The following is a 52,975-nucleotide window of genomic DNA, read 5'->3' on the forward strand; positions in this document are numbered from 1 at the left end:
CCTCGAACTGCAGCACGCCCACGGCGCCGAGGATCAGGTCGCCGCCGTGCACCGGCTTGAACACCTGCACCGCGCCCTCTTCGCCCAGTTGCTGCAAACCCTTGTGCAGCTGCTTGATCTTGAGCGGGTTGCGAATGCGCACCGAACGGAAAAAGTCCGGCGCAAAATACGGGATGCCGGTGAACTGCAGCATTTCCCCTTCGGAAAAACTGTCGCCGATCTGCATGTTGCCGTGGTTGGGCAAGCCGATGATGTCGCCGGCATACGCCTCCTCCACCTGTTCGCGGCTCGATGCCATGAAGGTGACGACGCTCGACACCTTGATCTCGCGGCCCAGGCGCAGGTGCTTGATCTTCATGCCGCGCTCGAAGCGGCCGGAGCACACGCGCAGGAATGCGATGCGGTCGCGGTGGGCCGGGTCCATGTTGGCCTGGATCTTGAACACGAAGCCGGAGAACGGCTCTTCCGTCGGCTCCACGGCGCGCACGGTGGCGTCGCGGTGGCGCGGCGCCGGCGCCCAGTCGAGCAGCGCGTTGAGGATCTCGCGCACGCCGAAGTTGTTGATCGCGGAACCGAAGAACACCGGCGTCTGCTTGCCCGCCAGGAACTCCGCCAGGTCGAACGGATGCGAAGCGCCATGCACCAGCTCCACTTCCATCTTCAGCTGTTCGATTTCCAGCGGAAACATTTCAGCAAGGCGCGGATTGTCGATGCCCTTGACCACCTCGAATTCCTGGTCGGCGCGCTCTTCACCGGCCTTGAACAGCAGGATCTCGTCGCGCAACAGGTGATAGACGCCGCGGAAGTTCTTGCCCATGCCGATCGGCCAGGTGACCGGCGCGCACTGGATCTTCAGCACCGATTCCACCTCATCGAGCAGCTCCAGCGGATCGCGCGTCTCGCGGTCCATCTTGTTCATGAAGGTGAGGATGGGCGTGTCGCGCATGCGGCAGACATTGAGCAGCTTGATGGTCTGTTCTTCCACACCCTTGGCGGCGTCGATCACCATCAGCGCCGAGTCGACCGCGGTCAGCACCCGGTAGGTATCCTCCGAAAAGTCCTGGTGGCCGGGGGTGTCGAGCAGGTTGACCACATGGTCGCGGTATTCGAACTGCATCACCGAGCTGGCGACCGAGATGCCGCGCTGCTTTTCGATTTCCATCCAGTCGGAAGTCGCATGGCGGCCGCTCTTGCGCGCCTTCACCGTGCCGGCCAGCTGGATCGCGCCGGAGAACAGCAGCAGCTTTTCGGTCAGCGTGGTCTTGCCGGCGTCGGGGTGGGAAATGATGCCGAAAGTGCGGCGGCGCGCGACTTCGCGCGCGATCAGTTCGGTCGGCACCTTGCGGTTGTTCTCGGGCGCCGCATCAAATGCGTCGGCCGGTTGGGTATCTGTATCGGAAGTCATGCTTGGAAAGAAAGAAGTGCCGGCTCCAGGCGCGGAGCCGGCACGGTAAGACAATTCAGGGCTGGATGAAATGCTCGCGGTAGTAGCGCAGCTCTTCGATCGATTCGATGATGTCGGCCAGCGCCGTATGCTTCTGGTGCTTCTTGAAGCCGCCGGCAATGGACGGCTTCCAGCGCTTGCACAGCTCCTTCAGCGTCGACACGTCGAGGTTGCGATAGTGGAAGAACGCCTCCAGCTTCGGCATGCTGCGCGCCATGAAGCGCCGGTCCTGGCAGATGCTGTTGCCGCACATCGGCGACTTTCCAGCAGGAACATAGGGTTTCAGGAATTCGATCAATGCCTTTTCCGCATCCGCCTCGGTCACGGTGGAAGCCTTTACCCGGTCGATCAGGCCGGAGCGCCCGTGGGTGCCCTTGTTCCACGCGTCCATCCGGTCCAGCACTTCGTCGGGCTGATGAATGGCAAACACCGGACCTTCGGCCAGCACGTTGAGGTCGGAGTCGGTGACGATGACGGCAACTTCGATGATACGGTCGTTGTCCGGGTCGAGGCCGGTCATTTCCATGTCAACCCAGACAAGGTTGAATTCGTTGGGGCGCGCGGGGGCGTTTATTGGAGTTTGTGTTTCGTTCGCTTGTGACATAATTGTTTCCCTCGGGGTCAACCCCCATCAGCCGCCATTTTCTCACAGGCACAGCATGTCTTCACTTGCGTTTTCGGTATTGTTCGTCGGTTTTCTCGTTCTTACCCTGGTCGTCCGCTTCTGGCTGGGCTCGCGCCATATCCGCCACGTGCAGGCGCACCGCAATGCCGTTCCCGCCGAATTCGCCGAAAAGATCCCGCTGGCGGCACATCAGAAAGCCGCGGATTATACGGTGGCCAAGACCAAGCTGGGACTGGTGTCGATGCTGGTGAGCGCCGCGCTGCTGATCGGCTTCACGCTGCTCGGCGGCCTGCAATGGATCGCGGTCACGCTGTTCAAGTTCACCGGCCCGGGCATGGTCTACCAGCTTGCGCTGCTTGCGTCTTTTGCATTCATCTCCGCCGTCTTCGACCTGCCGTTCGACTACTACCGGCAGTTTGTCCTTGAAGCACGCTTCGGGTTCAACAAGATGACGCTGCGGCTGTACATCAGCGACATGGTCAAGAATGTCCTGGTCGGCATCGTGATCGGCCTGCCGCTGGTCTGGGTGATCCTGACGCTGATGGAAAAGTCGGGCGATCTCTGGTGGCTGTACGCCTGGTTCGTCTGGACCGGCTTCCAGCTGCTGATGCTGGTGCTGTACCCGACCGTGATTGCGCCGCTGTTCAACAAGTTCACGCCGCTGCAGGATGAAAACCTGCGCGCGCGCATCGAAAGCCTGATGCAGCGCGTCGGCTTCGCGTCCAAGGGACTGTTCGTGATGGACGGCTCCAAGCGCAGCGCGCACGGCAACGCCTATTTCTCCGGCTTCGGTGCGGCCAAGCGCATCGTCTTCTTCGACACCCTGCTGGCGCGGCTCGGCCCGCAGGAAATCGAGGCGGTGCTCGCGCATGAACTCGGGCACTTCAAGCTCAAGCATGTGATCAAGCGCATTGCCGTGATGTTCGGGCTGTCGCTCGCCTTTCTCGCGCTGCTCGGCTACCTGAAATCGCAGGCGTGGTTCTTTACCGGCCTCGGCGTCGATCCGATGCTGCTCGGGAATAATGACGCAATGGCGCTGATCCTGTTTACGCTGGTGCTCCCGGTGTTCACCTTCCTGCTTTCGCCGCTGACCTCGATCACTTCGCGCAAGCATGAATTCGAGGCCGATGCCTTCGCCGCCCGCCACACGAACGCGCAGGACCTGGTGTCCGCGCTCGTCAAGCTTTATGAAGACAATGCGTCGACTCTCACGCCCGACCCGCTGCATTCGGCCTTCTACGATTCGCATCCGCCGGCGAGCGTGCGCATTCATCATCTTCTTGCCAGCAGATAAAGGGGACAACCATGGTAACTGCCGCTGAACTGATCCAGAAGAAGGGCCGGCATCTCGAGAACGGGCTGAACGATGCCGAGATCAAGGATTACCTCGCCGCCGTCGACAACTGGGCATTGCAGGACGGAAAGATCGTCAAGACCTTCGCGTTCAAGAACTATTACGAAACGCTGGCCTTCGTCAACGCGATCGCGTGGGTCATCCATGCGGACGACCACCACCCCGAGCTGGTCGTCACCTATAACCGCTGCGTGGTGAAGTTCGACACGCACTCCGTCAACAACGGCCGCGGCGGCATTTCCGAGAACGATTTCATCTGCGCCGCGAAGGTCGATGCGATCTTCCGCCAGGCCGCGCAGTGACGATGACAGGCGCGACCGGAACCGTCATCGCCGCGCACGGCCGCCATTACCTGGTGCAGACGGGCGATGCGCGGCTCAACTGCGTCACCCGTGGCAAGAAGAGCGACGTCGCGGTCGGCGACGTGGTGCATATCAAGCAAACCTCGCCGGACCAGGGCGTCATCGAATCCATCGCAGAGCGCAAGACGCTGCTGTACCGCTCGGACCAGTACAAGTCCAAGCTGCTTGCGGCCAACCTGACGCAGCTGTTCATCGTGGTCGCCACCGAACCCGGATTTTCCGACGACCTCGTATCGCGCGCGCTGGTGGCGGCGCAGGCCGGCGGCATCGATGCGCACATCGTGCTGAACAAGACCGACGTCGCCGAATCGCTGCCGAAGGCGCGGGAACGGGTTGCCGTCTATTCGGACATCGGCTATCCGGTGCACGAAGTTTCCGTCAAGGCCGATCCGGATGCCGCCTGCGCGACGCTGATGCCGCTGCTGCGCGGCCAGAAGACCATCCTGATCGGCCAGTCCGGGATGGGCAAGTCCTCGCTGATCAACCTGCTGGTGCCGGATGCCGACATCGCCACCCGCGAAATCTCGACCGCGCTCGACACCGGCAAGCACACCACCACCTTCACCCGCGCCTACGCGCTGGAAGACGGCACCGTGATCATGGACTCGCCCGGCTTCCAGGAATTCGGGCTCTATCACCTGACCGAAGGCATGCTGGAGCGCGCGTTCCGCGATTTCGCGCCGCATCTCGGCCATTGCCGCTTCTACAACTGCCGGCACCTCGCCGAGCCCGGCTGCGGCATTCTTGCCGCCGTCGAGGAAGGCAAGATCCATCCGCTGCGGCACGCGCTGTACCAGCAGCTGGTGCACGAATCCTCGCAGACGCTGTACTGATACCTACAGCGCCGGCTTGTTGACCATCAGGTAATACACCGCGATCATCGCAATGAAGGCCGGGTAACCGAGGCCTTCCCACCAGCGCGCGTATTGCCAGTAGCGCGCGGGCAGGACACCGCCGCCGCGCACCGCGGCATCCGCCATCTTTTTCATCTCGAGCTGCAGCCAGAGCACCGGCAGCCAGCAGGCGCCGGCAAGGAAATACAGCGCCACCGACCACATGATCCACGGCGTGGTCAGCGACCAGCCGGCCATGGACATCAGCGCCAGGCCGGTCAGCGGCTGCACGATGACGGCCGGCGTCGTAAACATCAGGTCCGCGAGCACGACGAAGCGCGCCACCACCGCCTGCGCTTCCACGCTCTTGCTGCGGTTCGCGCAGAACAGGTAGAACGCGGAGCCGAAACCGGTGCCGACCAGGACCACGGAAGAGATGATGTGCAGGGTTTTCAGGAACAGATACATGAATCGAATCGGGAAGCGTGGCAGGAACACACTGTGATATGGCGGCGCGGGCCTGCGTTCGCAATGGCGGCCGCGCAGGTCCAGAGTCAAAAACCCGGGCGGAGGTTCATCCTGCCGGGCAGAGCCTCCGCATAATTGCCTTAATGGAAACGAATAATCCCGGCCAAGCCCGTCCTGCCGTATATTTACAGGCTGTCTTTCCCACCACAAAACCCTTATAATTGAACGGCTTACAACCATCCGGCGGCGGCTGCCAACTCGCCGCCGTTTCCATTTATGGCAATTAAACACTTCCTCCAGTTCTCCGACTTTACGCTTGATGAATTCGAGTACGTGATCGAACGCACCCGCATCATCAAGCGCAGGTTCAAGAACTACGAAACCTACCACCCGCTGCTCGACCGCACGCTGGTGATGGTCTTCGAAAAGAATTCGACCCGCACCCGCCTGTCTTTCGAGGCCGGCATGCACCAGCTCGGCGGCGCGGCGATCTACCTGAATACCCGCGACAGCCAGCTCGGCCGCGGCGAGCCGGTGGAAGACGCGGCGCAGGTGATGTCCCGCATGTGCGACATCATCATGGTCCGCACCTTCGGCCAGGACATCATCGAGCGCTTTGCCAGCCACTCGCGGGTGCCGGTCATCAACGGCCTGACCAACGAACACCATCCCTGCCAGGTCCTGGCCGACGTATTCACCTACATCGAGCAGCGCGGCTCCATCAAGGGCAAGACCGTCGCCTGGATCGGCGACGCCAACAACATGCTCTACTCCTGGCTGCAGGCAGCGCAGGTGTTCGGCTTCCACGTCAACGTCTCGACCCCCAAGGGCTACGAAATCGACCCGTCCCTGGTGGCGCCGGGCAATGCGAATTACACCTTCTTCGCCAGTCCGGCCGATGCCTGCGCCGGCGCCGACCTGGTGACCACCGACGTCTGGACCAGCATGGGCTACGAAGAAGAGAACGCGGCGCGGCTGAAGGCTTTCGACGGCTGGATCGTCGATTCCGAGAAGATGAAGCGCGCCAACGCTGACGCCCTCTTCATGCACTGCCTGCCGGCGCATCGCGGCGAGGAAGTCGCCGCCGAGGTGATCGACGGCCCGCAGTCGGTGGTGTGGGACGAGGCCGAGAACCGCCTGCACGTCCAGAAGGCACTGCTTGAATACCTGGTGCTGGGCCGGCTCAACGATTAAGCGAGTCCGGCTCCGTATCGTCTTACCAAAATATCATTTCACGCACGCGAAGCAGAAATCATGTCGACCATCCTCCAGTCCGTCCCCGTCAATCAAAAAGTGGGCATCGCCTTTTCCGGCGGCCTTGACACCAGCGCAGCACTGCACTGGATGCGCCAGAAGGGCGCGATCCCGTACGCCTACACCGCGAACCTCGGCCAGCCGGACGAGCCCGACTACGACGCCATCCCGAAAAAGGCGAAGCAGTACGGCGCCGAGCAGGCGCGCCTGATCGACTGCCGCGAGCAACTGGTGGCGGAAGGCATCGCCGCGCTGCAGAGCGGCGCCTTCCACATCTCGACCGCCGGCGTCACCTACTTCAACACCACGCCGCTGGGCCGCGCCGTGACCGGCACCATGCTGGTGGCAGCGATGCAGGAAGACAAGGTCGACATCTGGGGCGACGGCAGCACCTTCAAGGGCAACGACATCGAGCGCTTCTACCGCTACGGCCTGCTGGTCAACCCGGCGCTGCGCATCTACAAGCCCTGGCTCGACGACACCTTCATCCGCGAACTCGGCGGCCGCAAGGAAATGTCGGAATTCCTGATCAAGTCCGGCTTCGACTACAAGATGTCGGTCGAGAAGGCCTACTCCACCGACTCCAACATGCTTGGCGCCACGCATGAAGCGAAGGACCTCGAACACCTGAACAGCGGCATGAAGATCGTCGAGCCGATCATGGGCGTGGCCTTCTGGCGCGACGACGTCGAGATCAGGAAGGAAGAAGTCAGCGTCCGCTTCGAGGAAGGCCGCCCGGTCGCTCTGAACGGCATCACCTTTGCGAATCCGGTCGACCTGCTGATGGAAGCGAACCGCATCGGCGGCCGCCACGGCCTCGGCATGAGCGACCAGATCGAAAACCGCATCATCGAAGCCAAGAGCCGCGGCATCTACGAGGCCCCCGGCCTGGCGCTGCTGTTCATCGCCTACGAGCGCCTGGTCACCGGCATCCACAACGAAGACACGATCGAGCAGTACCGCGAGAACGGCCGCAAGCTCGGCCGCCTGCTGTACCAGGGCCGCTGGTTCGACCCGCAGGCGATCATGCTGCGCGAAGCGTCGCAGCGCTGGGTGGCGCGCGCGATCACCGGCGAAGTCACGCTGGAACTGCGCCGCGGCAACGATTACTCGATCCTCAACACCGAGTCGCCGAACCTGACCTACCAGCCGGAACGCCTGACGATGGAAAAGGGCGAAGGCGCGTTCACGCCGCAGGACCGCATCGGACAACTGACGATGCGCAACCTGGACATCACCGACACGCGCGAAAAGCTGGGCATCTACAGCAAGGCCGGCCTGCTCTCCGCAGGCTCGTCGGTGGCGCTGCCGCGTCTGGGCAAGAACAGCGGGGAATAAGGCAGCAGCCCCCCGGCTCTCCTCCATTTCACAGCATGTCCGCCGCCGCCGATGCGGCGCGGCGGACATGCGCGTGCGCGTCGCGGCGCCAACCGGCGGCGCGCGAGAAAGGCTAATTCACAATGGGAACGATTTTCGGCTTTACTGAAGATCAGATCGCGCACTTCGGCAGCACCTGGGGCGTCGGCGGCCTGATCCTGTTCATGGTGTTCATCGTGGCGGAGATCGCTTGGCGGTCCAAGGCAGGGAAAATGGGCACCCTCGCGCTCTTCCTGGTCCTGACCGTGGGCATGATGGGCTTTGTCGCCAAGACCGTCCTGCAGGAAGTGCTGAAAATATAAGCACGCCTGTCCCCGGGCTTTTTTCCATCCTACACCTTGAGAGCAACCACATGACCACCCAGTTCGACAATGTTTCCGTCGTCAAGAAAGCCAACATCTACTTCGACGGCAAATGCGTTTCGCACAGCGTGCTGTTCGCCGACGGCACGAAGAAGACGATTGGCGTGATCTTCCCGTCGTCGCTGACCTTCAACACGGGCGCACCGGAAATCATGGAACTGAACGCGGGCAAGTGCCGCATCCGCCTGAAGGGCGAAGAGGCATGGACCACGTACGAGGGCGGGCAGAGCTTCAACGTGCCGGGCAACTCCAGCTTCGACATCGAAACGCTGGAGACGCTGGACTACGTCTGCCACTTCGTGGCGGCATGAAAAAAGGGCGATCGACCGATCGCCCTTTTTTTGTTTCGGCCCGTCAGATGAACACCGGCTCCGGCTCCAGCCGCACCCCGAACCGGGACAGCACATCGGCCTGGATCGCCGCAGCCAGATCCGCCACTTCCCTTCCGGTCGCGCCGCCGCGATTGACCAGCACCAGCGCCTGTTTCTCGTAGACGCCGGCATTGCCCAGCTTCCTGCCCTTCCAGCCGCTCTGGTCGATCAGCCAGCCGGCCGCGAGCTTGTAGCTGCCGTCGGACTGCGCGTAGTTCGCCAGCTGCGGAAAGCGTTCCAGCAGCGCATCGCGCTGCGCCTTCGGCACCACGGGGTTCTTGAAGAAGCTGCCGGCATTGCCGATTGCCGCCGGGTCGGGCAGCTTGCGCGTGCGGATCGCAACCACGGCGTCGCTGACCTGGGCCGGCGTCGGGGAATCGATCGCGCGCGCGGCGAGCTCCTGCGCGACGTCGGCGTATTGGGTATTCGCTTGCCACCTTTTCGGCAACGCGAAGGTCACGTCGAGAATGGCCGCATGCTCGCGCAGTTCATGCTTGAAGATGCTGTCGCGGTAGCCGAAACGACAGGCCGCGTTGTCCAGCTCGAAGGTATCGCCGCTGCGGAAATCGAAAGCCCTTAGCGCATGGAAGCGGTCCTTCAGTTCGACGCCGTAGGCGCCGATATTCTGGATCGGCGCAGCGCCCACGCTACCCGGGATAAGCGACAGGTTTTCGAGTCCGCCCAGTCCCTGCTGCAGCGTCCATTGCACGAATCCGTGCCAGTTCTCGCCGGCCGCGGCCTTCACATACACCGCATCCTCGTCGTCGCCGACGACCGCCACACCCGCCGTCTGCATGTGCAGCACGAGGCCCGGGAAATCGCCGGTCAACAGCAGGTTGCTGCCGCCGCCGAGCACCAGGCGCGGCAGGCGCGCAAGGAAGTCGTCATGCCTGACCTGGATCAACATGTCGGCCGACGTGACAGACAGATATGCCTTCGCCTTCGCGTCGATGCCAAAGGTATTCAGGCGGCGCAGCGAATGCTCGTATTGAACGGGAAGAACGGTAGCCATAAGCCGGGAATTATATAGGGCCTGTCATCAATTGGTTGGGGAGGTGTGTTCGAACCGGTTGATGACAGGCGCCAAACCTAAGCTGCTAGCCACCCGTTTTTTTGTCGGCTAGAATCGGCCTTGACCGACTCGCAACGCGGCTGCCAAGAATGAGAACAGGGCCGCTTTTACCAACAGTAAAGAGAGAACAACCATGCCGTCTTTTGATGTCGTTTCCGAAGCCAATACCGTCGAAGTCCGCAACGCGGTCGACCAGGCGAACAAGGAAATCACCACCCGCTTCGACTTCAAGGGCAGCGACGCGCGCGTCGAGCAGAAGGAGCGCGAGCTGACCGCCTACGCCGACAGCGAATTCCAGCTCAACCAGGTACGCGACGTGCTGACCGGGAAAATGGTCAAGCGCAACGTCGACGTCCGTTTCCTCGACATCGGCAAGATCGAGAAGGTCGGCGGCGACAAGGTCAAGCAGCTGATCAAGGTGAAGAACGGTATCGACAGCGACACCGCGAAGAAGATCGTGAAGATCGTCAAGGACAGCAAGATCAAGGTGCAGGCCAGCATCCAGGGCGACGCGGTGCGCGTCACCGGCGCCAAGCGCGACGACCTGCAGGCAACCATCGCGCTGTTGCGCAAGGAAGTCACCGACCTGCCGCTGGATTTCAACAACTTCCGCGACTGACGCATCATGCGCGCCCACGTCCTCGCCGCCGGCCTGCTGTTCCTCTCCCATGCCGCCTTCGCAGCGGATATCAGCGTGGTCGGACTCTTCCCGAACAAGGCGGTGCTGGTGATTGACGGCGGCGCGCCGAAGACGTATTCGGTGGGCGCGACGGTGGCGGACGGCATCAGGCTGGTGGCCGCCAACGAGTCGGGCGCCACCATCGAGGCCAACGGCAAGCGCCAGGTGATCGCCTTGGGCGAGCATGTGAACCGCAGCCCGGGCAGCGGCAGGGCAAGCGCCACGCTGCAGGCGGACGGCCAGGGTCATTACATGGTGAACGGGCAGATCAACGGCGGCAGCGTGCGCATGCTGCTCGATACCGGCGCGACCCTGATCGCGCTGCCGGCGGCGGACGCGAAGCGGCTCGGCATCGATTACAAGAGGGGCCGGGTCAGCTACGTGAATACCGCCAATGGCGTGGTGCCGGCCTACATGGTCAGGCTCAACACGGTGAAGGTGGGCGACATCGAACTGAACCAGGTCGATGCCGTCGTGCAGGAACAGGGCCTGCCCATCATCCTGCTCGGCATGTCCTTCCTCAACCGCACCGAGATGCGCCGCGAAGGCGAGCAGATGGTGCTCACCAAGCGCTTCTAGAGTGGCTGCGGGTCGTTAAAGGGCCGCAGGGCGGGGGGGCCAAGGTTGAGCGAAGCGATAAGCACCGTGCGCTCGAGCACGGAAAATGGTGGGTTTCGCTTCGCTCTTCCTCGGCGGCCCCACCCACCCTACGGGTCCTGAGTCGCTAGAGCGGTTGCGTGCCGTTAAAGGGCCGCAGGGTGGGTGGGGCCGCCGTAAGAACTGCGCTTGCAGGACGCAGCAACAGGCTGCGCCCGCACCCGGATTTACTCCGTATCCGCCAGCCGGCGCTGGCGCACCGACTCCGCCAGCCCTTCCAGCACCTTCACGCTGGTATCCCAGTCGATGCAGCCATCGGTCACCGACTGGCCGTAGGTCAGTTCCTTGCCCGGCACCAGGTCCTGGCGGCCGGCCACCAGATGGGATTCCACCATCACGCCGACGATGCGGGTATCGCCGGCGGCGATCTGCTTGCCGATGTCGGCGCATACAGGCACCTGGTTTTCCGGCTTCTTGGAACTGTTCGCATGCGATGCGTCGATCATCAGGCGCGACGCGAGGCCATTGGCCGCGATGTCCTTGCAGGCGGCTTCCACGCTGGGCGCATCGTAATTCGGCGCCTTGCCGCCGCGCAGGATGATGTGGCAATCCTCGTTGCCGCCGGTGGAGACGATCGCCGAGTGGCCGCCCTTGGTGACCGACAGGAAATGGTGCGGCTGGGACGCAGCCTTGATGGCATCGACCGCGATCTTGACGTTGCCGTCGGTGCCGTTCTTGAAACCGACCGGGCAGGACAGGCCGGATGCGAGTTCGCGGTGAACCTGGGATTCAGTGGTGCGGGCGCCGATCGCGCCCCAGCTGATCAGGTCGGCGACATACTGCGGGCTGATCACGTCGAGGAATTCGGTACCGGCCGGCAGGCCGAGTTCATTGATGTTCAGGAGCACCTCGCGCGCCATGCGCAGGCCGTCATTGATGCGGAAGCTGTTGTCCATGTACGGGTCGTTGATCAGGCCCTTCCAGCCTACCGTGGTGCGCGGCTTCTCGAAATACACCCGCATGACGATTTCCAGCTCGTTCTTGAAGCGCTCGCGCTGCTCGGCGAGGCGGCGCGCGTACTCCATCGCCGCTTTCGTGTCATGGATCGAGCAGGGGCCGATCACCACCATCACGCGGTCGTCCTGACCGTGCAGGATGCGGTGCAGCGCGATGCGCGAATTGGCGACGGTGTCGGACGCCTTCTCGGTGCACGGGAATTCGCGGATCAGGTGCGAGGGAGGCGCGAGTTCCTTCATTTCCCGGATGCGCAAATCGTCGGTACGGTGCATGTTGGTCTCTCCAGTCAGGTTCGGGTAGGTATAAATAAAAAAACCGCCATTTCTGGCGGTTTTTTCAGGATTCGGTTCGGGCTCTTTTACTTGTGCGCTTACCGCTTTTCCACCGCCTTGGGGCTGGAATAGCTAAAGAAAAAATAAAAGTAAAAGCGCGCGAAAGTCATGGTTTCCAGTAATTTTGCTGAAAATTCCGTTTAATGGTGCAGTAAATCAAGGCTTTTGGCAAGCCATGGGGGGCAAATCGCGGCGATTTCTTGCACTTGCCTCCGTTTCGGCGGCCAAAAACCCGAAAAACCTGTCACCCCGATAATTCCCCTCAGGCCGTGCCGCCGACGGTCACGCCGTCGATGCGCAGCGTCGGCTGCCCCACCCCCACCGGCACGCTCTGCCCTTCCTTGCCGCAGACGCCGATGCCGCTGTCGAGCTGCATGTCGTTACCGATCATGGATACCCGGTTCAGCACGTCCGGTCCGTTGCCGATCAGCGTCGCGCCCTTGACCGGGTAGGTGATCTTGCCATCCTCGATCATGTAGGCTTCGCTGGCGGAGAACACGAACTTGCCGTTCGTGATGTCGACCTGGCCGCCGCCGAAATTCACCGCGTACAAGCCGTTCTTCACGGACGCGATGATTTCCTGCGGATCCTTGTCGCCGGCCAGCATGTAGGTATTGGTCATGCGCGGCATCGGCAGGTGCGCATAGGACTCGCGGCGCGCATTGCCGGTCACGTTCATGTTCATCAGGCGCGCGTTCATCGTGTCCTGGATGTAGCCCGTCAGGATGCCGTCCTCGATCAGCGTCGTGCACTGCGTCGGGTTGCCTTCGTCGTCGATGTTGAGCGAGCCGCGGCGGTCGGCGATGGTGCCGTCATCGACCACGGTCACGCCCTTGGCGGCGACGCGCTCGCCCATGCGGCCGGAGAAGGTGCTCGAGCCCTTGCGGTTGAAGTCGCCTTCCAGACCGTGGCCGACCGCCTCGTGCAGCAGCACGCCTGGCCAGCCCGGGCCGAGCACGACGGTCATCGGGCCGGCGGGCGCGGGACGCGCATCGAGGTTCACGACGGCGGATTCGACCGCTTCGGCGGCATACTTTTCAAGCAGTTCATCAGTGAAATAGCTGTAGTCATAGCGCCCGCCGCCGCCGGAGGAACCGACTTCGCGGCGGCCGTTCTGCTCTGCAATGACGGTGACCGAAACCCGCACCAGCGGACGGATGTCGGCCGCCAGCACGCCGTCGCTGCGCACCACCAGCACCACGTCGTATTCGCCGGCCAGGCCGGCCATCACCTGCACCACGCGCGGATCTTTCGCGCGCGCGATGCGTTCGACCTTTTCCAGCAGACGCACCTTTTCGGTCGCGTCAAGCGAAGCCAGCGGATCGTGCGGCAGGTACAGCGAGCGGCCGCCCACCGGCTGGATCGCCGACGCCACCTTCACCTTGCCGGCGCCCTGGCGCGCAATGGTGCGGGTCGCGGCAGCGGCTTCCATCAGCGCGCGCTCGGAGATGTCATCGGAATAGGAAAATGCGGTCTTGTCGCCCGACACCGCGCGCACGCCGACGCCCTGGTCGATCGAGAAGCTGCCGGTCTTGACGATGCCTTCCTCGAGGCTCCAGCCTTCGTTGCGGGTGAACTGGAAATACAGGTCGGCATAGTCGACCTTGTGCGTGAAGATTTCGCCGATGGCGCGGGAAAGCTTGGCTTCGTCCAGCCCGAACGGTGCGAGCAGGATGTCGCGGGCGACGGCGAGAGTTTGGAGATTCGGTTCGAATAGATTCATAGTGTGTGGCAAGCAGCGCGGCATGCGCGCAAAAGTCCGGTGGAATTCACAGATTGTAGATCATCTCTGCCGGGCACGTCCTCGCGCCGCACGGAGATGGAGCAGGAGAAACATTCCCGTCAGGGGCGGGACTCAAAGCTTGCGGTGCTTCAATGCCGGCAGGCTCTCGCGCACCCGTTGCAAGTGTGCAGGCTCGAGGTCGCCGACGACGACGCCCTCGCCTTCCGGCAGCTGCGCCTTCACCTCGCCCCACGGGTCCACCAGCATGCTGTGGCCCCAGGTGCGGCGTCCGTTCGGATGCCGGCCGCCCTGCGCCGCTGCCAGCACATAGCACTGGTTCTCGACCGCGCGCGCGCGCAACAGGATTTCCCAGTGCGCACGCCCGGTAGTGTAGGTGAACGCTGCCGGCACCACGATCAGCGCACAGTCGCCCATCGCGCGGTACAACTCCGGGAAGCGCAGGTCGTAGCATACCGACAGGCCGGCGCGCCCGAACGGCGCTTCGAAGGTGGTGACGCTGCTGCCGGGCACGATGGTACGGGCTTCATCGTAGGACTCGTCGCCCTTGGTGAAGCTGAACAGGTGGATCTTGTCGTAGCGCACCACGTGCTCGCCCTGCGGGTTGTACACCAGCATCGAGTTCCGCACCTTGTCCGGCTCGACCGCGGTCATCGGCAGCGTGCCGCCGATCAGCCAGACATTGTGCTCGCGCGCAAGCTGCGCCATGCAGTCCTGTATCGGGCCGCGGCCGGCCTGTTCCGCATGCGCGACCTTGTCCGCTTCCTTCATGCCCATGAGCGGCCAGTATTCGGGCAGCAGCACCAGCTTTGCGCCCTGCCGCGCGGCGTCGGCGACGAGGCGGTGGGCGGTGGCGAAGTTTTCCTCGATTACCGGCGTCGATACCATCTGCACGGCGGCTAGCTTGAACGATTCGTCTTGCATGCGACCTCCTCAACTGTTTCCGCTGTTGCGGACCACCTCGCCGGCCGGCGGAGTGGGCTTGCGCACAAGTTTGGTGACGACCGGATCCTTCCACGGGCCGGTCACTTCGTACTCGAAGGTGAAGGCTTTCATCAGGGGATCGCGCAGGAACAGTTGCGCAAGGAAGGTACCCACGCCGATTACCGGATTGACGGCCAGGCCGTACACGACGGAAGCGGCGCCGACATTGATCTCCGGGATGACCACCACATGCAGGTTTTGCGCTTCCTTCGCAATGTCGGCTGTGCCGTCCATCAGGACGGTCGCCGACAGCCCGCGCATCTTGAAGTTGTCGGTCTTCACCACGCCCTGGTTGATCGCGGCCGACGCGGTCACGCCGTCAAACGCAAAACCCTCCGAAAACACGTCCCGGAAATCCAGCGCGAGACGGCGCGGCAGCGATTGCAGGCTGAGCACGCCGAGCAGTTTCGCGGCCGCCGGGTCGACCTTCAGGAACTGGCCGGACGCAAGATTGAGCGTGAGCTGGCCGTTCATGCTTGGAATGTCGAGCGAGAACGGCAGACCTTTCCAGTTGACGTCGCCTTCCATCTTGCCCCTGCCGCCGCGCAGCACATTGGCAAAACCGAAGCGTTCCAACAGCTTTCCGGCGTCGGCGATATTGAGCGAATAATTCAGGCTCGACAGGTTGTCGCCGTCGCGGCTGGTCCATTTGCCGGTGGCCTTCAGTTCCGCATCCGCATTGACAATTGACAATTTGCTGATGCGCCATTCGCGGCCGGTAAAGCCGCGCCCATTCTGCGCCACCAGTTCCAGCTGGCCGAACTTCTTGCCGAACAACTCGAAGTTTTCGGCAACGATGTCCACCGCCGGCATTTGGGTCGTGCTGTTCTTGCCTTCGAGCAGGTCGCTGACGTCGCTGGCAGCGGTCTTCGGGATGATCAGCGACGCCAGCCGCGCGGTGACCTTGCCCAGTCCCTGGGGCGACTCCACCCAGGTCACATAGCCGGACGCCTGTTCCGAATCGATGTTGGCCTGCCACGTCCCCTTCTCGTGCGAGGCGCCGACGACCACGTTGTCCAGCTTGCGGTCCATCACGGTCAGTTCGGTGGCGCGCGCGGCCAGCACGTCGGGTTCGATGTACTGCGCAATCGACAGCTCGTCGGTCTTGCGCGTCTCGGCCTGCCTGCCGCCGGAGGAAACGACGGAGGTAAGCGCGCGCCGCCACGCATCCATGTCGAGCGATTTCATGGAAACGTTCGCGATCAAGCCGTTGTCCGGCATCGGCGCCGGCATGTTGACGCCGATGCCGCCGCGAACCACGCGCCATTCGGCATCCTTGTCGTTGGCCTTCTGCCGTTCGTAGCGGGCGGCGATCGGCCCCAGCGAGAGCTTCATTTCGTCGCGAGACATCAGTGCGTCGCTTCCCGGCAGTCCGGCGAGTTCGAACCGCAACGGCAGGGTTTCGCTGGCAGTCTTGCGCAGCGGCGCGGGAAAGTCGAGCGCGATGCCGGCCAGGCTGGATTCAACCAGGATATCAGGCTGCCCATTGCGCACCCGGATGGTGGTGCTGTAGCGGGTCGATCCGTTGATGCGCTCCGACGAGCGCTGCGTGAGCGGGGTTGCGTACACCTTGCGCACGCCGTCCGCGGTCAGCGTGCCATCCGCCTTCACGAGGATATTGCCGTCGCGCTGGGTGCCGCCGGATATCGTCACCGGCCCGCCGAGGAAGCCGGCCCTGATGCCGGCGATCGCGAAGCCTTTCTCGTCGAATTCAAGCTTGCCGATCGCGCCGGACAGTGGCGGAAGAATATTGCGCAGCGTGACATTGTTGCCGGCAAATTGCAGACTGCCGTTCACCTTCGATTCCGCCATCCGCTGCAGCGGCAATTGCAGCTTCAGCGCGAGCCTGGCGTTGCCGGTTGATTTCGTCTCCTCGGTGAAGTGCGAGATCCACCCGCCTACCGGACTGTCGTTGGTAAAACGCACGAAACTCTGCAGCGGCCCGGCCGCCTCGCCGTCGACCAGTAGCACCGCGTCGTGGTCAGCCAGGTCAGGAATGGCGACCTTCACCCGCGACAGGTTGGTGCCGGCGCTTTTCGCGCTTTCCGCGAAAATGTCCATGCGCGCGCGATCGAAGGCGATGGTGCCGTTGATCTGCTCGATCACCGGCCAGGCCGGCGACTTGCCGTCCCTGGCCAGCATCCCCGGCGCATAGTTCAGCTTGCCGTTCTCGATCCGGCCGGCGATGCTGAATTCGCCCTTTTGCCGGTCGTGCTGCGCGTGGAACGGGAACTGCGACAGCTCGCCCTTCAAGCGCAACTTCACATCCTTGACCGCGCCGCCGATGAGCGCGCCGGTCAGCCACTGGCGCAGCTCGTCGGGCGTCTGCAGCGGCAGATAGCGCCCGACCTTCAGCAATTCCAGCCGGTTCAGGCGGCCGGTCACGTCGATCGTGCCCATCGGCTTGCCGGGCTGTTGGTTCAAGGGCATCAGGTGCTTGCCGGTGAACGAACCGGCCAGGTCTTCGTGGATGAAGTCCATTTTCTGCACGTCGACCAGTACCTGATCCTTGCCCTGGAAGGCCCAGGTTGCCTGCATGTTCAGCCGTTCGAGCGGCAGCAACGGGTCGTCGAAATAGCCGTGCAGCTGCAGGCTGGCCTTGCTCGAGGCGAGGTTGACGCTGCCGCCGCGGTCGCTCGCATCCACCCAGCCGGTCAGGTTATCGAAGCCGGGAATCGCCGGCACCGCCGCCTGCGCGGGCGTATTGCCGCTCTTTGGGCGGGCTGCGCGCGCTGCCTGCGGCTTGAGCGACAGGCCCGCGAACTGGCCGCGGACGTTATAGCTGGAAATGCCGGGATAGGTTCCCTGCCAGTGCGCGGCAAAATCTCTCAGGACGCCGCGCGGCCCGAGGTCGGCCAGCATCTGGCGCTGCTCGGCCGGCAGCGGCAGCCGCTCGGCGAAGTTGGCCAGCGTCTCGAGGTCGAGCAGCTTTGCGCGGATTTCGGTCTTGCCGGGGCGCCCCGGCCGGGAGGGGGTGTAACTTTCACTGATCGTGGTGCGCGGCAGGAACAGGCCGTCGTCGGTCTGCAGCGTGAAATCGGTCAGGGAAACCGCGTGGCCGTTCTCGCCGAAGGTGGGCGTCGCGTCTTCGCTGTCGCGGTTGAATTCCTCGCGCACCGATATCCGTCCGCTGACCTCGGTCAGGTTCATCAGCTCCAGGTCCTTGCGCAGCCGGGTCGAGACATTGCTGAGCGTGAGGTCGGCGGTGAAATCGGCAACCCTGGCACGGTCGAAGCTCAGCCAGGCGCGCACCGAGCCCTTCCCCCTTTGCATCTCGACCGGGTAGTCGAAGTAGGACTTCCACACCGCGAGGTCGGTGTCGCGCAGGTCGGCATAGAGTTCGCCCTTCCATGCCGCCGCCTCCGAGATCCGGCTCGCGAACGGCGGATGGCTGAACGAGGCGCGGACGTCGAGCGGCGCGGCGAACGCTTCCGGCGGCGTCGCCCGCAGCGCGAGGCGGTGGTGCCGCCACTCGTTGTGCAGCACGAAGTCGACGTTATCGAGCACGAGTTCAGGCGCGGCGCGCTTGTAATCGTTCCAGCGCAGGCGGCCGTCGCGAATCACGATCTCGCGTTGCGACAGCACCCAGTCCGCCCCCTTGCCGTCGCCGGACTTGCCCATGTCGACGAAGATGCCGGCGACATAGAGCTTGCCGTCGGCATCGCGCCGCACGTCCATGTCGGGATGATTGATTTCGAGCTGCTGCAGGCGCAGCTCGCCCGCCGCGAGGGTCCACCATGACAGCGTGGCCGACACGTTCGGCAGCGTCAGCGACGCATTGCCGAACTTGTCATGTATGACCACGGTGTCGAGCGACAGCCGCGGATGCAGGCCCGACCAGGAGGCGCGGATGTCGCCGATCGTGACCTTGTTGCCCACCGTGCGGGAAGCAAGGGTCTCGACCTCCGGCTTGTAACTGTCGATATGCGGCAGGACCACGTACCGCAGGCCGAGCACCAGGATGCAGAAGAGGAAATAGGCAAGGATCGTGACCTTGAGCAGCGCGCCGAGCAGGTGGCGCGACGCGGTGTTGGCGATCCGATAACATTCCCTGATCGCATACCAGCAGGCGATAGCGCGGACGGCGATCTGGCGTGGAATGTATTTGGCAATGAACATCAATAAGAACAGCGGAAAACAGGCAGCGTACAATAGGGTCGGCGCGATAATGCAATCGAAACAAGTGACATGTTCGCACGGATATCACCTGCATGGAAACGAAGGCAGCGGCCCAAGGACCACCGCCGCGGCGCAAAGACTTCCCCTGATCGACACTCCCTTTTGATATTGTGACCCCATCCTATTTGACCAGTAACATTGCATCGCGGTTCTTCGCGCGATGGCTGAATGCAGATCCGGCGCGCGCAGGCATGTTGGCGGAGCTTGTCGAATTATCCATGACACCGGCCGATTTTGCCCGGCTTTTACAAAAAGAAACAGAGGCCGGCATGCCGCTGCAGAGGGCGATGCGGCGCGTGCGCAACCTCGTGATGTGCACCCTGATCGAACGCGACCTGACCGGACGCGCCACCCTTGACGAAGTGCTCACCACCATCAGCACCTTCGCCGACTTCGCCGTGCGCAGCCATGTCGACGCGCTCCACGCGGAACTGGTGCAGGCGCACGGCACGCCAACCGGGGCGGAGTCCGGCCAGCCGCAGGAGCTGATCGTGCTGGGCATGGGCAAGCTGGGCGGGCACGAGCTGAATGTCTCTTCCGACATCGACCTGATCTTCGTGTACCCGGAAAACGGCGAAACGCAAACCACCTCGCCGGAACAGCGGCAGCTGTCGAACCATGAATTTTTTGTCAGGCTGGGCAAGAAGCTGATCGGCGCGCTGTCCGAGATCACAGAGGACGGGTTCACCTTCCGCGTCGACATGGCGCTGCGCCCCAACGGCGGATCCGGCCCGCTGGCGGCCAGCTTCGCAATGGTGGAAGAGTACCTGCTGGTGCAGGGGCGCGAATGGGAGCGCTACGCATGGGTGAAGGCGCGCGCGCTGACCGGCCGCGCCGCCGACATCGAGACGCTGGAGCAGATCGTGCGGCCCTTCGTCTACCGGCGCTATCTCGATTTCGGCGCGATCGAGGCGCTGCGCAACATGCACGCGCAGATCCGGGCCGAAGTCGCACGGCAGGAAGCACGCCACCCTGGCCGCACCAACAACGTCAAGCTGGGACGCGGCGGCATCCGGGAAGTGGAATTCCTGGCCCAGGTGTTCCAGCTGATCCGCGGCGGCCGCGACGCGTCGCTGCGCGACCGGTCGACCCGCAGAACCCTGAACACGCTCGCCGAAAAGAACCTCTTGACCGCCGACGAGGTCGGCCGGTTGCTGGAGGCCTACACCTTCCTGCGCAACCTCGAGCACCGGCTGCAATACCTCGACGATGGCCAGACCCATACCCTGCCAGCCAATCCGGACGACCGGCTGACGGTGGCGAAGATGATGGGATTCACCGATGTCGAAGCGCTGCTGGAAGAGCTGGACGCGCAACGCGCGGTGGTCGCGGCGCAGTTCGATGCGATGTTCAGCGACAAGAGCGGCGGCACGCCGCAGAATCCCGAAGCCGACGAACGTGCCGCGGCAAATGTGCTGACGGACCACGACGGCCAGGAAGCGATCGAAGCGCGCCTGGCGGCACTGGGCTTCGATGACGTGCCCGACGCGGCAAAACGCCTGCTGCTCACCCTGCAGTCGCCGAAGCTGGCCTCGCTGCCGGGTGCGAGCCGCGGCAAGCTGGTCGCGCTGGTCAACGCTGCACTGCCGCTGATTGCGGAACACTCCGAGACGCGCCGCGCGACGCTGGGCCGGCTGCTGGATTTCTTCGAGGCGATCGCGCGCCGCGCCGCCTATCTCGCGCTGCTGACCGAGTATCCGCATACGCTGGGCCGGGTGATCCGCATGATGAGCGCTTCCGACTGGGCGGCGAAGTACCTGACGCGCCACCCGATCCTGCTCGACGAACTGCTGGAAGACCACACGCTGAAGGCGGCGCCGGACTGGACTTCGTTCGCCGCCGAGGTGCAGCGCCAGCTCGATGCCGCAAACGGCGATACCGAGCACCAGATGAACGTGCTGCGCGACCTTCACCATGCGCAGCTGTTCCGCCTGCTGGCGCAGGACCTGGAAGGCGCGCTGACGGTGGAAAGGCTGGCCGACCACCTGTCCGCGCTCGCCGACATCCTGGTGGAGGCGACCATCAGGGCGGTCTGGCAGACCCTCCACAGCCGGCACCGCGAGGTGCCGAAATTTGCGGTCGTCGCCTACGGCAAGCTCGGCGGCAAGGAGCTCGGCTACGCGTCCGACCTCGACGTGATCTTCCTCTACGACGATGACGACCAGGAAGCGCCGGCGCTGTATGCGAAACTGGCGCAGCGCTTCATCACCTGGATGACCAGCCACACGCCGGCAGGCATCCTGTTCGACATCGACATCGCGCTGCGGCCGGACGGCGCCAGCGGACTGCTGGTGTCGCGGCTGTCGGCGTTCGAGAAGTACCAGACCGATAATGCATGGGTGTGGGAACACCAGGCGCTGACCCGCGCGCGCTTCTGCGCGGGCGACGCGGCGATCGGCGAACGCTTCGAGGCGATCCGGGAGCAGGTGCTGCGCAAGCCGCGCGAAGAGCAGGCGCTGCGGCGCGAAGTAAGGGCGATGCGCAGGAAGATGCACGAGGCGCACCCCAACCGCTCGGTGCTGTTCGACCTGAAGCACGACGCCGGCGGCATGATCGACATCGAGTTCATCGTGCAGTACCTGGTGCTGCTGCATGCGGCGCGCCATCCGCAGCTGACCGCGGACATCGGCAATATCGCGCTGCTGAAACTGTGCGGCGAGCTCGGGCTGATCGACGCCGGGCTCGCGCTCGAGGTATCGGACGCGTACCGCCTGTTCCGCAAGCTGCAGCACAATATCCGGCTGCAGGGGAACGACCGGGCACGGGTGGAGACAGAACGCGTCGCGCGGCAGGCGGAGCGGGTGCAGCAGCTCTGGGCGGCGACGCTCGGCGCGGAAGACGCGGCCTGACCGGGGCAGCCGGGCGCGCACGTCGCCCCCGGCTTGCCGCTACGGGGTCGCGAGCGCGGTGCCGAAGCGCTCGAGGCGCGGCAGGAAGTAGCGGTCGGTATCGAGCGAGAACGCGACGCGCTTCACCTGCCCGGTGATCAGCTCGCGCCGCACGAAGCCGATGTAGCGCGAGTCCTTGCTCGCGTCCCGGTTATCGCCGAGCATCAGGTACTCGCCCGGGGGAACGGTGACCGGGCCGAAGGAGCGCAGTGCCGGCCGCTGCGGCATCACGATGATCGGGTGGCGCTGGCCGAGGATCTGTTCGGTCAGCACGAGCTGCTGCCCCGTGTAGTCGGGCGCAACCCGCGCCGCGACCTCCCCGGCCGCCGGCGCATAGACCGCCTTCTCGCCGTTGACGACCAGTTCCTCGCCGCGCATTTCCACCACGTCGCCGGGCAGGCCCACCACGCGCTTGACCAGGCGCACACCGTCCTCGGGGGAGGTGAAGGTGACGATATCGCCGCGCTGCGGGTCGGCCAGGCTTGTCACGATCACATCGGTAAACGGCAGTTTCACGTCGTAGGCGAGGCGGTCGGTGACGATGCGGTCGCCGATCATCAGCGTCGGATACATGGAGCCCGACGGCACGCCGTACCAGTCGGCGACCGCGCTGCGCACCAGCACCATGCCGAACAGGAAGAATACAAAACCCTTGTTGCCCTTGAACCAGCTCTTGAGTTGACGCATGCCACCTCCATGTCGAAGAGGCAACCAATATAGCAAAAAAAAACGCCCCGGCCAGCGGGGCGTTTCAAAGACATTTGCCGTATTACTTCGCGGACATCAATGCTACGGTGGTGTCGAGCATGCGGTTGGAGAAGCCCCACTCGTTGTCGTACCAGGAGGAGACCTTCACCAGGCGGCCGGACACCTTGGTCAGCGTCGCATCGAAGTTGCTCGACGCGTCGTTGTGGTTGTAGTCCACGGAAACCAGCGGATCGGTGTTGTAGGTCAGGATGCCCTTCAGCGCGCCGTTGGCCGCATCCTTCATGATCGCGTTGATCTCATCGACGGTGGTGTCGCGCGCGGCAACGAAGGACAGGTCGACGATGGACACGTTGATGGTCGGCACGCGGATCGCGTAGCCGTCCAGCTTGCCGTTCAGTTCCGGCAGCACCAGGCCGACCGCGGCGGCGGCGCCGGTCTTGGTCGGGATCATCGACTGGGTGGCGGAACGGGCGCGGCGCAGGTCTTCATGCATCACGTCGGTCAGCACCTGGTCGTTGGTGTAGGCGTGCACGGTGGTCATCAGGCCGTTCACCACGCCGATCTTTTCATGCAGCGGAGCAACCAGCGGCGCCAGGCAGTTGGTGGTGCAGGAGGCGTTGGAGATCACGGTGTCGGATGCCTTCAGCACTGCCTGGTTCACGCCGTAGACGACGGTCGCGTCCACGTCCTTGCCGCCCGGCGCCGAGATGATCACCTTCTTGGCGCCGCCCTTGAGGTGGGCCGAAGCCTTTTCCTTGGTGGTGAAGAAGCCGGTGCACTCCAGCACGACGTCGACGTTCAGCTCGCCCCACGGGATCTGCGCCGGGTCGCGCTGCGCGAAGACCTTGATCTTGTCGCCGTTGACGATCATGAATTCGCCGTCGACTTCAACGGTACCCGGGAACTTGCCGTGCGCGGTGTCGTAGCGGGTCAGGTGGGCGTTCGATTGCGCATTGCCCAGGTCGTTGATGGCGACGATCTGGATGTCGTTCTTCTTGCCGCCTTCGTAGTGAGCGCGAAGGATGTTGCGGCCGATGCGGCCGTAGCCGTTGATTGCGACGCGAATGGTCATGGTTTTCTCCTGAGTTATTGAGCTAAAACCGATTTCACCTTGGCGACGACGTTCTCCGTCGTGAAGCCGAAGTGCTTGAACAGCACACCTGCCGGCGCCGATTCGCCGAAGGTGTCGATACCGACTACGCCGCCTTCCAGGCCGACGTACTTGTACCAGAAAGAAGTCACGCCCGCTTCGATCGCCACGCGCGGCAGCCCCTTGGGCAGCACGCTGTCCCTGTAGCCGGCGTCCTGGCGGTCGAACAGGTCGGTGCAAGGCATCGAGACGACGCGCACCGGGATGCCCTGCTTGCCGAGTTCATCAGCGGATTTCAGCGCCAGCTCCACTTCCGAGCCGGTGGCGAGCAGCACCGCCTTCGCATCGGCAGCGTCGCGCAGCACATAGCCGCCGCGGTTGATCGCGAGGATCTGCTCGGGCGTGCGTTCGACGTAGGGCAGGTTCTGGCGCGAGAAGATCAGCGTGGTCGGGCCATGGCGGCGCGCGACCGCGTGTTTCCAGGCGATTGCGGATTCGACCGTGTCGCAGGGCCGCCAGTTTTCCAGGTTCGGGATCAGGCGCAGGCTGGACACATGTTCGACCGACTGGTGGGTCGGGCCGTCTTCGCCGAGGCCGATGGAATCATGGGTGAACACGAAGATCGAGCGGATCTTCATCAGCGCGGCCATGCGGATGGCGTTGCGGCTGTAGTCGGAGAAGGTCAGGAAGGTGCCGCCGAACGGGATGTAGCCGCCATGCAGCGCGATGCCGTTCATGATCGCGCTCATGCCGAATTCGCGCACGCCGTAGTTGATGTGGTTGCCCGCCTTGTCGGCGCGTACCGCTACGCACTCCTTCCAGTTTGTCAGGTTGGACCCGGTCAGGTCGGCGGAGCCGCCGAGGAATTCCGGCAGCGACGGCGCCAGCGCCTGGATCGCGTTCTGGCTGGCCTTGCGCGTCGCAATGGTTTCCTTCTTGTCGACGCAGGATGCGATATAGGCGTCGATCACGCCGTTCAGCTTGCCCGGCAGCTCGCCCTTCATGCGGCGCAGCAGTTCGCCGGCTTCCTGCGGATAACGCTCGCCGTAGGCCTTGAACAGCGCGTCCCATTCGGCTTCGCGCTTGGCGCCGGCGGCCTTCGCATCCCATGCCTCGTAGACATCGGCCGGGATCTCGAACGGCGCATGCGGCCAGCCGATCGCTTCGCGGGTGGCGGCGATTTCCTTGTCGCCCAGCGCCGCGCCATGCACGTCATGGGTACCGGCCTTGTTCGGGCTGCCCTTGCCGATCACGGTCTTGCAGCAGATCAGGGTCGGCTTGTCGGATGTCTTCGCAGCCGCAATCGCCGCTTCCACCGCTGCCGCATCGTGGCCGTCGACATCGCGGATCACGTTCCAGTTGTAGGCTTCGAAACGCTTCGGCGTGTCATCGATGAACCAGCCCTCGACGTGGCCGTCGATCGAAATACCGTTGTCGTCGTACAGCGCGATCAGCTTGTTGAGGCGCAGCGCGCCGGCGAACGAGCAGGCTTCGTGCGAGATGCCTTCCATCAGGCAGCCGTCGCCCAGGAATACGTAGGTGTAATGGTTGACGACGTCGAAACCGGGCTTGTTGAATTCCGCCGCCAGCAGGCGCTCGGCGAGCGCCATGCCGACCGCGTTGGTGATGCCCTGGCCGAGCGGACCGGTGGTGGTTTCCACGCCCGGCGTGATGTGCACTTCCGGATGGCCGGCGGTCTTGGAATGCAGCTGGCGGAAGTTCTTGATCTCCTCCATCGGCAGGTCGTAGCCGCTCAGGTGGAGCAGCGCGTAATGCAGCATCGAGCCGTGACCATTGGAAACGACGAAGCGGTCGCGGTCGATCCAGTGCGGATTGGCCGGGTTGTGGCGATAGTGCTTGCTCCACAAGGCGACGGCAATTTCAGCCATGCCCATCGGCATGCCGGGGTGACCGGAATTCGCTTTTTGCACGGCGTCCATCGCCAGTGCGCGAATCGCATTGGCCATCTTGCTGGTGGGGAGAGAAGAAGTCATGTCAAATCTGGATATGTGGCGGGTCTTCGAGCTGATTCCATTCCTGTATGGAACAGAGGATGCAAAGCCCGATATTTTACCAGACTGCTCCAACCGGATTTACAATCGGAGCCGTTCCCTTGCGCCAACCCGGTATGAATTGCCTTTCGGCAGCAACCGCCGCCTGCCAGCAAGCCCGGGGGGATTGCCATTCGTGAAACAATTATTCCCGGCTCCGGCCCGCCAACAACAAGCCCAGATCGAGTGACTGCATGCCGCGTTTCTTCTACCCCGGACCACTTTCCGTCGGCGCCACCCTCGCCCTGCCCGAACATCTTGCGCATCACGTGCTGGTGCTGCGCCTGCGCGCCGGCGATACGCTCACCCTGTTCAATGGCGAAGGCGGCGAATACAGCGCGACGCTGCTCACAATGGAAAAGAAGCATGCAACAGCCGAAGTGAAAGCGTTTTCGCCGCGCGAAATCGAACTGCCGTATTCGCTGACGCTGGCCCAGGCGCTGCCCGAAGGCTCCAAGATCGACTGGATCGTCGAGAAAGCGGTCGAGCTCGGCGTGACCGCGTTCCAGCCGATCGCCGCGCAGCGCTGCGTGGTACGGCTGTCACCTGAACGTGCCGAAAAGAAACTGGCGCACTGGCGCTCGATCGTCACCGCCGCCGCCGAGCAATGCGGGCGCAACCGCCTCACGCAGGTCGGGGAGCCGGCCGATTTCCATGAATGGGTCCGGCAGCAGAACCTGCACCAGCGCATCCTGCTGTCGCCGCGGGCGGAACAATCGCTTTCCGACTGGGCGCGTCACCATCCGGCGCAGGCGGTGGCCCTGCTGATCGGCCCGGAAGGCGGCTTCACCGCGCAGGAAGAGGAAGCTGCGAATACGCACGGCGTGCTCACGCTGTCGATCGGGCCGCGCGTGCTGCGCACCGAGACCGCCGGCCTGGCTGCGGTCGCCGCGCTGAATGCGGTCTGGGGCGAGATCTAGCCCAAAGTCGCCCTGATTCTATCCGGATCAAACATCCGGCCGATTCCCTCGCGGCACGCCGCCGTTTCTTTTATGTTGAGGTTTTTCACCTGCGTAATCAGGAGGAACGCGATGGGAATACTCGACAAGGCGATCGAGATGCTCGGCGATAATCACCTGCCCATGATGGATGCCAGGACCCGGCTGCTGCAGGCGGCGCTGTCGCTGGTCGCGAACAATGGCCAGACCGGCGGGCTGCATGGACTTGCGGAGCGTTTCGCCGAGGCCGGCATGGGCAACCTGGTCCACTCCTGGATTGGCACCGGCGAAAACCTGCCGGTGAGCGGCGCGCAGCTGCAACAGGTATTGGGCGACGGCCATTTGCAGCAGATTTCCGAAGAGACCGGCCTGAGCGAGCCGGAAGCGGCGAACCAGCTGAGCGACATGCTGCCCGACCTGGTCGACAAGCTGACCCCGGACGGCCGGATCCCGCAAGGCGGCGCCGGCAACATGAGTGCCCTGCTCGACCACTTCCTCGGCCGCTACCACTGAAACTTGTCGCAGCGGAGCAATATCCGCCACAATGCGCGGTATGCAATGGCTACGACAACTGTTCACCCGCGACAAACCGCAGATCCCGGAACCGCTCTGGCAGGATTGCCTGGAGCGGCTGCCTTTCCTCGACCGCCTCGATGCCGGGGAGCGGCAACGCCTCAAGCTCTTGTGCGAGGACTTACTTGCAAGAAAAACATTCACCGGCGCGGCAGGATTCGAACTGACGGATGAAGTGGCGGTCCTGATCGCAGCCCAAGCCGCGCTGCCGGTGCTCAATCTCACGCTCGACCTGTACGACGACATGGCGGGCATCATCGTCTACCCGTCTGCATTCGTCATTCCACAAAGCGAAATGGATGAAGCCGGCGTCGTGCATGAATGGCATGAACCGGCGTCCGGCGAGGCGGTGCATGCCGGTGGCGCGGTCGTGCTGTCCTGGGAAGATGCGCAGGAAAGCAATGCTCCCGGATATAACGTCGTCATCCATGAGTTCGCACACAAGCTGGATATGGCCAGGGGCGCGGCGAACGGCTGCCCGCCCTTCCTCGCGGCGTTTCACCGGGAAATCGTGCCGGCCGGGTGGCGCCAGGCTTTTTCGGCGGCCTACCAGGATTTCGTGCGGCGGGTGGATGCGCTGGAGGCCCGGCTGCCCGAGGATTACGACGACGACCGCCCGGACGACGCGGCGCTGTACGACGAACTGTTCGGCGAACTGCCGCTCGACCCTTACGCGGCGCGGCATCCGGCCGAATTCTTCGCCGTCGCGTCGGAAGCCTTCTTCGTGCTGCCGCAGCCGCTCGCGGAAGACTATCCGGAGATCTACCGCCTGCTCGCGCTGTACTACCGGCAAGATCCGCTGCGGTAAACCTCCCGTTGCAGGGCGGAAAACCGGCGGAAAGCATTTATAATCATGGGTTTTCCGTTACCCCTCCGGATCGGTCTGAATGAAGGTATTTCGCGGACTCCCCAATGCCGCGTCGCGCGCACCCTGCGCCCTGACGATCGGCAACTTCGACGGCGTGCATCGCGGCCACCAGGCGCTGCTGGGGCGCGTGCGCGAAGCCGCGACCAGGCTCGGCGTTGAGGCGGCGGTGATGACCTTCGAGCCGCATCCGCGCGAATTCTTCGCGCGCCTGGCCGGCGACCTGTCGCGCGCGCCCACCCGTATCGCCAACCTGCGCGACAAGCTGGAATCGCTGGACAAGGCCGGCGTGGACCGGGTCATCGTCGAGCATTTCAACAGCCACTTCGCATCGATGTCGCCCGACGAGTTCGTCGAAAAGGTGCTGGTGCAGGGACTGCACGTGAAATGGCTGATGGTGGGGGAAGACTTCCACTACGGCGCCAAGCGTGCCGGCAATCTCGGCACGCTGATCGAGGCCGGCAGGAAATTCGGCTTCGAAGTGCAGGCGCTGCCGACCGTGATGAACGGCGGCATCCGCATTTCCTCGTCCGCGGTGCGAGCGGCGCTGGCCGCCGGCGACTTCCCGCTCGCCGCGCAGCTGCTCGGCCACCCGTACGCGATCTCCGGCCATGTCACCCATGGCAAGAAGCTCGGCCGCACGATCGGCTTCCCGACGCTGAACCTGCGCATCGCGCACAAGCGCCCCGCGCTGTCCGGCGTGTTCGTGGTGCAGGTGCATGGCCTGGCGGAACGGCCGCTGCCCGGCGTGGCCAGCATGGGCGTGCGCCCGACGGTCGAGGACAGCGGGCGCGTGCTGCTCGAAACCTATCTGTTCGACTACAGCGCGCAGTGCTACGGCAAGGTCGTGCGGGTGGAGTTCCTGAAGAAGCTGCGCGACGAGGAAAAATACATCGACCTGCCGACGCTGACGGCCGCCATCGAGAACGACGCGCAGCAGGCGCGCGACTTCTTCAAGGCGCGCGAAGGCCAGGCGATTTCCGCAACCGACCGAATTTGACGATCAGGCATGCGAAAAGCGTTGTCCGATCCACCGAATTATTAAGACTGAAACCAACATGTCCGAGCAAAAAAACAAGTACCCGGTCAACCTGACCGAAACGCCCTTCCCGATGCGCGGCGACCTCGCCAAGCGCGAGCCGAAGTGGGTCAAGGAATGGCAGGAAAAGAAGATCTACCAGCGCATCCGCAAGGCGTCCAAGGGCCGCCCGAAGTGGATCCTGCACGACGGCCCGCCGTATGCGAACGGCGACATCCACATCGGCCATGCGGTGAACAAGATCCTGAAGGACATGATCGTCAAGGCGCGCAACATGGCGGGCTACGACGCGCAATACGTGCCGGGCTGGGACTGCCACGGCATGCCGATCGAGATCCAGATCGAAAAGCAGTTCGGCAAGCACCTGCCGACGGCCGAAGTGCAGGCCAAGTCGCGCGCCTACGCGAGCGAGCAGATCGAGCGCCAGAAGAAGGACTTCATCCGCCTCGGCGTGCTCGGCGAATGGGACCGCCCGTACAAGACCATGGATTTCGGAAACGAAGCCGATGAAATCCGCGTGCTCGGCAAGATCCTCGAGAAGGGTTACGTCTACCGCGGCCTGAAGCCGGTCAACTGGTGCTTCGACTGCGGCTCGGCGCTGGCCGAAGCGGAAGTCGAATACCAGGACAAGCGCGACCCGGCGATCGACGTCGGCTTCCCGTTCGCGGAACACGACAAGCTCGCGCATGCATTCGGCCTGGAGAAGCTGCCGACCGACAAGGGTTATGTGGTGATCTGGACCACCACGCCGTGGACCATCCCGGCCAACCAGGCGCTCAACGTGCATCCCGAGCACCGCTACGCGCTGGTGCAGACCGAGCGCAACGGCGAAACCATCCTGCTGCTGCTGGCGGCGGAACTGGTGGGCGCCTGCCTGCAGCGCTATGGCCTGGAAGGCAAGATCATCGCGACCTGCGGCGGCGAAGCGCTGTCGATGATCCGGTTCAAGCATCCGTTCGCATCCGCCGACCAGGGTTACGACCGCTACTCGCCGATCTATGTCGGCAACTACGTGACGCTCGACACCGGCACCGGCATCGTGCACTCCGCTCCTGCCTACGGCCTCGACGACTTCGTGTCCTGCAAGTCGCACGGCATGACCGACGACGAGATCCTGAAGCCGGTGATGGGCGACGGCAAGTACGCGTCCTGGCTGCCCTTCTTCGGCGGCATGACGATCTGGGAAGCGTCCAAGCCGATCTGCCAGAAGCTGGAGGAAGTCGGCGCGCTGTTCAAGCTGGTGATGTTCGACCACAGCTACATGCACTGCTGGCGCCACAAGACGCCGGTCATCTACCGCGCCACCTCGCAATGGTTTGCCGGCATGGATGTCACGCCGAAGGACGGCGGCAAGAGCCTGCGCGAGACCGCGCTGGCCGGCGTCGAGGCGACCGCCTTCTACCCCGGCTGGGGCAAGGCCCGCCTGCACGGCATGATCGCCAACCGTCCGGACTGGACGCTGTCGCGCCAGCGCCAGTGGGGCGTGCCGATGGCCTTCTTCGTGCACAAGGAAACCGGCGAACTGCATCCGCGCACGCCGGAATTGCTGGAAGCAGTCGCGAAGCTGGTCGAGCAAGGCGGCATCGAGGCCTGGCAGGCGCTCGATCCGAAGGACCTGCTCGGCGCCGATGCCGACCTGTACGTGAAGAACAAGGACACGCTGGACGTGTGGTTCGATTCCGGCTCGACGCACCACACCGTGCTGCGCGGCTCGCACCGGGAGCAGTCGCAATTCCCCGCCGACCTTTACCTGGAAGGCTCGGACCAGCATCGCGGCTGGTTCCACTCGTCGCTGCTGACGTCCTCGATGACCGACGGCCGCCCGCCATACAAGGCGCTGCTCACCCACGGCTTCGTGGTCGACGGCGAGGGCAAGAAGATGTCCAAGTCCAAGGGCAACGTGGTCGCGCCGCAGAAGGTATCCGACACGCTGGGCGCGGAAATCCTGCGCCTGTGGGTCGCCTCCACCGACTACTCGGGCGAGCTGTCGATCTCCGATGAAATCCTCAAGCGCGTGGTCGAAGCCTACCGCCGCATCCGCAACACGCTGCGCTTCCTGCTGGCCAACACTTCCGACTTCGATCCGAAGAAGGACGCGCTGCCGGTTGCAGAACTGCTCGAGATCGACCGCTATGCGATCGCGCGCATGGCGCAGCTGCAGGGCGAGATCCTGCAGCACTTCGAGGTGTTCGAATTCCACCCGGTGGTCGCCAAGCTGCAGATGTACTGCTCGGAAGACCTTGGCGGCTTCTACCTCGACATCCTGAAGGACCGGCTCTACACCTGCGGCACGACCTCGAAGGCGCGCCGCTCCGCGCAGACCGCGATCTGGCACATCACCCACGCGCTGTTGCGCGTGATGGCGCCGATGCTGTCCTTCACCGCGGAAGAGGCCTGGGCGGTATTCGCCGGCGCGGAGGGTTATGCGGAAAGCGACGAGACCATCTTCACGCAGGTGTACTACACCCTGCCGGAAGTGGCCGGCGCCGGCGCGCTGCTCGACAAGTTCGCCGCGCTGCGCGAGCTGCGCGCGAGCGTCACCAAGCAGCTGGAAGAAGTGCGGGTGGCCGGCGGCATCGGTTCGTCGCTGCAGGCGGAAGTCGAGATCAAGGCTTCCGGCGCGCGCCATGCGATGCTGGCCAGCCTCGGCGATGACCTGAAGTTCGTGTTCATCACCTCGCAGGTGAAGCTCACCGAGGTCGCCGGCGAAGCGGAAGAAGGCGTGCTGGTCACGCCGTCGGCTCACCAGAAGTGCGAGCGCTGCTGGCACTACCGCGCGGACGTCGGCGCGCACGCGGATCATCCCGGCATTTGCGGCCGCTGCGTGAGCAACCTGTTCGGCGACGGCGAAAAGCGTACGTTTGCATAAACCCGCGTCCTTTCCGCCGCGCCGGGAAGGACGCCCACACAGAGACCCATGGCAAAACAAAAAAGCTTCAAGAACCTCTCTGCAAGCCCGAGCACGAGCATGGCGCCCTGGCTCGGCATCGCCACCATCATCGTCCTGCTCGACCAGATCACCAAGATCACGGTCGCGCGGCTGTTCACCTATGGCGAGTCGATGCCGGTGACCTCCTTCTTCAACCTGGTGCTGGTGCATAACAAGGGAGCGGCGTTCAGCTTCCTCGCCACCGAATCCGGCTGGCAGCGCTATTTCTTCAGCGCCATCGCGATCGGCGCGGTGCTGTTCATCCTCTACCTGCTCAAGCGCCATGCGGGGCAGCGATTGTTCTGCTGGGCGCTCGCGCTCATTCTCGGCGGCGCGGTCGGCAACCTGATCGACCGCGTGCTGTACGGCTACGTCATCGACTTCCTCGATTTCTACGTTGGCAAATGGCACTGGCCGGCCTTCAACATCGCCGACTCGGCCATTGTCGGCGGCGCCGCCCTGTTTATCCTCGATGAATTGCGGCGCGTAGGAAAATAACCCGACAACAGCCACCTTTGCAGGAGTCCCCCATGGATCTCGCCGGAAAAAAGATTGTTCTCGGTATGACGGGCGGTATCGCCTGCTACAAGGTGGCGGAGCTCACGCGCAGCCTGACCAGGGCGGGTGCCACCGTGCATGTGGTGATGACCCGTTCCGCGACGCAGTTCATCACGCCGGTCACGATGCAGGCGCTGTCCGGCCATCCGGTCTTTTCCGACCAATGGGATGCGCGCATCGACAACAACATGGCGCACATCGACCTGACCAGGGGCGCGGATGCGATCGTGATTGCCCCCTGCTCCGCGGATTTCATGTCCAAGCTCGCACATGGCGGCTGCGACGACCTGCTTTCCACGCTGTGCGTGGCGCGGCCGATGACGGTGCCGCTGCTGGTCGCGCCGGCGATGAACGTGGAAATGTGGCAGAACCCGGCGACGCAGCGCAATGTTGCGCAACTGCGCGAGGACGGCATTGCGATCCTCGGCCCGGACGCCGGCGAGCAGGCCTGCGGCGAGACCGGCATGGGTCGCATGCTGGAGCCGGAACAGCTGCTGGAGGAAGTGATCGCGTCCTTCCAGCGCAAGCTCCTGGCCGGCAAGCGCGTGCTGGTCACCGCCGGCCCGACCTTCGAGCCGATCGATCCGGTGCGCGGCATCACCAACCTTTCCTCCGGCAAGATGGGCTATGCGATCGCGCGTGCCGCCCGCGAGGCGGGCGCCGACGTCTGCCTGGTGTCCGGCCCGACCGCCTTGCAGACGCCCTATGGTGTGCACCGCATCAGCGTGCAGACCGCGCAGCAGATGCACGATGTGGTCATGTCGCAAGCGGCCGGTCAGGACGTGTTCATCGCGGTGGCGGCGGTTGCCGACTGGCGCGTGGCCAATGCGAGCGAGCAGAAGCTGAAGAAAAACGGCGCCGGCGATGTGCCGCGCCTGGAATTCGAGCAGAACCCGGACATCCTGGCGGCGGTGGCGCAGCTTCCGGCGCGCCCGTACTGCGTCGGCTTTGCCGCGGAATCGGAAAACCTGCTGCAGTACGGCGAAGAAAAGCGCCAGAAGAAAGGCATTCCGCTGCTGGTCGGGAACATCGGCCACCAGACCTTCGGCAAGGACGAGAATGAACTGGTGCTGTTCGACGACAGGGGCCATCAGCGCCTGCCGCGCGCCGGCAAGCAGGTCCTCGCGCGGCGGCTGGTGGCGGAGATCGCAGGCCGGATCTAGCAGGCCGTCCAGATGAATCTGTAGGGTGGGTGGGGCTCCACCCACCCTACCATTCTTTAAGTTTATCTGGACGGCCCTAGTTCCCCCGGTAAGGGGGCATGTCTGGCAGGCGCTCCCCTTTCACCAGTGCCGGACAGGGCGCCGATATTCCTGCACCTGGACGGCAACATTTGTCTTCGGCATCAGGCAGAAACGATGCCGGATGACAAAACCGGCAATGCGCTCCCCCTTCTCCTGTCCCTGCACGAACTTTCCCTTGCGTCGCGACTCCACGATAACGGATTGCCAATAATCGGGAGACGAGGATGAACGTATTGATGGTATTGACTTCGCATGACCAGCTGGGTAACACCGGAAAGAAAACCGGTTTCTGGCTGGAAGAATTCGCGGCGCCCTACTACGTGCTCAAGGATGCCGGCGCCCGGATCACGCTGGCCTCGCCCAAGGGCGGCCAGCCGCCGCTGGACCCGAAGAGCAGCGAGCCGGACGCGCAGACGGAGGCTACCCGGCGCTTCAACCAGGACCCCGAGGCGCAGCAGGCGCTGGCCGACACGGTGCTGCTGTCGAGCCTGTCGCACGAGGAATTCGAAGGCGTTTTCTACCCGGGCGGCCACGGGCCGCTGTGGGACCTCTCCGAAGACGCCGACTCGCTGACGCTGCTGCAAAGCATGGACGCGGCTGGCAAACCGATCGCCGCGGTCTGCCATGCGCCTGGGGTGTTCCGTCACGCGAAGACGCACGACGGACGATCCTTCGTCGAGGGCAAGCGGGTCACCGGATTCTCGAACTCGGAGGAAGAAGCGGTGCAGCTGACCAATGTGGTGCCCTTCCTCGTGGAAGACTCGCTCAAGCGCGGCGGCGGCATCTATTCGAAGGGCCCCGACTGGCAGTCGCATGTGCAGGTCGACGGCAACCTGATCACCGGGCAAAACCCGGCCTCGTCCGTCGACGCCGCACGGCAGCTGGTGGCAATGCTGAAGAAGGAACCTGTCGGACACTGAAATTCCCGCGCGCCGTGCCCGCCACGGCCGTGCGGCCGGTCGTCCACGGGACCGGCCGCGCCGTGGGGCGCACCCGGATTCTTCCACTCCCGGCCTGACTGGGGCCGCCCCAACCCGCGTCGCCGGCACCCCTGCCCCTTCGCAGCATACCGCCCGCCTTCCATTACAAAAAGTTACCGCTTCCTTTCAGAAGTCTGATTTGCCGTATCATTGCGGCACGCAATTACGTGCCAACCGTCCCCGGCGACCGGGGAATTTTGAAGGACCCCCATGCATCGACGTATTGAAGCCCGCATTGTCAACCCTTTGCTCGGTTCCGAGATCCCGGCCCCGGACTACGCCACCGACGGCTCCGCTGCGATGGACCTGCGCGCCTGTATCAGCGCGCCGCTCGCGATTCCGCCCGGCGGACGCGAACTGGTCAAGACCGGCCTCGCGATTAACATGATGGACCCCTGCCTGGTCGCCATCGTCGCATCCCGCTCCGGACTGTCGCTGAAGCACGGCGTGCGCGTCGCACAGGGCATCGGTGTGATTGATGCCGACTATCACGGCGAGATCGGCGTCATCCTCGCCAACGACGGCACCGAGGAGTATGTCGTGCGTCCCGGCGACCGCATCGCCCAGCTGATGTTCCAGCCGGTAGTCCAGGTCGCATTGCATTTCGTCGACAGGTTCTCGACACAAACGGAACGCGGCGAAGGCGGTTTCGGCAGCACCGGCAAGCAGTGAAACAGGAGAAGAGAACGATGCCAGGCATCCACGACCGGGCCATGCTTCGCTTGCGGCAGACGCGGCGTTTGCTGATGCTGCACGCCGCGCTGCTGCTTGCGGCCTGCGCCACGCCCGACTCTCCGCCACAGGAAGGGACCAAGGCCCCTCCCGAGCCGGCACGACCGGCGATCTTCAGCAAACCGGCGGTCAATCCCGCGGAACAGCAGGCGCTGCAGGCGATGGTGGACATGCAGGACCGCCTGTACCGCGTCGCCGCCCCGCTGCTGGTTGCCAATGCCGAGCTGTGCAAGGGCAATGCGCGCAACCTGCTCGGCTTCACCGCGAAGAACAGGTATTCCTATGCGAAGGAACTCGCCGGCGTCTCCCAGAAGTCGCTCGGGCTGGACGAACGCCTGCAGATCATGGGCGTGCTGGCGGGCGGCGGCGCTGCGCGCGCCGGCGTGCGGCGCGGCGACATCGTGCTGGCGGTCGACGGCAAGCGCCTGCCCGAGGGTGAAAACGCGGAACAGGAAGCCGCCGGCATCCTGGCGCCAATGATGTCCGACCGTACCAGCATCGGTCTGACTCTGCTGCGCGACGGCGCCAGCGTGGCGGTCAATGTGCCCCTTACCTATGCCTGCGCATTCGGTGTCGAGCTCGGCAATACCGACAATGTGGTCGCGTATTCCGACGGCCACCGGGTCCTGGTCTCGCGCGGAATGATGGGCGCGGTGCGCTCCGACGACGAACTCGCCTATGTGCTCGCCAAGGAAATGGCGCATAACGCGCTGGCGCATGCGAACAGGCTGCGCGTGAGCGCCACCGTCGGCGGCATCATCGACAAGCTCACCCGGCTGCGTCCGGACATGAGCAGCATGCCGGGCATGGCGGGCCTGCGGCCCGTGCCGCAGGATCTGGACGCGATGGCGGACAAGCTGTCGCTCTACATGCTGGCGCGCGCCGGCTACGGCATCGACCAGGTGGTACCGTTCTGGCAAAGGATGGCGTCACAGTACCCGGCGTCGGCCCTCAACAACTACACGGCGCTGCATCCGTCGATCAACTACCGCGTCGCGGCGATGGAAAAGACGATCAAGGACATCCGCGCCAAGCAGGCGCGCAAGCGGCCGCTGCTGCCATAAGCCGGGACACGCGCTGAGTCCTACCCACCGGCACTCAGCGCCGTCTCGATATCCGAACGTCTCAGCCCGGGCGCAAACTGCAGGATGAATTCATAGGTGTAGGCGCGCAGGTAGGCGCCGCGCCGCACTGCGAGCCGGGTCACGTTCGGCGCGAACAGATGCGATGCATCGAGCGCGCGCAAGCCCGGCGCAAGATTGTTCTCGACCGCCATCGAGGCGACGATCCCGATGCCCAGCCCGAGCGATACATATTGCTGGATCACGTCCGAGTCCATCGCGGTGAGCACGATGTCGGTGGCGATTCCGGCTTCGTTGAACGCGTCGTCGATGTGGCCGCGGCCGGTGAAGCCGACATCATAGGTAATCAGCGGATGCGCGGCGAGATCCTGCAAGGACACGCGCCCCAGCGCCGCCAGCGGATGCGCCTGCGGCACCACGATCATGTGGCTCCAGCGGTAGCACGGGAACGACACCAGCTCCTCGAACTGGCTCAGGCCCTCGGTCGCGATGCCGATATCGGCCTTGCCCGAGATGACCCATTCCGCGATATGCTCCGGCGAACTCTGCTGCAAGGCGATGCGCACGTCGGGAAAGGCGCTGCGGAAGGATTGCACCACGCGCGGCAGCACATAGCGCGCCTGGGTATGCGTGGTGGCGACGGCCAGCGTGCCGCTGCGTTCGCCCGCGTATTCGCGGCTCGCCTGGCGCAGGTTCTCCGCCTCCAGCAGCAGGCGGTCGATGATCTGCAGAATGCCCCTGCCCGGGTCGGTCAGGCCGGTCAGCCGTTTGCCGTTGCGCTCGAAGATTTCCACGCCCAGCTCCTCCTCGAGTTCCCGTATCTGCCGGCTCACCCCGGGCTGCGAGGTAAACAGGACGTTGGCGACCTCGGTCAGGTTATAACCGCGGCGTGCCGCTTCGCGCACAGAGCGCAGTTGCTGGAAATTCATCGGGCTCTCCGCTCAGGCCGCCTGGTTGACAAAGACACGCAGGCGTTTCGGGCGTACCACCAGCGCCTCTCCCTCCTGCAATCCGAGCTGCGCGTAACGCTCGCTTGAAATCACCGCTTCGATCAGCTGCGCATTGTCGGCACGCTCGAGCTCCAGCTGCGCCAGTGGACCGATCGCGTGGGCGCGACGCAGGCGGGCAAGAATGCCTTCCGCATCGGCGCTGTAGCGCTCGACTTCGATGTCGTGCGGGCGCACGAAGCCGGTGCCCTGCTCATCGCGCGCGTCGGCATGATCCGGCGCGTCGAGCGCGAGGCCGCCCGCTTCCAGCACGCCTTCGTGCACCCGGCCATGGAACAGGTTGACGTTGCCGAGGAAGCCGTACACGAAAGGCGATGCCGGATGGTTGTACACCTGATCCGGCGACCCGATCTGCTCGACCTTGCCCTTGTTCATCAGCACCACCTGGTCGGCCACCTCCAGCGCCTCCTCCTGGTCGTGCGTCACGAAGATGCTGGTCACATGCAGTTCGTCGTGCAGGCGGCGCAGCCAGCGGCGCAATTCCTTGCGCACCTTGGCGTCGAGCGCGCCGAAAGGTTCGTCCAGCAGCAGCACGCGCGGCTCCACCGCCAGCGCGCGGGCCAGCGCGATGCGCTGGCGCTGCCCGCCGGAGAGCTGCGGCGGAAAACGGTCCGCCAGCCAGTCAAGCTGCACCAGTTCCAGCAGCGACATCACTTTCTTGCGGATTTCCGATTCCGAAGGGCGCTGTCCGCGCGGCTTCACGCGAAGGCCGAATGCGATGTTCTCGAACACGCTCATGTGCTTGAACAGCGCATAGTGCTGGAACACGAAGCCTACCTGGCGCTCGCGCACGTGATGGCCTGACGCGTCTTCGCCGTCGAGGAAGACATGGCCGCTGTCGGGCTGCTCGAGGCCGGCGATGATGCGCAGGAGCGTGGTCTTGCCGCAGCCGGAGGGCCCGAGCAGCGCGGTGAGTTCGCCCGGCGGGAAGTTGAGCGACACGTCGTCGAGCGCGACGAAGCTGCCGAAGCGCTTGCTGATGTTCCTGACTTCGATGCTCATAATTAATTTCCTTCATGTAGCGGTTGCAGATCGGTGTCCTGCGCGCGCCATTCGACGAACGTCTTGAGCGCCAGCGTCACCAGTGCGAGCAGGGCGAGCAGCGATGCCACCGCGAACGCCGCCGCGAAGTTGTATTCGTTGTAGAGGATTTCCACCTGCAGCGGCATGGTGTTGGTCTCGCCGCGGATATGGCCCGACACCACCGACACCGCGCCGAACTCGCCCATCGCGCGCGCATTGCACAGGATGACGCCGTACAGCAGGCCCCACTTGATGTTCGGCAGCGTCACATGCCAGAAGGTGCGCCAGCCGGAGGCGCCCAGCACCAGCGCCGCCTCCTCCTCTTCCGTGCCTTGCGACTGCATCAGCGGAATCAGTTCGCGCGCCACGAACGGGAACGTCACGAAGACGGTCGCCAGCACGATGCCGGGCACCGCGAACAGGATCTTGATGTCGTGCTCGCGCAGCCAGGGGCCGAACCAGCCCTGTGCGCCGAACAGCAGCACATAGATCAGGCCGGAGATCACCGGCGACACTGAGAACGGCAGGTCGATCAGCGTGAGCAGCACATTCTTGCCGCGGAAATCGAATTTCGCGATCGTCCATGCGGCGGCCACGCCGAACACTAGGTTCAGCGGCACCGCGATGGCAGCCGTGAGCAGCGTCAGCTTGATGGCGGCCACCGCGTCCGGCTCGACGATGGCGGCCGCGTAGGCGTCCCAGCCCTTGCGGAGCGCCTCGGAAAATACCGCGGCCAGGGGCACGAACAGGAACAGCGTGAGGAAACTCAGCGCAATGCCGATCAGGAGCGCGCGCACCCAGAACGGCTCGACGGTTGCCGCGGGCGCGTACAGCGGCTGGCTGCGCGATGGAATCGGAATGGGCAAGGTAGCAGCAGCGCCGGCCATGTCAGGCTTTCTCCGCCCGGCCGCGCTTGCGGGTCCAGGCTTGCAACAGGTTGATCGTCAGGAGCAGCACGAAGGACACCAGCAGCATCACCACCGCGATCGCGGTGGCGCCGGCATAGTCGTACTGTTCCAGCTTGGTGATGATGAACAGCGGCGTGATCTCCGACACCATCGGCATGTTGCCGGCAATAAAGATCACCGAGCCGTACTCGCCGGTCGCCCGCGCGAACGCAAGCGCAAAACCGGTCAGGAGCGCCGGCAGGATGGTCGGGAAGACGACCCTGGTAAAGGTTTGCAGCCGGTTTGCGCCGAGGCTGGCGGCCGCCTCTTCCAGTTCGCGCTCGGCTTCCTCCAGCACCGGCTGCACGGTGCGCACCACGAACGGCAGGCCGATGAAGGTCAGCGCGACCACGACGCCCAGCGGGGTGAATGCGACCTTGATGCCGAACGCTTCCAGGTGGCGGCCGATCCAGCCATTGCCTGAGTACAGCGCGGTCAGCGCGATGCCGGCCACCGCGGTCGGCAGCGCGAAAGGCAGGTCCACCAGCGCGTCGACGATCTTCTTGCCGGGGAAGCGGTAGCGCACCAGCACCCAGGCGACGATCGCGCCGAACACGACATTCACCGACGCGCCGATCAGCGATGCGCCGAAAGTCAGCCGGTAGGATGCGACCACCCGCTCGTTGCTGACCGCAGCCCAGAAGCCTTCCCAGGTGAGGGTGAGCGTCTTCAGGAACACTGCCGACAGCGGGATCAGGACGATCAGCGCGAGGTAGAAAATGGTGAAACCGAGCGTCAGCCGGAAACCCGGGATGACCCGCGAAGCGGGGTTGCGCCCTGTAACAGGTGACACTGCGATTGCGGCCGGCATGCTCCCCCTCTTATTACGAAATCAGCTATGAAGGCGCAATAATTGCATTGCTCGGTTATAAAAAGAACGATTTTTTTCGCATGTCCATAGAATGATTTCAAATAATGCCCGCCGCCCGATCGTGCAGCCGGCATCTGCCGCGCAGGCATTTTCTTTTCCATTCAATGACTTGGACCGAGCGCGCAGAGAATTTTCCGGATGTACTTACATTGTTCCTACCGTTCATACGTTGTTATTACATTGTATTGCCGGTGGCGCGTGCGCGGCCTTGCCACCAGCGCCAGCCTGCGCAGCAATGCAAGTCCGCCCGGCCAGTCGCCAAGAGTGGAATCCGCGTTGATATGTCCCAGCTTGCCGGCATTTACGAATTCACTGCCCCATTGCGCGGCCCATCCGGCCGCGCGCGCAGCTGCCATCCAAGGGTCGTCGAGGCTGCCGACGAGGATGGACGGGCATGCGAGTGAGGCACCGGACAGGTTGGCATCGATGCCGAACTTCACCGGGTCGGCCGGCGCGACGAGCAAGGCGCCGGCTAGGCTGGAGGCGCCACGCGCCGCGCAATGCACGCTTGCCAGGCATCCGAAGCTGTGCGCAACGATCAATGTCGGGTGCGCCGACTCGCGCAACACTTCCCCCACACGCGCCGACCATGTCGCCAGGTCGGACGTGTCCCAGTCATGCTGCACCACCCGTTCGAACCAGGGGAACAGCCGCTCCCAGCGCGTCTGCCAGTGCGCCGGCCCGCTGCCATGCAGCCCCGGAACGACGAGCACGCGGAAACCGGCAAGCGCGGACATGGTTAAGCCGCTCCGATTTCCAGCGCTTGCGGCGCCGGCCGGAAGGCTGGCTGTTCTGCGCGCGGGCGGAACGCGAGCGATGCCTGCGGCAAATCCCACAGGAAGCCCTGCGCATGCAGGATCACGCCGCTTGCAGCGGCGACCTGCCGCAATGTGTGCAGCGTCGCAGCGTTTTCCAGACGCTTGAAAATCACGCGCACGTTTTTCGCCGCGCATATTTCGAGCAGCCTCTGCGCCTGTCCTTCATGCAGCATGCGCCGGGTATCGACCTTCACGACGTCCGGGCGGACACGCTCGACCAGCGCAAGCGCATCGCTGGGATCCGCCGCGTTTGCCGCGATGCGGAAACCGTTGCGCCGGTAGTTGTCGGCGACATAGTTCAGCACCCAGCCCTGGTGCTCGACCACTGCCGGCAGCTGCAGCACCACCTGCTGCTGCGGCAGGCCGAGCAGCCGGAGGATGCGGCTGAATGCGGTCCCGTGATTCCCGTCGACCGCTGCAAGCAGGCGCGCATGCACGCTCAGGTAGAGGTCGCTGCCAGCCGCTTCCGGCTGCCGGAAGAAATTGATCGCATGCAGCATGCGGCACAAACGGTCGAGTTCGACCGACTCGTCGTCATTGGCCGCATGGTCGAGCAGCTTCCACAGGCTCAAGCCCTGGTCGCTGTCCGAGTAACTACGGGCAAAACCTTCGACGCCGACCACCCTGCCGGACCCGAGCTCCCGGATCGGCTGGAAGGCGCTGGTCAAGGTGGAATTGAAGTAGCGTCCCTGCGCCCGCCCCTCGGCATCCACCCATACCCGGGTGCCGGCCTGGGCGGTGCCGTAAAGACGGGCGAGGTACTGTTCCAGGCCGGGATAAGGAATGGCTGTCATCGCGCTGTCTCCTCGAACACTCAGGTTTTCGCGCCCGGCGCGCCGCTCGCGTCCGCCGGCGCCAGGCGATCGATCCCGTGCTTGAACCCGAGGCCGCGCCCGGGACGGATGGCGATGGCCGGGGTCGCGATGCCGGCCGCTGCCCCGTCAGCGTACCCGGAAGGCGCCGGGCCGCCGGTTACGGCCCCGGCAGATAGGGAAGCGAGGGCGCCGGCGGAGGCGGCGGACAGCAGGCCCAGGGTGCGGTGCCGGCTCTTGCGCTGGTGGTTTGTGATCGTCATATATTGTCCTTGTCGATGAAAATGCGTGCAAAAAAGCTGCCCCTCCGCCTGCATAGGTGGTTTCGGATACCGTGGCGCGGTGACGGGAGGGAATGTCGCTCGCAGGAAGCAGCGGTCAGACGCGACATCGCGCGTGCGTAAACGGCGCGGGAGCGAAATCTGGCGAATGTTGCGCACGCAGCGCGTGCAGGCTGGCAGGCAGAAGTCCGGCGTCACCGCTGAGGCGCCGCCGGATCACGGGGTCGATGGAAGGTTTCAGCATGCCGGCATACCCCCGCAGCCCGAGCACCTGCCGCCTGACACTGCGGCGGCCGGCCGGGGCCAGGCGCTCGCCGACGCGCTGCCGCAGGCATGTGGAACGAGAGGCGATCGGCGGACTGCCCGCGAGGCGCAGGATGCGCATGATTGCCCCCGTGCTCGCTCGCTTACTTCCTGCCCGGCTGGTAAATCTGGTCGAAGGAGCCGCCGTCGGCAAAATGGGCCTTCTGGGCCTTGGTCCATCCGCCGAAAACCTCATCGATGGTAAACAGCTTCACCTTCGGGAACTGCGCGGCGTATTTCTTCGCCACCTTCTCGGAGATCGGGCGATAGTAATTCTGCGCGGCGATCTCCTGGCCTTCATCGGTGTACAGGTATTGCAGGTAGGCTTCGGCCACCTTGCGCGTGCCCTTCTTGTCGACGGTCTTGTCGACCACGGCGACCGGCGGCTCGGCGAGGATGCTCAGGGTTGGCGCCACCACCTCGAATTTATCCGGCCCGAGTTCCTTGATCGCGAGGATCGCTTCGTTCTCCCACGCGATCAGCACATCGCCGATGCCGCGCTCGACGAAAGTGGTGGTCGCGCCGCGCGCGCCGGAGTCAAGCACTGGCACATTCTTGAACAGCCGGGTGATGAAATCCTTTGCGGATGCGTCGGAGCCGCCCTGCTGCTTCAAGGCGTAACCCCAGGCCGCGAGGTAGTTCCAGCGCGCGCCACCGGACGTCTTCGGGTTCGGGGTGATCACCGCAACGCCCGGCTTGACGAGGTCGTTCCAGTCCTTGATGCCCCTGGGATTACCCTTGCGCACGAGGAATACGATGGTGGACGTATAGGGCGAGCTGTTGTGCGGCAGGCGCTTCTGCCAGTCCTTCGCCAGCAGGCCGCGCTCGGCGATCTCGTCGATGTCGTAGGCCAGCGCCAGGGTCACGATGTCCGCGTCGAGGCCGTCGATGACGGAACGCGCCTGCTTGCCCGAGCCGCCATGCGACTGCCTGACCGTCACGTTGTCGCCGGCCTTTGCCTTCCACTGCGCGGCGAACGCCTTGTTGACATCCTGGTACAGCTCGCGCGTCGGATCGTAGGACACGTTGAGCAGCGCCGCGTCGGCGGCGTGGACGGCGGGCACGGCCAGCGCGAACAGCACGGCGGACTGGAATAGTTTCTTGATCAACACTTGTCTTCTCCCTGACATGGATCTGGACGATCCGGTTTCCGAAGTCGACAGGTTAATGAAGCGCCTTTGGAAAAAGAACGAAGACTTTCACGCTTCCTTATTCGGTTTGCATATATCCGCCTGGTCAGCGGCCGCAGCCGCAGGGAGAACCGCCGGGAAGCTGCTTGACCAGCGCCAGTGCTTCGGCGCCGTAGGCCGAGCGCGTCCGGCCGGTTTCGGTAAAGCCGTTGCGCAGATAAAAGGCGCTGGCGGTATACGTGCTGGCGACCTGCATCGAACGCAGCCCCCATTCCCGCCCCTGGGTTTCGAGCGCCTGCAGCAATGCCTTGCCGGTCCCGGTGTAGCGCAGCGCCGGCTCGATATAGAAAAGAAGGATTCGCCCCTGGCGCGACAGGATCGCCACGCCCGCGAGCGTGTCGCCGCACTGCGCGACGACCGAATAATGGGCGGTGCAGGCAAACCAGGAGGCGACATTCTCGGGCGTCTTGTTGCCGAGCCAGGCGTCGAGAATGGCGCGGTCGTTACGGTGATCTTCGGTGCAGCATTCCGAGATCGCGCGGCGCAGGATACGGCATGCGGCGGCGGCATCCGCCGCCTGGGCAACTCTGACAACTGCATTCATTCGGGGACCAGACAACACGCGCTGAAGAAAGAATACTTGCGGGAACGGAAGCAAAGTATAGCAGCGATCGGCGCAAGCCCTTGCCGCGCCGGTACGCCTCAGTTCAGCCTGCCATTGGCCCCGCCCACGCTGTACCGCCCTGCCCCCAGCAGCGCCACGGCGAGCGCTGCGGCCAGGTACATGCCCTGCAGTTCCAGCGCCCAGCCGCCGGTTTTTGTCATGGAGAACAGATCCCCCATGTGCACCAGCGCGACCGCCACCACCATGTTCATCGCCACCACGAGTGCAGCGACGCGCGTCCATGCGCCGAACAGGATCAGCAGCGGCGCAAGCACCTCGCCCACATATACCAGGTAACCCAGCACCGGCGGCAGGCCCGCTTTTGCCACCAGCCCGGTAATGAAACCGACGCCGCCGATGATTTTCGCCACGCCGTGGAACAGGATCAGGACGGCGAGCGCCACCCTCAGGATGAGTTTTCCAAGGTCGTCGGTCGCGCTGCCGGATGCGGCAATTCTCATGTTGGCTCCTTTCTGGTGAACGGACGAGCGAAGGCAGGCCTGACAGCGGCCAAGCCAGGTTCAGTGTGACGGCAGGAGAAAGACCGCATATTGCGCCCGCTTAACACTACTGCTGCATGTTGCGCGAACGAGACAGATGGCGGCGCGGCCGGGTAATGAGGTCAGCCGGTCAGCAGCGGCAACAGGATCACCGCCCAGGTCGCGCCGGCCAGGGTCAGGGCGAGGAAAACGGCGGCGCTGCCGAAGTCCTTCGCATTCTTCGACAGCGGATGCCGTTCGAAGGAGATGCGGTCGACCGCGGCCTCGATCGCGGAATTGACGAGTTCGACGATCAGCACCAGGACGAGAACCGCGATCAGCGCGAGCTTTTCCAGCGCCGGCAAGGGCAGCAGCAGCGCCAGGATGGTGCCGGGAACCGCGACCATCAGTTCCTGGCGGAACGCATGCTCGTTCTTCCAGGCGGTGCGAAAGCCCGCGATCGAATACAAAAAAGCGGCGTAAATCCGCTTTACGCCGCTCTTGCTCTTGAACTCGCTTACCTGTTGTTGCTGCTCGGTCATCGTCGTTGCTTGTATAACTCGCGGAAGGTCTTGCCGGCCGGTACGGCCACATCACGGTGATCGGTCCATGCGCCGGCGCCCGGCAGGCTGGAAATCGTCTTACTCTTGCCGCCCAGCAAGCGCAGGAAGCGTGCGCCAACGGCGGTAGCCAGCCGGTAGAGCGCCGGACGCTTGGCGACGAATGCCCAGATCCGCAAGCCCAGCCGCTCGGTTGCGGGACGCAGGTTCTGCTCGACCTGCTTTTCACGCAACTTGCGCAACAGGTCCGGAAGCGGGATTTTAACAGGACAGACCACGCCGCACTCCCCGCACAGCGTACAGGCATGGGGCAGGTCGACCGCCTTGTCGAGGCCGGCATAAGACGGCGTGAGCACGCTGCCCATCGGGCCCGGATAGACCCAGCCGTAGGTATGGCCGCCGATCTTCTGGTACACCGGGCAATGGTTCATGCAGGCGCCGCAGCGTATGCAACGCAGCATGTCCTGGAACTCGGTGCCGACCAGGCCGCTGCGGCCGCCGTCCACCAGCACGAAATACATGTGTTCCGGGCCGTCCACGTCGCCCTCGCGCTTCGGGCCGGTCAGCAGCGACACGTAGTTGGAGATCGACTGTCCGGTGGCCGAGCGCGGCAGCAGGCGCAGCACCGTGGCAAGGTCTTCCAGCGTCGGCAGCACCTTCTCGATGCCGGTGACCACCACATGCACCTTCGGCGGCAGGATGGTGCACATGCCTTCGTTGCCCTCGTTGGTCACGATCGCGACCGAACCGGTTTCGGCAATGACGAAATTGCCGCCGGTGACGCCCATGTCGGCCGCAAGGAATTGCGGGCGCAGCATCTCGCGCGCCTCGCGCGTCATCTGCGGAATGTCGGTCAGCCGCGGACGCTGGTGCACGCGCGCGAACAGGTCGGAAATCTCTTCCTTGTCCTTGTGCACGACCGGCGCGATGATGTGCGACGGCGCTTCATTGCCGTTGATCTGCAGGATGTATTCGCCCAGATCGGTCTCGACCGGTTCGACGCCGGCTGCTTCCAGCGCCTTGTTGAGCGCCATTTCCTCGGACACCATCGACTTCGACTTGGTGACCTTCTTCACGCCGTGCTTCTTCGCGATTTCCACCACCAGGCGCGATGCATCCTGCGCGCTTTGCGCGTAGAGCACGGTTGCGCCCCGGCTGGCCGCCTTCTTCTCGAAGGTGTCGAGCCAGACATCGAGGTTTTCGATCGCGCGCATGCGGCGTTCTTTCGCCGCGTCGCGCGTGCCTTCGAAATCGTCGAGCTCGGTGATCGCCGACGCACGGCCGCTGACGAACTTGGTGGACAGCTTCCTCAGGTTCTGCTGCAGGCGCTTGTCCGCCAGTTTCTCGCCGGCGCGGGCCTTGAAGTGCATGGAATGGATCTGCATCATGCGTCTCCCGCCAGTACCTGCGCCACGTGCAGCACGCGCGTCGTGCTGTCGCCGCTCCTGCGCAGCCGTCCTTCGATGTTGAGGATGCAGCCGAGATCGCCGAGGACCACGGTGTCGGCGCCGGTGTCATGGATGTTCTTGCACTTGTCGTCGACGATCGCCGCCGAGATGTTGCCGTACTTGAGCGAGAAGGTGCCGCCGAAGCCGCAGCACTGCCGGCTGTCCTTCATTTCGGTCACCTGCACGCCGACTTGCTCGAGCAGCGCGCGCGGCTGCTTCTGCACGCCCAGCTCGCGCAGGCCGCAGCAGGAATCGTGATAGGTCACCTTGCCGGCCGCACCGGCCTTGCCTGCGCCCGGCAGCGACTCGACCTTCACCACGTTGTACAGGAAATCGGTCAGCTCGAAGACGCGCGGCGCCAGGCGCTGCATGCGCGCGTGCCAGACAGGATCATCGGAAAACAGATCGGCGTAATGGGTCTTCACATGGCCGCCGCAGGAGCCTGACGGGATGACGACGTAATCGAAACCTTCGAATTCCTCGACGAACTTCTCCGCCAGCGCGCGCGCCGCCTTGCGGTCGCCCGAACTGTACGCGGGCTGCCCGCAGCAGGTCTGGTTTTCCGGCACCACGATCTCGCAGCCGGCGGCCTCCAGCAGCTTGACCACCGAAAAGCCGATTTCCGGCCGCATCATATCGATCAGGCAGGTATGAAAAAATCCGACGCGCATCGTGCAATCCTTCTCGTTCTCAAGGCCTCCATTATGCGTGCCCGCGCGCGGAAACAGCCGGGTGCCGAGTGATGAAATAATTTAGAGACTTTCTCCAAATATTTTCCGCACGACTTTTTCATTTTTTCACGATGTGATATAAAGAAGATTATTGCAACGCACCAACCACAATATGAAACCCGAACCGATTCCCGAAAACAGCCAGATTTCGATTCAAGTGATCGAGCGCATGATTTCGCTGCTGGACGCGCTCGCCCGTTATCCTGATCCGGTCAGCCTGAAGGAATTGTCCACGGTCACCGGCCTGCACCCGTCGACCGCTCACCGCATCCTTAACGACCTGGTGGTCAAGCGCTTCGTCGATCGCGGCGACGGCGGCTCCTACCGTCTCGGCATGCGCCTGCTCGAACTGGGCAACATCGTGAAAAGCCGCCTGAATGTGCGCGAGGCGGCGCTCGACTTCATGCGCGCTCTGCATCGCAAGACGCACCAGACGGTCAATCTGTCCGTGCGCCAGGGCGACGAGATCGTCTACATCGACCGCTCCTTCTCGGAGCGCTCCGGCATGCAGGTGGTGCGGGCGATCGGCGGCCGCGCGCCGCTGCACCTGACCTCGACCGGCAAGCTGTTCCTGTCGGCCGACGATCCGAAGCTGGTACGCGCTTACGCGACCCGCACCGGGCTCGCGGGCCACAACAAGAATTCGATCACCGACCTGACCAAGCTGGAACGGGAACTGAGCCTGGTCCGCGCGCGCGGCTATGCGCGCGACAACGAGGAACTGGAACTGGGCGTGCGCTGCATGGCTGCCGGCATCTACGACGACTCCGGCAAGCTGATCGCCGGCTTGTCGATCTCCGCGCCTGCCGACCGGCTGCAGGAAGAATGGGTAGACGACCTGGTATCGACCGCGAACCAGATCTCCGCCGTGCTCGGCCATGTGCCGCAAGGCGCGGCCGCCTGATTTTCCCGAATTCCTCCGACCTGTCGCAGGGCGGCTGCGCCCGCCCTGCCCCTCCCCGCGCTTACGCCACCCGCCGGTACAGCCCCTGCCCTTGCGCAATCGGCTTGTAGCGGGAAGCGACGGGGGCGGCACGCAAACCGTCCTCCGCATCCACGCTCAGGATACCGAACAGCGGCATGCTGTCGAAAAACAGCTGCAGCGCCCGCCGGTGCAGGCCCGTACCGAAGTCGCGCAGCGCCCGACGGCAGACGATCAATTGAAACTCGTTGAACGAGGCGTCGGTCGCCAGGTTGTACTGCGCCCAGGTCACGTCGCTGCGCAGCTCGTCCCTGAAGACGCCCCTGCCGTTCTCTTCCCTGCAGTAGTCGGCCAGGTCCGCCTTGCCGCCCGACTCGCGATAATTCGCGGCATATTCCGGCCATCGCTCCAGCGGGAATCCGCCGCTGCGCACTTCCTGCAGCAGCGCGTCGTCGGCGGCGGTCGCGAAGATCTGCGTCTTCCCCTGCAAGCCTTCCTCCGCCAGCAGGATCGACAACGCACCCACATCCTCCGCCGCCGTACACTCGGCGACCCAGATCTTCGGCGATGGCGAGGACCGCAGCAGCGGCACCACCTTTTCCCGCAACGCGAGGAAATAGCCCGGCTCATCGAACAGAGCCGCGGCACGCGCGCACAGCGCGCGCGGCAGCGCGCCGGCGGCCGCCTCGTCATGCATCACCCTGTCCTGCAATGCGGAGACCGTGGACACGCCGACGGCATCCATCAGCCCGTGCAGGCGGCGGCGGACCACGTCCCGACGGTAGCCGCGGAAATCCTGCCCGAAGCGGCGGTACATGCCCTCGAGCAGCAAGTCGATCTCCAGGTCTTCTATATGCGCCGGGGTCACGGTTTCCTCTACTGGCGCAGCCATACGCGCATCAGCGACAGCAGCTGCGCGACGTCCACCGGCTTCGTGATGTAGTCCGACGCGCCGGCAGCCAGGCACTTGTCGCGGTCGCCCTTCATCGCCTTCGCGGTCAGCGTGATGATCGGCAGCGACTTGAACTTCGGAATCGCGCGGATCGCGCGCATCGTGTCGTAACCATCCATCTCCGGCATCATGATGTCCATCAGCACGATCTCGATGCTCGGGTCCTTTTCCAGCACCTCGATCCCGTCCTTGCCGTTTTCCGCGAACAGCACCTTCATCTGCTGGCGCTCGAGCACCGAGGACAGCGCGAAAATGTTGCGCAGGTCATCGTCCACGATCAGCACCTTTCGTCCCGCCAGGCCGAAATCCGCCTCCTGGATATCCTCGAGCATGCGGCGCTGCAGTTCCGGCAGGCTGGTCGTCGCGCGATGCAGGAACAAGGCGGTTTCGTCGAGCAGCCGTTCGGGCGAACGCGCATCCTTGATCACGATCGTCTTGGCGATACGCTTGAGGCGTGTCACCTCCTTGCGGTTCAGCTCCTTCGCGGTATAGACCACTACCGGCAGGTCGCGCAGGGTGATGTCGTCGCCGATCCTGTCGAGCAGCGTGAAGCCGTCGATATCGGGCAGGCTGAGATCGAGAACCATGCAGTCGAAATGCGAGGACTGCAGCGCCTCCAGCGCCTCCCGGCCGGTGCCGACCGCAACGATATGCAGGTCGCCGGTCCCGACGAGGTTGACGATGGCTTCGCGCTGCATCGCATCGTCCTCCACCACCAGCAGGCTGCGCTTGCCGCGCACGAGGAAATGCTGGATCCGCAAAAACTCTTCCTGCAGCCGCTCGCGGGACACCGGCTTGTGCAGATAGGAGATCGCGCCCTGGCACAGCGCGCGTTCGCGCTCCTTCAGGCTGGTGATCACATGCACCGGAATATGGCGGGTGCCGGGATCGCGCTTGAGGCGGTCGAGCACGGTAAAACCGTCAATGTCGGGCAGGTCGATATCCAGCAGGATCGCCGCCGGCAGGTAATCCCGGGCGAGCGTCAGCGCGGCGTCGCCGCTGCGCGTGACGATGCCCTTGAAGTTCTTTTCGCGCGCCTGCTCCAGCAGGATGGCAGCGAAGCGTGCATCGTCCTCGACGATCAGCACGGACGGATCGCCGGGTGCGATCAGCGCGCGGTCGTCGGATGTCGCTTCATGGGTGGTTTCCAGCGTTTCCGTTTCCTGCTCCACCGCATGCAAGGCGTCGCTGCGCAAGACCGGGCGCGGCGCCTGGACCACGACCGGATGGAAACGGGGCTCCTGCCCGGCGGGCGGAAGCGATTCGTAGTTGACGAAGCCGGAACGGTTGTAGGGCAGGTAGAGCGTGAATGTACTGCCGGTCCCGAGTTCGCTCTCGACCCGGATTTCGCCGCCGAGCAGGCGCGCCAGTTCGCGGCTGATCGACAGGCCGAGCCCGGTGCCGCCGTACTTGCGCGCGGTGCTGCCGTCGGCCTGCTGGAACGCCTCGAAGATGAGCTGCAGCTTGTCGGCCGGAATGCCGACGCCGGTATCGGAGACCGAGAAGGCCAGCACCGCGTCGGCCTGGTTCAGGTTCGGATGCTCCGGCGTCCAGCCCGATGCCGCCCGCCCGATTGCCAGCGAAACCTTGCCGCGGCTGGTGAACTTGAATGCATTCGACAGCAGGTTCTTCAGGATCTGCTGCAGGCGCGTGGTGTCGGTCATCAGCGCGACCGGCAGGTCGGCAGCCAGCTCCACCGAGAAATTGAGCTGCTTGGCTTCGGCCATGTGGCGGAAGGTGCGCTCGACATAGCCCGACAGCGTGCGGAAGCGGTATTCGCTGACTTCCAGCGTCACGGTGCCGGACTCGATCTTCGACAGGTCGAGGATGTCGTTGATCAGCGTCAGCAGATCGCTGCCGGCGCCGTAGATGGTGCGCGCGTATTCCACCTGGCGCTCGCTCAGGTTGCCTTCCGGATTATCGGAGAGCTGCTGCGCCAGGATCAGCAGGCTGTTCAGGGGCGTGCGCAGCTCATGCGACATGTTGGCCAGGAATTCCGACTTGTACTTGGAGGACAGCGCCAGTTGCGTGGCCTTCTCTTCCAGCGCCAGCTTGGCCTGTTCCACCTCGCGGTTCTTGCGCTCCACCTCGATGTTCTGCTCCGACAGCAGGCGCGCCTTTTCCGCCAGTTCCAGGTTGGTCTGCTGCAGCTCCTGCGCCAGCGACTGGGATTGCGTCAGCAGGCTTTCGGTGCGGCTGTTCGCTTCGATCGTATTGAGCACCACGCCGATCGACTCCATCAGCTGGTCGAGGAAGGACAGGTGGGTTTCGGTGAAGCGCTCCAGCGACGCGATCTCGATCACCGCCTTCACCTGCTGCTCGAACAGGATGGGCAGCACCACGATATTGGTCGGCGGCGCCGCGCCCAGCCCGGAGGAAATCTGGATGTAGTCGCGCGGCACGTTGGTCAGCCACACGCGCTGCTTTTCGACCGCGCACTGCCCGACCAGGCCTTCGCCAGGCAGGAAGGAGGTCGGCAGCTTGCGGCTGGACCGGTAGCCGTAGCTGGCGATCATGCGCAGCCGCGCATCGCTTTCCTGCGAATCCATCATGTAGAACACGCCATGGTGCGCATGCACCAGCGGCGCCAGTTCCGACAGGATCAGCGTGGTCACTGCGGAGAGGTCGCGCTGGCCCTGCAGCAGGCGGGTGAAGCGCGCGAGGTTGGTCTTGAGCCAGTCCTGCTGCGCATTCTTCTGCGTGGTCTCCTTCAGGTTGCGGATCATCTCGTTGATGTTGTCCTTCAGGTCCGCCACCTCGCCGCGCGCCTCCACCTGGATCGAGCGCGACAGGTCGCCGCGCGTCACTGCTGTCGCCACTTCCGCAATCGCGCGCACCTGCGTGGTCAGGGTCGCCGCCATCCGGTTCAGGTTCTCGGTCAGGTCCTTCCAGGTGCCGGCCGCGCCCGGCACCGATGCCTGGCCGCCGAGCTTGCCTTCCACGCCCACCTCGCGCGCCACCGTGGTCGCCTGGTCGGCGAAGACCGCCAGCGTGTCGGTCATTTCGTTGATGGTATTAGCCAGCGCCGCGATCTCGCCGCGCGCGGCCACCGTCAGTTTCTTCTTCAGGTCGCCGTTCGCGACCGCGGTCACCACGCCGGCAATGCCGCGCACCTGCGCGGTCAGGTTCGCCGCCATGAAGTTCACGTTGTCGGTCAGGTCCTTCCAGGTGCCGGCCGCGCCCTCCACCTGCGCCTGGCCGCCGAGCTTGCCCTCGGTGCCCACTTCGCGTGCCACCCGGGTGACCTCCGACGCGAAGGAAGAAAGCTGGTCCACCATCACGTTGATGGTGTTCTTCAG

General features: G+C 64.2%; 49 protein-coding genes. 22 read left to right on the top strand and 27 right to left on the bottom strand.

Annotated elements, in window-relative coordinates:
- Both VEC01_RS20360 and orn read right to left on the bottom strand, forming a co-directional pair.
- On the bottom strand, positions 1 to 1,405 hold a 1,405-nt coding region (locus tag VEC01_RS20360; protein ID WP_324902747.1), incomplete at its 3' end, for a peptide chain release factor 3.
- A 55-nt stretch (positions 1,406 to 1,460) separates the two neighbouring features.
- Positions 1,461 to 2,048, bottom strand: a complete 588-nt coding sequence (gene orn, locus VEC01_RS20365) for an oligoribonuclease (protein WP_324902748.1) — start codon at positions 2,046 to 2,048, stop codon at positions 1,461 to 1,463.
- A 55-nt stretch (positions 2,049 to 2,103) separates the two neighbouring features.
- On the opposite strand from orn, the gene VEC01_RS20370 reads away from it, so the two are divergent.
- From VEC01_RS20370 to rsgA, 3 genes are read left to right on the top strand one after another with little or no spacing between them, the layout of a single operon-like run.
- The gene (locus tag VEC01_RS20370) at positions 2,104 to 3,363 is read left to right on the top strand and encodes a M48 family metallopeptidase (protein WP_324902749.1); all 1,260 of its coding nucleotides are present in this window, start codon (positions 2,104 to 2,106) and stop codon (positions 3,361 to 3,363) included.
- Positions 3,364 to 3,374: 11 nt separating this feature from the next.
- Positions 3,375 to 3,725 (top strand): 4a-hydroxytetrahydrobiopterin dehydratase, encoded by a 351-nt coding sequence (locus VEC01_RS20375; protein ID WP_324902750.1) that lies wholly within the window; start codon positions 3,375 to 3,377, stop codon positions 3,723 to 3,725.
- Between the two features lie 2 nt (positions 3,726 to 3,727).
- Complete coding sequence (gene rsgA, locus VEC01_RS20380; RefSeq protein WP_324902751.1) at positions 3,728 to 4,618, top strand: ribosome small subunit-dependent GTPase A; 891 nt, start codon at positions 3,728 to 3,730, stop codon at positions 4,616 to 4,618.
- A gap of 3 nt (positions 4,619 to 4,621) precedes the next feature.
- Here the strand turns inward: rsgA and VEC01_RS20385 are convergent, their stop codons facing one another.
- Positions 4,622 to 5,086: a DUF2269 domain-containing protein gene (locus VEC01_RS20385; RefSeq protein ID WP_324902752.1), complete on the bottom strand. Its 465-nt coding sequence runs from the start codon at positions 5,084 to 5,086 to the stop codon at positions 4,622 to 4,624.
- A 276-nt stretch (positions 5,087 to 5,362) separates the two neighbouring features.
- On the opposite strand from VEC01_RS20385, the gene argF reads away from it, so the two are divergent.
- The 4 genes from argF (at position 5,363) to VEC01_RS20405 (ending at position 8,390) form a co-directional block, all read left to right on the top strand.
- Positions 5,363 to 6,280 carry an ornithine carbamoyltransferase gene (gene argF, locus VEC01_RS20390; RefSeq protein ID WP_324902753.1) on the top strand — a complete coding sequence of 306 codons (918 nt, stop codon included), beginning with the start codon at positions 5,363 to 5,365 and terminating at the stop codon, positions 6,278 to 6,280.
- Between the two features lie 60 nt (positions 6,281 to 6,340).
- Positions 6,341 to 7,678 carry an argininosuccinate synthase gene (gene argG / locus VEC01_RS20395; protein ID WP_324902754.1) on the top strand — a complete coding sequence of 446 codons (1,338 nt, stop codon included), beginning with the start codon at positions 6,341 to 6,343 and terminating at the stop codon, positions 7,676 to 7,678.
- Positions 7,679 to 7,800: 122 nt separating this feature from the next.
- Positions 7,801 to 8,019, top strand: coding sequence for a DUF2788 domain-containing protein (locus VEC01_RS20400; protein ID WP_324902755.1), 219 nt, complete (start codon positions 7,801 to 7,803; stop codon positions 8,017 to 8,019).
- Between the two features lie 50 nt (positions 8,020 to 8,069).
- Positions 8,070 to 8,390: a pyrimidine/purine nucleoside phosphorylase gene (locus VEC01_RS20405; protein WP_324902756.1), complete on the top strand. Its 321-nt coding sequence runs from the start codon at positions 8,070 to 8,072 to the stop codon at positions 8,388 to 8,390.
- A gap of 43 nt (positions 8,391 to 8,433) precedes the next feature.
- Here VEC01_RS20405 and murB read toward each other — a convergent pair whose 3' ends face one another.
- On the bottom strand, positions 8,434 to 9,462 hold the full coding sequence (murB, locus tag VEC01_RS20410) for a UDP-N-acetylmuramate dehydrogenase (RefSeq protein WP_324902757.1): 1,029 nt from the start codon (positions 9,460 to 9,462) through the stop codon (positions 8,434 to 8,436).
- A gap of 193 nt (positions 9,463 to 9,655) precedes the next feature.
- Between murB and VEC01_RS20415 the strand changes: the two genes are divergently transcribed.
- Both VEC01_RS20415 and VEC01_RS20420 read left to right on the top strand, forming a co-directional pair.
- Positions 9,656 to 10,141, top strand: coding sequence for a YajQ family cyclic di-GMP-binding protein (locus VEC01_RS20415; protein WP_324902758.1), 486 nt, complete (start codon positions 9,656 to 9,658; stop codon positions 10,139 to 10,141).
- Between the two features lie 6 nt (positions 10,142 to 10,147).
- Positions 10,148 to 10,780, top strand: a complete 633-nt coding sequence (locus tag VEC01_RS20420) for a retropepsin-like aspartic protease family protein (RefSeq protein ID WP_324902759.1) — start codon at positions 10,148 to 10,150, stop codon at positions 10,778 to 10,780.
- A 245-nt stretch (positions 10,781 to 11,025) separates the two neighbouring features.
- Here VEC01_RS20420 and aroG read toward each other — a convergent pair whose 3' ends face one another.
- The 4 genes from aroG to VEC01_RS20440 all read right to left on the bottom strand — a co-directional run bounded on the left by aroG (position 11,026) and on the right by VEC01_RS20440 (position 18,991).
- Positions 11,026 to 12,087 (bottom strand): 3-deoxy-7-phosphoheptulonate synthase AroG, encoded by a 1,062-nt coding sequence (aroG, locus tag VEC01_RS20425; RefSeq protein WP_324902760.1) that lies wholly within the window; start codon positions 12,085 to 12,087, stop codon positions 11,026 to 11,028.
- Positions 12,088 to 12,409: 322 nt separating this feature from the next.
- Positions 12,410 to 13,870, bottom strand: coding sequence for a metalloprotease TldD (tldD, locus tag VEC01_RS20430; RefSeq protein ID WP_324902761.1), 1,461 nt, complete (start codon positions 13,868 to 13,870; stop codon positions 12,410 to 12,412).
- A 132-nt stretch (positions 13,871 to 14,002) separates the two neighbouring features.
- Entirely contained in the window at positions 14,003 to 14,812 is an 810-nt protein-coding gene (locus VEC01_RS20435; protein WP_324902762.1) for a carbon-nitrogen hydrolase family protein, read from the bottom strand.
- Between the two features lie 9 nt (positions 14,813 to 14,821).
- Positions 14,822 to 18,991 carry a YhdP family protein gene (locus VEC01_RS20440; protein WP_324902763.1) on the bottom strand — a complete coding sequence of 1,390 codons (4,170 nt, stop codon included), beginning with the start codon at positions 18,989 to 18,991 and terminating at the stop codon, positions 14,822 to 14,824.
- A gap of 170 nt (positions 18,992 to 19,161) precedes the next feature.
- Between VEC01_RS20440 and glnE the strand changes: the two genes are divergently transcribed.
- Positions 19,162 to 21,900, top strand: a complete 2,739-nt coding sequence (gene glnE / locus VEC01_RS20445) for a bifunctional [glutamate--ammonia ligase]-adenylyl-L-tyrosine phosphorylase/[glutamate--ammonia-ligase] adenylyltransferase (RefSeq protein ID WP_324902764.1) — start codon at positions 19,162 to 19,164, stop codon at positions 21,898 to 21,900.
- Positions 21,901 to 21,939: 39 nt separating this feature from the next.
- Here glnE and lepB read toward each other — a convergent pair whose 3' ends face one another.
- From lepB to tkt, 3 genes are all read right to left on the bottom strand, one after another.
- Positions 21,940 to 22,626, bottom strand: a complete 687-nt coding sequence (gene lepB / locus VEC01_RS20450) for a signal peptidase I (RefSeq protein WP_324902765.1) — start codon at positions 22,624 to 22,626, stop codon at positions 21,940 to 21,942.
- Positions 22,627 to 22,708: 82 nt separating this feature from the next.
- Entirely contained in the window at positions 22,709 to 23,719 is a 1,011-nt protein-coding gene (gap, locus tag VEC01_RS20455) for a type I glyceraldehyde-3-phosphate dehydrogenase (RefSeq protein WP_324902766.1), read from the bottom strand.
- Positions 23,720 to 23,733: 14 nt separating this feature from the next.
- Entirely contained in the window at positions 23,734 to 25,731 is a 1,998-nt protein-coding gene (gene tkt, locus VEC01_RS20460; protein ID WP_324902767.1) for a transketolase, read from the bottom strand.
- Between tkt and VEC01_RS20465 the strand changes: the two genes are divergently transcribed.
- The 11 genes from VEC01_RS20465 to VEC01_RS20515 all read left to right on the top strand — a co-directional run bounded on the left by VEC01_RS20465 (position 25,730) and on the right by VEC01_RS20515 (position 36,710).
- Positions 25,730 to 25,978 carry a hypothetical protein gene (locus VEC01_RS20465; protein ID WP_324902768.1) on the top strand — a complete coding sequence of 83 codons (249 nt, stop codon included), beginning with the start codon at positions 25,730 to 25,732 and terminating at the stop codon, positions 25,976 to 25,978. The genes tkt and VEC01_RS20465 overlap by 2 nt on opposite strands.
- A 4-nt stretch (positions 25,979 to 25,982) precedes the next feature.
- The gene (locus VEC01_RS20470) at positions 25,983 to 26,708 is read left to right on the top strand and encodes a 16S rRNA (uracil(1498)-N(3))-methyltransferase (RefSeq protein WP_324902769.1); all 726 of its coding nucleotides are present in this window, start codon (positions 25,983 to 25,985) and stop codon (positions 26,706 to 26,708) included.
- Positions 26,709 to 26,819: 111 nt separating this feature from the next.
- A complete protein-coding gene (locus VEC01_RS20475; RefSeq protein WP_324902770.1) occupies positions 26,820 to 27,239 on the top strand; it encodes a YidB family protein in 420 nt (139 codons plus the stop codon).
- A 40-nt stretch (positions 27,240 to 27,279) separates the two neighbouring features.
- On the top strand, positions 27,280 to 28,107 hold the full coding sequence (locus tag VEC01_RS20480) for a M90 family metallopeptidase (protein WP_324902771.1): 828 nt from the start codon (positions 27,280 to 27,282) through the stop codon (positions 28,105 to 28,107).
- 79 nt (positions 28,108 to 28,186) lie between these two features.
- Positions 28,187 to 29,164 carry a bifunctional riboflavin kinase/FAD synthetase gene (locus VEC01_RS20485; protein ID WP_324902772.1) on the top strand — a complete coding sequence of 326 codons (978 nt, stop codon included), beginning with the start codon at positions 28,187 to 28,189 and terminating at the stop codon, positions 29,162 to 29,164.
- 58 nt (positions 29,165 to 29,222) lie between these two features.
- The gene (gene ileS / locus VEC01_RS20490; RefSeq protein WP_324902773.1) at positions 29,223 to 32,072 is read left to right on the top strand and encodes an isoleucine--tRNA ligase; all 2,850 of its coding nucleotides are present in this window, start codon (positions 29,223 to 29,225) and stop codon (positions 32,070 to 32,072) included.
- Positions 32,073 to 32,120: 48 nt separating this feature from the next.
- Positions 32,121 to 32,630, top strand: a complete 510-nt coding sequence (gene lspA / locus VEC01_RS20495; protein WP_324902774.1) for a signal peptidase II — start codon at positions 32,121 to 32,123, stop codon at positions 32,628 to 32,630.
- Positions 32,631 to 32,662: 32 nt separating this feature from the next.
- A complete protein-coding gene (gene coaBC, locus VEC01_RS20500; RefSeq protein WP_324902775.1) occupies positions 32,663 to 33,853 on the top strand; it encodes a bifunctional phosphopantothenoylcysteine decarboxylase/phosphopantothenate--cysteine ligase CoaBC in 1,191 nt (396 codons plus the stop codon).
- 305 nt (positions 33,854 to 34,158) lie between these two features.
- Positions 34,159 to 34,854 carry a type 1 glutamine amidotransferase domain-containing protein gene (locus VEC01_RS20505; RefSeq protein ID WP_324902776.1) on the top strand — a complete coding sequence of 232 codons (696 nt, stop codon included), beginning with the start codon at positions 34,159 to 34,161 and terminating at the stop codon, positions 34,852 to 34,854.
- A 270-nt stretch (positions 34,855 to 35,124) separates the two neighbouring features.
- Entirely contained in the window at positions 35,125 to 35,586 is a 462-nt protein-coding gene (gene dut, locus VEC01_RS20510) for a dUTP diphosphatase (protein ID WP_324902778.1), read from the top strand.
- 17 nt (positions 35,587 to 35,603) lie between these two features.
- On the top strand, positions 35,604 to 36,710 hold the full coding sequence (locus VEC01_RS20515; RefSeq protein ID WP_324902779.1) for a M48 family metallopeptidase: 1,107 nt from the start codon (positions 35,604 to 35,606) through the stop codon (positions 36,708 to 36,710).
- A gap of 20 nt (positions 36,711 to 36,730) precedes the next feature.
- On the opposite strand, the gene VEC01_RS20520 is transcribed toward VEC01_RS20515, so the two are convergent.
- The 14 genes from VEC01_RS20520 to VEC01_RS20585 form a co-directional block, all read right to left on the bottom strand.
- Positions 36,731 to 37,657, bottom strand: coding sequence for a CysB family HTH-type transcriptional regulator (locus VEC01_RS20520; RefSeq protein WP_324902780.1), 927 nt, complete (start codon positions 37,655 to 37,657; stop codon positions 36,731 to 36,733).
- Positions 37,658 to 37,669: 12 nt separating this feature from the next.
- Positions 37,670 to 38,737, bottom strand: coding sequence for a sulfate ABC transporter ATP-binding protein (locus tag VEC01_RS20525; RefSeq protein ID WP_324902782.1), 1,068 nt, complete (start codon positions 38,735 to 38,737; stop codon positions 37,670 to 37,672).
- A gap of 2 nt (positions 38,738 to 38,739) precedes the next feature.
- Complete coding sequence (gene cysW / locus VEC01_RS20530; RefSeq protein WP_324902783.1) at positions 38,740 to 39,645, bottom strand: sulfate ABC transporter permease subunit CysW; 906 nt, start codon at positions 39,643 to 39,645, stop codon at positions 38,740 to 38,742.
- A 1-nt stretch (position 39,646) separates the two neighbouring features.
- Entirely contained in the window at positions 39,647 to 40,516 is an 870-nt protein-coding gene (cysT, locus tag VEC01_RS20535; RefSeq protein ID WP_324902784.1) for a sulfate ABC transporter permease subunit CysT, read from the bottom strand.
- A gap of 215 nt (positions 40,517 to 40,731) precedes the next feature.
- A complete protein-coding gene (locus tag VEC01_RS20540; protein ID WP_324902785.1) occupies positions 40,732 to 41,313 on the bottom strand; it encodes an RBBP9/YdeN family alpha/beta hydrolase in 582 nt (193 codons plus the stop codon).
- 2 nt (positions 41,314 to 41,315) lie between these two features.
- Positions 41,316 to 42,188: an EAL domain-containing protein gene (locus tag VEC01_RS20545; protein ID WP_324902786.1), complete on the bottom strand. Its 873-nt coding sequence runs from the start codon at positions 42,186 to 42,188 to the stop codon at positions 41,316 to 41,318.
- 20 nt (positions 42,189 to 42,208) lie between these two features.
- Positions 42,209 to 42,469, bottom strand: a complete 261-nt coding sequence (locus VEC01_RS20550) for a hypothetical protein (protein WP_324902787.1) — start codon at positions 42,467 to 42,469, stop codon at positions 42,209 to 42,211.
- A gap of 115 nt (positions 42,470 to 42,584) precedes the next feature.
- Positions 42,585 to 42,872 (bottom strand): hypothetical protein, encoded by a 288-nt coding sequence (locus VEC01_RS20555; RefSeq protein WP_324902788.1) that lies wholly within the window; start codon positions 42,870 to 42,872, stop codon positions 42,585 to 42,587.
- A gap of 22 nt (positions 42,873 to 42,894) precedes the next feature.
- On the bottom strand, positions 42,895 to 43,899 hold the full coding sequence (locus VEC01_RS20560) for a sulfate ABC transporter substrate-binding protein (RefSeq protein ID WP_414691482.1): 1,005 nt from the start codon (positions 43,897 to 43,899) through the stop codon (positions 42,895 to 42,897).
- Between the two features lie 127 nt (positions 43,900 to 44,026).
- Positions 44,027 to 44,524: a GNAT family N-acetyltransferase gene (locus VEC01_RS20565; protein ID WP_324902790.1), complete on the bottom strand. Its 498-nt coding sequence runs from the start codon at positions 44,522 to 44,524 to the stop codon at positions 44,027 to 44,029.
- Positions 44,525 to 44,622: 98 nt separating this feature from the next.
- Positions 44,623 to 45,045, bottom strand: coding sequence for a DoxX family protein (locus tag VEC01_RS20570; protein WP_324902791.1), 423 nt, complete (start codon positions 45,043 to 45,045; stop codon positions 44,623 to 44,625).
- 161 nt (positions 45,046 to 45,206) lie between these two features.
- On the bottom strand, positions 45,207 to 45,605 hold the full coding sequence (locus VEC01_RS20575) for a diacylglycerol kinase (RefSeq protein WP_324902792.1): 399 nt from the start codon (positions 45,603 to 45,605) through the stop codon (positions 45,207 to 45,209).
- A complete protein-coding gene (locus VEC01_RS20580; protein WP_324902797.1) occupies positions 45,602 to 47,008 on the bottom strand; it encodes a LutB/LldF family L-lactate oxidation iron-sulfur protein in 1,407 nt (468 codons plus the stop codon). The genes VEC01_RS20575 and VEC01_RS20580 overlap by 4 nt, the downstream gene beginning before the upstream one ends.
- The gene (locus tag VEC01_RS20585; protein WP_324902793.1) at positions 47,008 to 47,742 is read right to left on the bottom strand and encodes a (Fe-S)-binding protein; all 735 of its coding nucleotides are present in this window, start codon (positions 47,740 to 47,742) and stop codon (positions 47,008 to 47,010) included. The genes VEC01_RS20580 and VEC01_RS20585 overlap by 1 nt, the downstream gene beginning before the upstream one ends.
- A gap of 172 nt (positions 47,743 to 47,914) precedes the next feature.
- Here VEC01_RS20585 and VEC01_RS20590 point away from each other — a divergent pair, with 172 nt between their 5' ends.
- Positions 47,915 to 48,706 (top strand): IclR family transcriptional regulator, encoded by a 792-nt coding sequence (locus VEC01_RS20590; protein ID WP_324902794.1) that lies wholly within the window; start codon positions 47,915 to 47,917, stop codon positions 48,704 to 48,706.
- Between the two features lie 61 nt (positions 48,707 to 48,767).
- Here VEC01_RS20590 and VEC01_RS20595 read toward each other — a convergent pair whose 3' ends face one another.
- Positions 48,768 to 49,616 carry a CheR family methyltransferase gene (locus tag VEC01_RS20595; RefSeq protein WP_324902795.1) on the bottom strand — a complete coding sequence of 283 codons (849 nt, stop codon included), beginning with the start codon at positions 49,614 to 49,616 and terminating at the stop codon, positions 48,768 to 48,770.
- Positions 49,601 to 52,975, bottom strand: a 3,375-nt coding sequence (locus VEC01_RS20600) for a response regulator (protein WP_324902796.1), incomplete at its 5' end; no start/stop codon positions are given. The genes VEC01_RS20595 and VEC01_RS20600, both read right to left, overlap by 16 nt.

Origin of the sequence: Noviherbaspirillum sp. (assembly GCF_035627455.1) — a bacterium.
Taxonomy (GTDB): domain Bacteria; phylum Pseudomonadota; class Gammaproteobacteria; order Burkholderiales; family Burkholderiaceae_D; genus Noviherbaspirillum.

What these genes read in the sequence shown, in the direction of transcription:
- orn (WP_324902748.1), bottom strand. Translation starts at nt 2,048, where the DNA reads ATGTCACAAGCGAACGAAACACAAACTCCAATAAACGCCCCCGCGCGC.
- VEC01_RS20370 (WP_324902749.1), top strand. Translation starts at nt 2,104, where the DNA reads ATGTCTTCACTTGCGTTTTCGGTATTGTTCGTCGGTTTTCTCGTTCTT.
- VEC01_RS20375 (WP_324902750.1), top strand. Translation starts at nt 3,375, where the DNA reads ATGGTAACTGCCGCTGAACTGATCCAGAAGAAGGGCCGGCATCTCGAG.
- rsgA (WP_324902751.1), top strand. Translation starts at nt 3,728, where the DNA reads ATGACAGGCGCGACCGGAACCGTCATCGCCGCGCACGGCCGCCATTAC.
- VEC01_RS20385 (WP_324902752.1), bottom strand. Translation starts at nt 5,086, where the DNA reads ATGTATCTGTTCCTGAAAACCCTGCACATCATCTCTTCCGTGGTCCTG.
- argF (WP_324902753.1), top strand. Translation starts at nt 5,363, where the DNA reads ATGGCAATTAAACACTTCCTCCAGTTCTCCGACTTTACGCTTGATGAA.
- argG (WP_324902754.1), top strand. Translation starts at nt 6,341, where the DNA reads ATGTCGACCATCCTCCAGTCCGTCCCCGTCAATCAAAAAGTGGGCATC.
- VEC01_RS20400 (WP_324902755.1), top strand. Translation starts at nt 7,801, where the DNA reads ATGGGAACGATTTTCGGCTTTACTGAAGATCAGATCGCGCACTTCGGC.
- VEC01_RS20405 (WP_324902756.1), top strand. Translation starts at nt 8,070, where the DNA reads ATGACCACCCAGTTCGACAATGTTTCCGTCGTCAAGAAAGCCAACATC.
- murB (WP_324902757.1), bottom strand. Translation starts at nt 9,462, where the DNA reads ATGGCTACCGTTCTTCCCGTTCAATACGAGCATTCGCTGCGCCGCCTG.
- VEC01_RS20415 (WP_324902758.1), top strand. Translation starts at nt 9,656, where the DNA reads ATGCCGTCTTTTGATGTCGTTTCCGAAGCCAATACCGTCGAAGTCCGC.
- VEC01_RS20420 (WP_324902759.1), top strand. Translation starts at nt 10,148, where the DNA reads ATGCGCGCCCACGTCCTCGCCGCCGGCCTGCTGTTCCTCTCCCATGCC.
- aroG (WP_324902760.1), bottom strand. Translation starts at nt 12,087, where the DNA reads ATGCACCGTACCGACGATTTGCGCATCCGGGAAATGAAGGAACTCGCG.
- tldD (WP_324902761.1), bottom strand. Translation starts at nt 13,870, where the DNA reads ATGAATCTATTCGAACCGAATCTCCAAACTCTCGCCGTCGCCCGCGAC.
- VEC01_RS20435 (WP_324902762.1), bottom strand. Translation starts at nt 14,812, where the DNA reads ATGCAAGACGAATCGTTCAAGCTAGCCGCCGTGCAGATGGTATCGACG.
- VEC01_RS20440 (WP_324902763.1), bottom strand. Translation starts at nt 18,991, where the DNA reads ATGTTCATTGCCAAATACATTCCACGCCAGATCGCCGTCCGCGCTATC.
- lepB (WP_324902765.1), bottom strand. Translation starts at nt 22,626, where the DNA reads ATGCGTCAACTCAAGAGCTGGTTCAAGGGCAACAAGGGTTTTGTATTC.
- gap (WP_324902766.1), bottom strand. Translation starts at nt 23,719, where the DNA reads ATGACCATTCGCGTCGCAATCAACGGCTACGGCCGCATCGGCCGCAAC.
- VEC01_RS20465 (WP_324902768.1), top strand. Translation starts at nt 25,730, where the DNA reads ATGTCAAATCTGGATATGTGGCGGGTCTTCGAGCTGATTCCATTCCTG.
- tkt (WP_324902767.1), bottom strand. Translation starts at nt 25,731, where the DNA reads ATGACTTCTTCTCTCCCCACCAGCAAGATGGCCAATGCGATTCGCGCA.
- VEC01_RS20470 (WP_324902769.1), top strand. Translation starts at nt 25,983, where the DNA reads ATGCCGCGTTTCTTCTACCCCGGACCACTTTCCGTCGGCGCCACCCTC.
- VEC01_RS20475 (WP_324902770.1), top strand. Translation starts at nt 26,820, where the DNA reads ATGGGAATACTCGACAAGGCGATCGAGATGCTCGGCGATAATCACCTG.
- VEC01_RS20480 (WP_324902771.1), top strand. Translation starts at nt 27,280, where the DNA reads ATGCAATGGCTACGACAACTGTTCACCCGCGACAAACCGCAGATCCCG.
- VEC01_RS20485 (WP_324902772.1), top strand. Translation starts at nt 28,187, where the DNA reads ATGAAGGTATTTCGCGGACTCCCCAATGCCGCGTCGCGCGCACCCTGC.
- ileS (WP_324902773.1), top strand. Translation starts at nt 29,223, where the DNA reads ATGTCCGAGCAAAAAAACAAGTACCCGGTCAACCTGACCGAAACGCCC.
- lspA (WP_324902774.1), top strand. Translation starts at nt 32,121, where the DNA reads ATGGCAAAACAAAAAAGCTTCAAGAACCTCTCTGCAAGCCCGAGCACG.
- coaBC (WP_324902775.1), top strand. Translation starts at nt 32,663, where the DNA reads ATGGATCTCGCCGGAAAAAAGATTGTTCTCGGTATGACGGGCGGTATC.
- VEC01_RS20505 (WP_324902776.1), top strand. Translation starts at nt 34,159, where the DNA reads ATGAACGTATTGATGGTATTGACTTCGCATGACCAGCTGGGTAACACC.
- dut (WP_324902778.1), top strand. Translation starts at nt 35,125, where the DNA reads ATGCATCGACGTATTGAAGCCCGCATTGTCAACCCTTTGCTCGGTTCC.
- VEC01_RS20515 (WP_324902779.1), top strand. Translation starts at nt 35,604, where the DNA reads ATGCCAGGCATCCACGACCGGGCCATGCTTCGCTTGCGGCAGACGCGG.
- VEC01_RS20520 (WP_324902780.1), bottom strand. Translation starts at nt 37,657, where the DNA reads ATGAATTTCCAGCAACTGCGCTCTGTGCGCGAAGCGGCACGCCGCGGT.
- VEC01_RS20525 (WP_324902782.1), bottom strand. Translation starts at nt 38,737, where the DNA reads ATGAGCATCGAAGTCAGGAACATCAGCAAGCGCTTCGGCAGCTTCGTC.
- cysW (WP_324902783.1), bottom strand. Translation starts at nt 39,645, where the DNA reads ATGGCCGGCGCTGCTGCTACCTTGCCCATTCCGATTCCATCGCGCAGC.
- cysT (WP_324902784.1), bottom strand. Translation starts at nt 40,516, where the DNA reads ATGCCGGCCGCAATCGCAGTGTCACCTGTTACAGGGCGCAACCCCGCT.
- VEC01_RS20540 (WP_324902785.1), bottom strand. Translation starts at nt 41,313, where the DNA reads ATGTCCGCGCTTGCCGGTTTCCGCGTGCTCGTCGTTCCGGGGCTGCAT.
- VEC01_RS20545 (WP_324902786.1), bottom strand. Translation starts at nt 42,188, where the DNA reads ATGACAGCCATTCCTTATCCCGGCCTGGAACAGTACCTCGCCCGTCTT.
- VEC01_RS20550 (WP_324902787.1), bottom strand. Translation starts at nt 42,469, where the DNA reads ATGACGATCACAAACCACCAGCGCAAGAGCCGGCACCGCACCCTGGGC.
- VEC01_RS20555 (WP_324902788.1), bottom strand. Translation starts at nt 42,872, where the DNA reads ATGCGCATCCTGCGCCTCGCGGGCAGTCCGCCGATCGCCTCTCGTTCC.
- VEC01_RS20565 (WP_324902790.1), bottom strand. Translation starts at nt 44,524, where the DNA reads ATGAATGCAGTTGTCAGAGTTGCCCAGGCGGCGGATGCCGCCGCCGCA.
- VEC01_RS20570 (WP_324902791.1), bottom strand. Translation starts at nt 45,045, where the DNA reads ATGAGAATTGCCGCATCCGGCAGCGCGACCGACGACCTTGGAAAACTC.
- VEC01_RS20575 (WP_324902792.1), bottom strand. Translation starts at nt 45,605, where the DNA reads ATGACCGAGCAGCAACAACAGGTAAGCGAGTTCAAGAGCAAGAGCGGC.
- VEC01_RS20580 (WP_324902797.1), bottom strand. Translation starts at nt 47,008, where the DNA reads ATGCAGATCCATTCCATGCACTTCAAGGCCCGCGCCGGCGAGAAACTG.
- VEC01_RS20585 (WP_324902793.1), bottom strand. Translation starts at nt 47,742, where the DNA reads ATGCGCGTCGGATTTTTTCATACCTGCCTGATCGATATGATGCGGCCG.
- VEC01_RS20590 (WP_324902794.1), top strand. Translation starts at nt 47,915, where the DNA reads ATGAAACCCGAACCGATTCCCGAAAACAGCCAGATTTCGATTCAAGTG.
- VEC01_RS20595 (WP_324902795.1), bottom strand. Translation starts at nt 49,616, where the DNA reads ATGGCTGCGCCAGTAGAGGAAACCGTGACCCCGGCGCATATAGAAGAC.